Raw genomic sequence first — 54,219 nt, forward strand, 5'->3', positions numbered from 1 at the left:
TAGTAGAGCCTTCTGACGCGCAATGCAAACCTATATTGATATTCTTTGATATAGCTATTTGCGATAGATAAGTACAATATTATAATCAGCTACAAACTATTTGAACTATGGAATTGGTGCTGGAGCAGCGGCCCATTGCTTGAAATTCGGGTGTTTGAAACATGGATGTTTCAATCAAGCGCCCATGGACGGGTTTATGGCGACCGAAATTTCAAGCAATGGGCCGCTAAACCCCGCGTAAGGTCTGAGATATTTATGGGAAAGCAGTGATTTGTTATAATTTTTTCTCCAATAGAACTATAGTAAGCTTCATTGATAACCCTTGCTGCTATTGGCCTTACAGGATAATACCCATGTCAGATATGTTAATTTCACTGCAACACTTACCCACAACCCCCACCTTGCCAAATGGCTATACAATGGATACAGCCAAGCCATGGGATAGCCAAGCGATCGTAGAATGGGTAGGCAAACATTTTGTACCCGAATGGTCTAGCGAAGTCTTGTGCGGAGTCTCTGGGCACCCTGCAAAAGTTTTAGTCATTCGTAAAGAAAACAACATTGTCGGATTTGCAGGATATGACATAACCTTCCCAGGCTTTTTTGGGCCTACTGGTGTTTTAGAATCTGAGCGCGGTTTGGGTTTAGGTAAAGTACTGCTTATTGAGTCAATGCATCGTCTAAAACATTTAGGTTATGTTTATGCATTTATTGGCTCACCAGGCCCAGTCGACTTTTATCAAAAAGTATTAGGTGGTTTGCTTTTGCCTGAATCAATTCAAGATGGATATAGCGCGCCATTAAATTCAAACTAACTTTTAAGGTGTACCAAGTTCGTGTCTAGAATAGATAATTTAGGCTTTCAAAGTGAGTTTGTTATCAGCCAACTTGAAGCCAAGCTGATAACTCGTCCAGAGTACACGGTATTACAGACACCTAGTAACCCTAGTTATTATTTTGGGAATTTACTCGCACTGAATATACCGCTTAACAAATACAACAAAGAAACCTGGTTAGAGATATTTAGCAGTGAATTTAAAAATATGCCTGACGTAGAACACTTTACTTTTACTTGGGTTAGAGGTGATGCTGACAATTCAGACACTATTTTAGAATTTACCAAGGCAGGTTACGAGTTTGAAGAGATGCATATTTTAGCACTATATAAGGCTGAGTTTAAGCAAACGACTCAGCTAAACGAGCAGCCATTGTATAGACCATTAACATCTAAAACCGACTGGGAACAATGGATCAGGCTTTCGCTATCTGAGAATACCGGAGACCATTCCGAGACGGGTTTAAAGCACTACCTGTCTATTAAAGCAGAGAACTACCAAGATCTTGAATATGCAGGCTTAGGTGAATACTTGGGTGCTTTTGTTGAAGATCGTTTAATTGGTTATGCTGGTTTGTATCACAAAGACTCACTAGGTCGCTTTCAAAACGTCCATGTTGTGCCAGACTATCAAAACCAAAAAATTGCATCTACTTTGCTGACTAAACTCATTCAGCGCGTGCCCAATAGTATTGAAACACTAGTCATTATTGCAGATGAGCACTATCACGCTACTCAGCTTTATCAAAGTTTAGGGTTTTCGATTGCTGAACGAGAGAGCTCATTATGTTGGTGGCCAAAGTCACATAGAAAAGTAAACCAGTGACTATGGCTTAAATCCGCCAGCTAACGTTACAGTATTGCTAGTGCTTCATAATAATGTCGACGGCACATAGAAACATACTTTTCATTACCGCCTATTTGAACCTGTGCGCCTTGCGCAAGTGCTTTGCCATGCTCGTCCATGCGAACAACCATTATGGCTTTACGGCCACAATGGCAAACGGTTTTTAACTCAGTTAATTTGTCAGAAATGGCAAGTAAACGTGAGCTACCGGTAAATAACTCACCTTGGAAGTCGGTTCTAATGCCATAGCATAGCACTGGGGTATTATGTTTATCTACAATAATGGCCAGTTGGTTAACCTGCTCCTTGGTTAAAAATTGAGCTTCATCAATAAAAATACAATTTACTTTTGGTCCATCTAAGTACCATGCAATTAGGTCAGTGCTTTCGTTAAAAGTATCTGCTGGCTTCGAAAGTCCAATACGCGAAGAAATAGTCGCTTCACCAAATCGGTTGTCCAATTGCGCTGTCAGTAACCGAGTGGTCATGCCGCGCTCTATATAGTTGTAATCAGATTGAAGTAACGCGGTGGACTTTCCGGCATTCATCGCCGAGTAATAAAAATAGAGTTGAGCCATAAAATGCCTAAAATTGGTAATTTGATGAAGGTCTGGTAATAATAGCGGTCCTTCCCTATAAGTCACAATGCCTAAGGACCCTAATGAAGATAATTTCTTTTAATATCAATGGAATACGCGCCCGTTACCATCAATTAGCTGCGCTTAAAGCCCAACAAGACCCTGATATATTGTGCTTACAGGAAATAAAGGTACATAACGATCTATACCCACATGAAGATATTCAGGCGGCTAGTGGTTTGGTTTCTCAGACATGGGGTCAAAAAGCACATCACGGGGTCGCTACTTTAACTCGCCAAGCGGTAGAATTTACCTGTGGCTACCCGACCGATGAAGAAGATGACCAGCGTCGTCTTATAATTACTCAACATCCAGTGACTGATGGCCGCACGTTAACGGTTATAAACGGCTACTTTCCTCAAGGTGAGAGCAATAAGCATGAAACGAAATGGCCTGCTAAGCGCAAGTTTTATGCAGATCTATTAACTTGGCTTAATACGAATGTCACTCCAGATGATCTGGTGATTATCTTAGGTGACTTCAATGTAGCTCCTGTAGATAACGACATTGGCATTGGTGAAAAAAATGCCAAACGTTGGTTGAGAGAAGGTAAGTCCGCGTTTTTACCTGAGGAGCGTGAGTGGTTTGAGCGTATCCGAGAATGGGGTTTTACTGATTCTTATCGTCATCTTTACCCGGAGGTAGATGATCGTTTTAGCTGGTTCGATTACCGCTCTAAGGGCTTTGACGATACTCCTAAGCGAGGCCTAAGAATTGATCAAATTATGATAACAGCACCATTGGTGCCGCTCATAACCAGTGCAGGAATAGATTACGATATTCGTGGATTAGAAAAACCAAGTGATCATGCACCCATTTGGCTCGACTTAAATATTGATTTAGCTTAATTAAAAAAGGGCAAGTAACCATGTGCTGCCCTATAAATTTTTCACAGTTTACGCAAGGCTCAGCGGCTCATTGCTTGAAATTTCGGTCGCCATAAACCCGTCCATGGGGCTTGATTGAAACATCCATGTTTCAAACACCCAAATTTCAAGCAATGGGCCGCTTCTAAACTATGGGACAGCAGTGGCAATTAATCACTTGCCTCTTTTAGTTTTAACAGCTTATATTTTTTGCCAATCAAACCCTTTATCGACTAACTGCTCTGCTTGCTCAGCGTTGGTTATGACGGCTTGCGAGGCAAGGTCTTTGTTAAGGTAGTTACCGGCCAAATCAATGAGTTGTTGTTTATTGACCGACAATATTTGTTGGCGATATTCACGACGGAACTCATCGCTGCGGCCAAACAACTTATTTTGATAAGCGAGTTTAGATTCACCTGCAGGTGAGCCAGGTTTATCAAGTGAACTCACAACACCTAAAATAGACTCTTCAACTTTTTCAGCGCTGAAGTCGCCTTGCGCTAACCAATCCACACTGCCATTAAAGTCTTCTAGCGTTTCTTCTAAGCGCGGATCACGATATGAATAAAAACGGAACACGCCGTTACTATTATCATGAGAAGCACCACCACCGTAAGCGCCGCCCTGTTCACGAATGGTTCTGTGTAAATAGTTGTTGCGTAACACACCCGCTAAAACCGTAAGCGGCGCTGAATCTTCATGAGTTGGTGGAACCGTTTTAAAAGCAGCAGAACAGAAGTTAACTTGAGTAGAGGTGCTCCAAACCATTTTAGTCGCGGGCGATATATCTATGGGTTGTGCGACTGCTTGTTCGGCGTCACTCAAGGTTAATCCACTGGCTAATAAGTTAGCTTCCAAAGCCGCTAGCTCATCATTTTCGCCGACTAGCAACGCATGTGGTGTTACTTTTGATAATTTCAAATGCAATGCTTGTAGCTGTTCTAACCATTGCGTTAACAAGGCTGGGTCTTTAGTCCATTGTTCAACCCAAACTTTTAAACGTGCTATCGCTGGCAAACCCGAGGTATTGTAAATCAAAGCGCTACCCGCACTGTGGCTACTTGAAGCCGCTTGCATGGCCAAACTATGGCCGCTGCCCGTAATACCTTGGATACGACGCGAGCTCATCAGTGTTAAATAATCAAGCACTCGCTCTACTTCATCAAAACGAGGTTTGCTCCAATGGTTGGCCATAATTTCTGAAAGTTCATCGGCATGTCGAACCAAACTCTTACCCGAAAACACCATATAACCGTTGATATTATTAAGGGTCGATAAGCTAGGTTTGTACATGGTATATAGGTGCACACTGCCGGTTCGAGCGGCTTGCCACTGCTGCATGTCTAAATAAGATTTAGTACCAGTGCCTAACTCGGTTAGCAACGAAGTGTATATGGGTAAAAGCACGCGTTCCTGTTCTGTTAACTCAGGCAACGCCCAATACAGTTGTTGGTAGGCAATGCCATTGGTACCAGCTCCGTAGTGAATGATAGGCCCATCTTTTATGGGTTCTTTAGTTTTTACATCTGGCTTTACATCGGCCAAGGTAACTTTTGGTAAAATATCACCATCGTCTTTTTGTTCTTGCCGCTCTTTTAATGCCTGTGCTTGAGAAACAATTGTTGCTTTATCTTCATCTGTTAACGTTGCAGCAACATTGTCTAAACGTTTCCGTTCATTATCTTTTTGATTTTGAATCAACAATGGGTCAGGTCTCATCGTGAGTGTTACGCGATGCACATTGTTTAACAACAGCCGATTGACCAAGTCAGAAATGTAGTTAGGCTCACGACTTTTTACTCTGAGCTTTTCAAGAGCAGCATCAATGTCTAAGGCGTCCATCACACTTCCACCGTGTGTGGCTGCTCCGGTTAAAGACATAATAAGTTGCAGTCCGTATGGGTACCCGTCACCGGTAATTTCGCGCTGTGATAACTCTAACTGATGCAACATGGCGTCTATGCTTTCTTGTGGTACGCCTTTTTCTGCAACTTGTTTAAGCGTGTTAATTACAAGGTTTTCGAAATCGTTTTGGTGTTTAACTTCGCTACCTTCTAAGCCACACATAAACAACATTTCACGATTTGAATCATCTAGGCCACAAAGTGGACTTGGGTTGGTACCAATGTCGCAAGTCTCTAATGCTTGGCGCAATGGCGATGAACTATTATCAAATAATAAATCACTTAATAAGTGCGCTTCTAGCTGAGCAAATAAATCGGTACTTTCACCTAACATCCAACCCATTGATAAGTAGGTTTTGTCAGCTGTATTATCACCTTCAAATGGGTAGGCATCTTCAACACGTAGCGTGCTATTGAATCGCTTCTCAAGAGGCACACTGAGTTTTTCCGATAATGGTTCAAACCGATGCAATGCTTGCTCATGGATACGTTCTTGAATATCGCTCGCAGGGCGATTGCCAAAGGTAAAAAAAGTAGCATTCGATGGGTGATAGTGCGTTTTATAAAATGACAATAACTGATCATAAGTTAAATCAGGAATGCATTCAGGGTCACCACCACTGTTAAAATGGTAGGTATTATTTGGGAATAAATAATGTTTAAAAGACTGATACACTTGGCTCACGGGCGAACTCATGGCGCCTTTCATTTCGTTGAAAACAACACCTTTATACACCAAAGGTGATTCTACGTTATCAACTTCTTCAAATTCTAACCGATGCCCTTCTTGCAAAAAGTCTAGCTCGTCTAATCGTGAGAAAAATACGGCATCGAGATATACCTCAAGTAAGTTCTCGTAATCCTTACCATTTTCGCTAGCAAACGGATAGGCCGTCCAATCGCTACTGGTCATAGCGTTCATAAATGTATTCAGAGAGCGACGGGTCATCATAAAAAATGGGTCGCGAACTGGGAACTTCTCTGAACCGCATAAGGCGGTATGCTCCAGTATGTGTGCTACACCGGTGGAATCGGTTGGCATGGTTCTTAATGCCACCATAAACACATTTTCGTCTTTATCGCTAGAAAGATGGAAATGGTCTGCGCCGGTAATTTTGTGACGATAATGCTCTAAGCGAACATTGAGTGATTCTACATATCTAGCCTCTACTGACTCGAATGCTGAGTAAGGGCTAAGCTGGGTGTTATTTAAATCTAACTTGGTCATTTATTAAGCCTGTGCGTAATTTTTAGTCTATTTTTATAGAGATAGTTATAGCTTAGGGCGCGAATAGGGTTGAAAGCAAATTAACTTTAACTATAACCCTTTAATATTGCGGGTAAATCCGTAGAATACCGCCCTTTTCCCAGACTTAGAGGTGTATATGACGGAGTTTGTTCAAGGACAGCGTTGGCTTGTCGACAGTGAACCCGAACTTGGCTTGGGTATGGTCCAAAGTATTGAGACCAGAGCCGTCACACTGTATTTCCCAGAAAACGACAGTGAACGTCAGTACGCCTTGCGCGATGCGCCCCTTACACGATTAATTTTAGAGTCAGGCGACACGCTAGAGCATCGTGATGATGGTCAAATGTTGATCACTAAAGTTCACGAGCTCAATGGCATCGTTATTTATGAAGTTGAGGGTGACCGAATGGTACCTGAAACCGACTTAGCCGATACGGTTAAACGTAACAACCCAATTATGCGCCTAATTACTGGACAAACTGACCACCCTAATTGGTTTTCGTTCCGGTCAAGTTTAGATAAAGGTATCTCAAGCATTTGGAACCAAAATCTAAATGGCTTGTTGGGGACTCGATCTACCCTCTTACCGCATCAGCTGTATGTTGCTAAAAAAGCCACAGAGCACACACATGTCCGTGCACTACTGGCTGATGAAGTAGGTTTAGGGAAAACTATCGAAGCTGGACTTATTGTTAATCGTTTGTACCATCAAGGTCGAGCCAAGCGCATTTTGATCTCTGTGCCAGAAGCCTTGCAAGCCCAGTGGTTAGTTGAACTAATTCGCCGTTTTTCGATTCATTGCGAACTGTACCAAGATATTTCACATGATTTCAGCATGGGTCAAGTGCACTTAATTACCCATAAAGAGCTTAAAAACGATTTCACTATGGCTCTTATCACTGAACTTGATTGGGATATGCTGGTGGTCGATGAGGCTCATCATCTGGATAGCGTAAATACTGAAGACTCAAGCCTACACTGGACTGAGCTAGCCCATATCACACCGCATTTATTGTTAATGACTGCAACACCCGAACAACTGGGGCAAAACGCACACTTTGGCCGCTTACAGTTGTTAGACGCGGGTCGATTCACGAGCTTTGAGAAGTACCAGCAAGAAGAAGCTAACTTCTCTACTTTAACCGACATTGCTCGCGACCTTAACGTTAATCAAGTTACTGATAACACTATCCAAGGCTTGTCTGAATTAGGCATTTCTTGGAATGACGATGCGCAAGAAGCACTTTCTGCCTTGTTAGATCGTCACGGTACCGGCCGAGTGGTTTATCGAAATACCCGTAAAGGGGTTAAAGGCTTCCATGACCGCGAGGCAAACTTCGAAGAGTTTGACTCCGAAACTGAACGTGAAAAAGCCTTATTTAAGTTCCTCAAAGAGCACCGTGGTGAAAAAGTACTGTTAATTACACAAACCATGGAAGCCGCGAAAGAACTCGCGCAAACTTTGTGGCATGTGTACGGTGCGGAAGCGACCGCTTTCCACGAAGGCTTAGATCTAATAGAGCGAGATCGTGCCGCGGCTCACTTTGCCGACGAAGAAGATGGAGCTCAAATTCTAGTCTGTTCTGAAATTGGCGGCGAAGGTCGTAACTTTCAGTTCTGTCATCACCTAATACTGTGGGACTTACCAAACCACCCTGACGTATTAGAGCAACGTATCGGTCGATTAGACCGTATTGGGCAGGATCAAACGATACAAATTCATGTAATGGCAAACGCAAACAGTGATGACTCGCTAAAATTCCGCTGGTACCAAGATGCGTTAAACTGTTTAGAAGGTATGCAGCCAGCAGCTGGTGCAGTGCATGAAAAGTACGCAAAACAATGGTTCGAAAACCCAAGTGACGATTTACTAAAACAAGTGATTAACGATATTGAAGAACTTTCAGAGCAGTTAGAGAATGGCCGGGACATTTTGCTTGAGCTTAACTCATGTCGGCAGCCTGAAGCGACTGAAATTCGTGATGCAATAGAAGACATAGAATTTGAGCATCCTCTCGATGTTGTAGAAATGGCAGCAAACCTGCTAAACCTGCACTTTGAAGCGCTCAGTACAGGTATATACGAGTTAATTCCATCAAGTAACATGCTTATCCCGACGCTACCTGGCATTCCAGAAGGCGGAGCGACTATCACTTTTAGACGCGATAAAGCCCTTGAGCGTGAAGACATTTTGTTCATCTCTTGGGAGCATCCGTTCATTCAAGGCTTACAAGACATTTTGTCAGGGACCGATATTGGCCAAGCCAGTATTGCGCTATTAGAGACCGAGCAAGTTCCGGCTGGGCAGTTGTTGCTAGAAACACAATGGTCAGTTGTTTTACCAGAAATGCACATTCATGCAATGAAGCCACACTTAGATGAAGCTCTCTACCGTACGCTTGTTTTGGAAGGTGGCGATAAAGATTTAGCCAACGTTCTAACAGAAGAAAACTTGCAAGAGCAAATTAAGACTTTGCCGGTTAAGTTGGCTCGTAAAATGGTACGTCAAGCAAAAGACCGCATTAACCCACTTTATGACAGCAGCCAAAAACACGCTAAGATGCGCTTTGAATCTATCCTTGAAAAAGCGCGTAAATCATCGTCAGACTTTAACCGTGCCCGTATAGAGCGCATTAAATACTTGGCAAGTGTAAACCCACTAGTGACCGAGGAAGATGTAGAAAAACTTGAGCATTTGATCAAAGTTGAAGCAAAAGCCTGGGATAATTGTGAATTTGCAACCAGTGGTGTAAGAATGATTTTATGCGCCCCGCCAGGTTCGTTATAAGCAAATAGCTTAATCTTTTGCTGAAAAACTGGCGTAAGTTGATTTAGTAGTTTAACTTGAATGTACCCTTCACCAAATAAGAAGAACATTCATGAAGGAAACTATAATTATCGAGCGCCCTTTCACTGGCGTTGCAAAAGTTATCTTTAATCGCCCAGAATCTGGTAATGCGTACGATCATGAATTTGTGTGTACGCTAATTACGGCTTTAGATGAAGTTGCATTAGATAAAACCATTAAAGTGCTTTGGCTAACCGCAAATGGCCAGCACTTTAGCAGTGGACCGGATATACGCTGGCTTACCCAGCGCCAACAATCTGGTCGCGCTGAGCATCAACTTGATGCCGAGAACATGTCACGTTTATTTCAAACCCTTTATCAGTTCACCATTCCTATTGTCGCTAGCGTTCGAGGCAAAGCGAATGCTGATGCGATTGGTATTTTATGTTGCTGTGACATTGTACTCGCCAGTGAAAAAAGTAGTTTCACCTTATCTGAAGTACATGTTGGCCTAGCGCCTGTTTTACAAAGCCCATATTTAATTAAAGTATTAGGGGAACGTGCCGCGCGCTATTACGCAATGACGGGTGAAACAATGGATGCCTATACCGCGACTAGATTGGGATTAGTTAATAAAATCACACCCGAACACGAGTTAGATTCGTATGCAGATATGATAATTCGGAAAATTGAAAAGATTGACACCACTGTCTTGATCCAAACCAAAGCAATGCTAACCTTAAGCTCTAATGAGCTTCTCGATGAGAGTTTGGTTGAAACAATCATCGCAAGTTCAATAGACATTCGAACAGAGGTATTAAAAGGCTCTAAGCTTGCTCAACAAAGCTAGGCTTGGTTTCTTGCTCTAATGCTGCGGCTAAAAACGGGATTAATTCATTCATGATATCGGCAATAGAAGATTTATTGCCCGTATCGTTCTCTTCCATACTCCGCAGAACCTCAATACTCGACATGGTAAATACAGACGCACCAATGGCAAAATGAATACGCCAAAATATTTCACGGCTTGATAAGCTTGGGTGTGCGAGCTTTAAGTAACCAACAAAACGTGAATAGGATGGTGCATAGTTGTCTAGCAGAAACTTTCGTAAATGACCCTGTGCTTGTGTATAGGCTAAGCCTAACAATCTCATGAAAACGGACAGTTTGTTGTAGTTTTCATTTCTATCTATACCTGTGAGCATCGTTTTTGCTAAAACGCTAAGCACGTCGTTAAACGATGGAGATGGATTATGCTCAACAACCAAATTTAATTCTTTATCTAGCTTTTCGGTAAAAGGCGTTAAAAACCGAGCAAATACGGCCTGAATTAGGTCTTTTTTAGACCCAAAATGGTAGTTAACTGCAGCAAGATTCACCTTTGCTCGTGTGGTAATCATCCGCAGTGACGTTTCAGCAAACCCCTTTTCCGCAAACAGCTGCTCAGCCGAATCAAGAATACGAGTTATGGTATCTGCCTGAGTCATAATTTAAAGCTCTTCCAATTCAAACGATCGTTTTAAACGACAAGAATAGGCCTTTTGAAAAACTTTTGCAGCACTTTTATTTGATTCAGTACATTATATGAACAAACTAAGGCATTTAAGTAAAACAATACGTAAAAATCATTGCACCTATGGCAGCTTTCCTTTAAAAATAGCCTTAAGCTATTGAAATAGAGGGGCTAACCCTCATAATTGAATAAATACCATAACTGGAGGCATTAGATGGCTCATTTAGAACAGAACGCTACGGTTCGCCAAGAATCGATACTTGCGACTAACAAAGTACTACGTAATACCTATTTGCTACTGTCTATGACCCTTGTATTCAGTGCAGTTGCTGCCATGGTTGCCATGGCAATCAATTTACCACAAGGTGCGGCTCTTATAATGAGTTTAGCGGCCATTGGTATTGTTTGGTTCGTTTTACCACGCACCTATAACAAAGCATCTGGCATTGTATGGGCATTTGCATTCACCGGCTTACTTGGCGCATCTTTAGGGCCAATGCTAAGCATGTACTTGGCGCTTCCAAATGGTGCATCTTATGTGGCGCAAGCACTAGGTGGAACGGCTATCATAACTTTCGGCCTATCGTTTTATGCCTTAACAACTAAGAAAGACTTTAGCTTTTTAGGCGGGTTTATCATGGTTGGTATGTTGGTGTTAATCGTTGGCATGATCGCTAACCTATTTTTTGGTAGTGCATTGGGTAGCGTGATGATCTCTGGTGGTGTGGTATTAGTTATGTCACTGGCCATTTTGTTTGATACTAGCCGTATCATCAATGGAGGCGAAACAAACTATATTCGAGCAACCGTTTCATTATACTTAGATATCTACAACATCTTCGTTCACTTATTACACCTAATAGCGGTGTTCTCAGGTAACGACTAGTCTTAAGGTTAGTAGTTAAAGGGCCGCAATGCGGCCTTTTTGTTGCCTGAACACTTTTCAAACGTACCCTAGCCCGCTACTAATTTGGTACTATTCTTATTTCGTTTACAGAGCCAAGCTTTCTTATGCGCATTCAAGTTAATGTTTATTCTGCCCCTTGGAGTAGTCAATCCTCTGTTGATGCCCTAACCTTTCTTGAGGAAGCTTTAAGACAAGGGTATGAAATTTCGCGCGTATTTTTCTTTTTTGACGGGGTTTACCACGGTTTAAGCAGTCAAAGCCCCGCCAGCGATGAAACAAACTTTTTAACTCAGTGGCAGAAAATACGTGATAACGATGTTGAACTACTACTGTGTATTGCCGCTTCAGCAAACCGTGGTTTGTTAGACGATGCAGAAGCTAAACGTTATGACAAAGAACACCCAACCATAGCCAACTGTTTTTCGTTAACAGGATTAGGCCAATGGGCGACTGGCTTTCACGACTCTGATCACATTATTACCTTCAAATAGCGGAGCAAACATGAGCTTTAATTTAATACTTGTCACTCAACCCGCTTATCGAAGCCGAGCTAGCCATGAAACTTTGGAGGCGATCATGAGTTTGGCACTATTTGATATTGAACATAAAGTGGTGTTTTTTGAGCAAGGTTTAACTTGGCTAACGGCTGATCAACGCTCGACTAAATCTAAATCAATAGAAAAGCAATTAAATGCATTGCCGATGTACGACAGCGAAGAGCTTTATTATGTTGCTGAACACCAAGAAGCGATAATAGGCAAAAATAAGGTTAATAGTTTGGTAGAACCTATCAACTTAGAAACGCTTTCTACTTGGTTTAAACAAGCTAAACATGTGGAGGTTTTTTGATGATCACTCTAACCTTATCTAAGCTACCAGGTGGTCTTCAGAGTGAATTTATTACGTCTTTGTTAAACGATGTCGATGCCATAATTTTAACAACCTCATCTATATCACTGGCATTCAACGAAAGTCCATTTAGCGCACAACCATTTGTGCGTGAATCTGATTTAACCATGTGTGGCGGCACAGCCCATGATAGTTGGCAGGTTATTTCCGATCAGCAATGGTGCAGCTTGTTATTAAACGCCACTAAAAATGTAAACTGGTAGTCATGACTCAATCAACCAATGAACAAGGTTTTCTGCTCGATTTCACACAATGGACAGAAACCTGGGCACAACAAGTAGCCAAAGAAAATAATTTAACTCTCGATAGTATAGATTTATCTATCATTGCAGCCTTGCGTGGTTTTTATATTGAATTCGATTTGTCGCCACCGATGCGCCCTCTAGTAAAGCTTATAAAAACTAAAGTCAACCTAGACTACGGCAATAGCATCTGGCTAATGCAACGCTACGGTGAAAGCCCTGCCCGCGTTTTAGCACTATTAGCAGGCTTACCTAAACCCAAAAACTGTTTATGAGTGAATTTTAAATGGATATGTCCGCAATAATCAAAGCCTTAGGCCGTGGTAAAAGTGGCTCAAGAGATTTAACTTTTGATGAAGCTCATTTTGCGATGACATCGATATTGGATGGTAGTATTCACGACGTACAGCTTGGCGCATTTTTAATGTTGCTGCGCGTTAAAGAAGAAACCGCCATTGAAATAGCAGGGATGGTCAGCGCCTGCCATGATTATCTTGATAAAAACGAATCAATGATTGTCGATGTAAATTGGCCAGCTTACGCAGGAAAAAAGAGACAACCATCGTGGTATATTTTGGCCGCAAAGCTGCTATCTCAAAATAATATATCTATCTTTATGCACGGAGGCGGACAACACACTCCCAATCGACAATACGCTGAAAGTGTTTGCGAGTTTTTAGAATTACCTATTGCTAGCAGCCTGGAGCAAGCAGCAACTCAACTTAAAGAACACAATTTTAGTTATGTTGCACTTCAAACCATCAACCTTACCCTTTCAAATCTTATCGATTTAAAGTTTGTGCTAGGTTTAAGATCTCCTGTTAACACTTTAGTACGGCACATTACACCTTTTAACACTAGGCTCACTCTTCAATCAATGTTTCATCCTGCCTATCAAGCGTTACATAGCCATACAGCCAAACTTTTAAATCAGCCAAACAACATAGTACTTAAAGGAGATAGCGGAGAATTTGAAGTTAGACCCGACTCAGAAACGCGTATAGCTATACAGGGCTTCAGCCCTGTTGATACTAATTTTCTGCCTAAATCTCTCAAACAACGAGCAGTGAGACCAGAACAACCATCTTTAGATGCTTTGAAAAATCTTTGGGATGGAAATAGTCACAATCAATACGGCGAACACGCTACTATTGATACCGCTGCCATTGTTTATGCAAAAGTTGAATCGATAGCTTACGAACAAGCCAAGTGTATTGTTACTGGTTGGTGGCATGAAAGGGCGTAAAGAGTTATACGCCCTTTCAAATTTGACTTAGTCATATTTAAATCGAGAAATTAGACTTCTTACCTGCTGTGTCAGCTCATCAATAGTTAAGATATCTTTATTAATTTGCTCTGTTTGAACAGCATTTTGCTCAGACAAATCACTAATCCTAACCACGTTAACATTCATATCTTCGGCGACATGGCTTTGCTCTTGTGAGTTAGTTGCTACTTGATGGTTCATACTCGATATTGAACCAATATTCTCTAAAATACCAAGCAAGCTAGCCTCAATGTCTTTTATCGCATCTGCGTTATTATCAACGTCAGCTTGGCCGGCTTCAATTTGCTGCGCTGTTTGCTGGGACATATTTTGCAGAGATTTAATCACTTCGACAATTTCTTGTGTAGACTGCGCTGTTCTATTGGCAAGTGTTCGAACTTCATCTGCAACGACTGCGAACCCTCTTCCTTGCTCGCCTGCCCTGGCTGCTTCGATAGCCGCATTTAGCGCGAGTAAGTTAGTTTGTTCAGCTATACCTTGAATAACGTCAATAACTGATGAAATTGAAGCAGTTTTGTCTTTTAGTAATATGACTTGTTCAGAAATTCCTGCCATTTGTGTTTTTAATGTTATTGAGCGGTTAACGGAGGTTTCGATTAACGAGCGCGCTGTACCAGCCTGCTCAGTAGCTTCGTTAGCTTGATTAGAGGTTTGCTCCGCATTTTGCGCAACTTCACGAATAGTTGCTGCCATCTCTGTCATTGCGGTAGCAACTTGCTGAGTTTCATCTGAAGTTTGTTGTGCGCGCTGCTGAAATTGCACGCCTCCTTCGCGAAAACTGGTGCTTAAACTCGCTAATGTATTCATCATAGTGGCTAACTGGCTTATCGTTGCTTTTAAGTTTTGCGCTAGTTCATTAAAGTACCCTGCAATCTCACCTAGCTCGTCTTTACGTTGATCATCTGCTTTTGTTAGCAAATCACCACCACTGATTTTGCTAAATGATTCTCGTAACCCACTTATTCCGCGATCTAATGAGCGTGATAGGTAACCCGCCAACGCGATAGCGATCAAGACTGAAGCCACCGATACAATTGCAAGAGCCTTAATAATGGTCGCTATGACGCTATTAATTTGGTTTGTGGTTTGGTCAATCAAATACTGAATAACGTCATCTGAATACGGCCCAACAGACTCTTGCTCACTAACAACAGCTAGAAAGGCGTCTGAAACTGGAAAGTTTAAATCTTCTGCTTGCGCCGCGTAGATGACATCGAGAAAACTTTCGCCTATTGTCGCTAACCCCTCTTCTAGCTTAGGGTCACCAAAATACGGGCTGTCTTCTTTGACTTGGCTAAACTCCAAGACTCTCGGCTCAAGGTCTTTTGCTAATTGATCGATACGAGTTGCATCTTTCTGATAAACCGCAACCACGATATCAAGTGTTTTATAGCGTAATTCTTGAAAATTTTGAATACCGGGAATCAAGGCGGTAGGAATAATACTGCCAGCCTTATTTACAACAGAAGACGCACCATAGCCACCGATTGAAACCACAATCAATAAGGTAACGATAAGCCCTAACGCGCCAATAACTTGAGTTCTGATTTTCATATTTGAGGTCCCAACCGAGCTATTTATAGTTCGTCTAGCGATAATTCTAGACCTTATAAAATAGTTAACGGCAGGAGCTTACAAATAATTACCATTTAGATTATCTTTTACTTAATTAAAGTTTACTTCAGCACCATTTGAGTTTTTCATGCAGTGAAACAACTTCACCAATAATCGTTAAGGTAGGAGCTTGGGGTTTTTCACGTTCAACAATTTTAGGCATACTAGCCAATGTACCTATAAACACCTTTTGTTCTGGAGTTGTGCCTTTTTGCACTAATGCAATAGGTGTTTCTGGATGACGTCCGTGTTTGATAAGTTGTTGGCAAATGGTATTCATTCCATTTAAACCCATGTAGAAAACCAAGGTTTGTTTTTCCACTGAGAGCTCTGCCCAAGGTAAATCCGAACTACCATCTTTTAAGTGACCTGTCACGAAACGAACAGATTGAGCATAATCTCTATGCGTCAAAGGAATGCCAGCATAGGCTGAGCAGCCGGAAGCGGCGGTAATACCTGGAACAACTTGAAAGGGTATGTGTTGTTCCGCTAAAAGATCTATCTCCTCACCACCCCGTCCAAAGATAAATGGATCACCGCCCTTGAGGCGCAATACACGCTTACCTTCGAGTGCTAAAGTAACTAATCGTTGATTAATATCCTTTTGAGGGACCGCATGGTTGGAGCTTCGCTTGCCCACATAGATTCTCTCGGCGTCTCTGCGCACTAGTTCCATAATTGCATCGGACACTAGCGCATCGTATAGCACCACATCGGCTTGTTGCATTAATCTTAATGCTTTGAATGTCAGTAAGTCTGGGTCACCGGGGCCGGCCCCAACAAGGTACACCTCGCCTGCTGAACGTACTTTAGGGTCATCTAACTGATCGGTTAATGATCGCTCTGCTTCTTCTAAACGACCAGAATATACATGCTCAGCGGTAACGCCATTGATGATTTTTTCCCAAAAATACCTACGATCGTCTAACTTTGAAAATCGCTGCTTAACTTTTTCTCTGTATTTGGCCGCTAATGAGGCTAGGTGGCCATAACTTGCTGGAATTGTACTTTCTAACTTCGCTCTGACTGATCTCGCTAGTACGGGCGCTTGTCCGCTGGACGTAATCGCAATAACCAATGGACTGCGATCTACAATCGAAGGAAAGATAACATTGCAGAGCGCAGGTGAATCTACAACATTCACTAATAACCCTCGCTCTTTAGCCAGCTCACTCACTTCACGGTTTAATGCTTCTATTTCAGTAGCTGCAATGACAAGCTTTATGCCGGCTAAATCATTGGGTTCAAATGGCTTGAAAATGCATTCACACTGAGGATTACTTTGAATTTCTGGCCTAATTTCAGGGGCAACGACACGAACCTTTGCATCACTTTTGGTGATTAGAGTGATTTTTCGAAGCGCAATTGCACCACCGCCAATGATCAATACCGTTTCATCAGTTAAACGATGATAGAGCGGAAAGTAGTCCATACCTGTAAAACCTATGAATGAATAAATCGGGAAATAAAAAAGCCGAGAAATTCTCGGCCTTTAGCAGTATTTACTTATTGGCGATAAACTCAAGACCGCCCATGTAGTTTCGCAGTACTTCAGGGACTACCAGCCCGTCGACAGTTTGATAGTTTTCCAAAACAGCAACTAGCGTACGACCCACTGCTAAGCCCGAACCATTTAAGGTATGTACGAGCTCAGTCTTCTTCGTTTCAGGGTTACGGAAACGTGCTTGCATACGACGCGCTTGGTAATCGGTCATATTTGAGCAAGAAGAAATCTCACGATAAGTATTTTGTGCCGGTAACCAGACTTCTAAATCATAGGTTTTAGCCGCTCCAATACTGGTATCTCCACCACATAGCACAACTTTACGATAAGGTAAGCCAAGCTTTTGCAAAATCACTTCGGCATGACCTGTTAACTCTTCTAATGCTTCAAAAGAATTCGAAGGCTCTACAATTTGCACTAATTCGACTTTTTCAAACTGATGCTGTCGAATCATGCCACGAACATCACGGCCATAAGAACCCGCTTCTGAGCGGAAACAAGGTGTATGAGCGACCATTTTTAATGGTAAGTCCGTTGCATCAAGTATTTCACCACGCACGGTATTGGTTAACGGCACTTCTGCCGTTGGAATCAAGTAATACTCTTGCTCGAAATCGAGTTTAAAAAGATCTTCACCAAACTTTGGTAGCTGCCCAGTGCCAAACAACGAGTCTTTGTTAACCATAAACGGTACGGCTGTTTCGGTATAACCATGTTCTTCGGTTTGAATATCAAGCATAAACTGCGTTAAAGCGCGGTGCAGCTTGGCCACGGGGCCGCGCATAACAGCAAAACGGCTGCCGGTTAGCTTTGCTGCAGTTTCGAAGTCTAAACCGCCTAGCGCGGCACCAACATCAACATGATCTTTAACAACAAAGTCATATTTACCAGGCTCGCCCCACTTGCTCACTTCGACGTTATCGTCTTCATCTTTACCTTCTGGCACAGATTCATGTGGAATATTTGGGATTGAGTACAAAATATCGTCGATTTTAGCCTGCAGCTCTTTCAGCTGGGCTTCTTTATCACCTAAGGTGGCGGCAATACTATCGAGTGTTTCTTGAACCTTTGTTTTTGCTTCTTCTGCAGACATGCCTTGGCGAACATATTCGCCAATCGCTTTAGAGGCTTTTTTGCGGTCTGCTTGTAGCTGTTCCGTGTCAATTTGTAAGGATTTACGGCTTGACTCTAACGACTGAAAAGACTCTACCGGCAAGGTATAACCTTTAACTTTTAATTTGGTCGCAATGGTATCTATATCGAGTCGGAGCTGTTTTATGTCCAGCATTCTGTACTTATCCTTACAGTTAAAAAATTAATTTTCCGGCGCCAAAACCTACGGTCACCGCAATCAAACAAATAATGACCGAAGCGAGCATATAGAGCAACGCTAAGGTGTAATGATGTTGCTGAAGCAACGTTAACCCTTCAAGTGCAAAACTCGAAAAAGTCGTAAATGCACCCAACAAGCCAATCATAACAAAGCCACGCCAGCCCATGGGCAAGTTAGGGTATTTTAAAGTGAAGAATACAAAAGCCAAGCCCATAATGAAGCTGCCAACGACATTGACGGTAAAGGTACCCCAAGGATAAAAACTACCGTGTAGTCGATTAATGCTAGTTACTACGGCAAACCGCCCCATAGCACCTAATCCGCCTCCGAAACCAATAATAAGCCAATGCCAAATATTCATACTGGTCATCTTTTACCCTTCTCTAAAGAAGCGGCTATATCTAGCTGCTTTAGATGGTCTAGTTTTTGAGAAATCTTCAACTCTAAACCTCGATCGACCGGTTTATAAATATCGAGAGTGCCAATCTCTCCGGGCAAGTAATGCTCACCGGCGGCGTAAGCACCAGGTTCATCATGAGCATAGCGATAGGCAGTTCCGTAGTCGAGATCCTTCATTAATGCCGTAGGAGCATTACGAAGGTGCAGTGGCACTTCATAGCTGGGTTGAGACTTGATCAAGGCGTTCATTTCATTAAAGGCTTTATAGACGGCATTCGATTTTGGCGCACTGGCTAAATAGACCGCGCATTGAGCTAAGGTTAACTCCCCTTCTGGAGAGCCTAAACGGGTTTGTGTATCCCAAGCATTCAATGCCAATGTGAGTGCGCGAGGGTCGGCGTTGCCGATATCTTCAGAAGCTATGCGCACTAAACGACGAGCAAGATAGATTGGATCAATTCCGCCGTCGAGCATGCGGCATAACCAATACAATGCGCCGTCGGTCGATGAGCCTCGAATGCTTTTATGTAGCGCAGAGATTTGATCGTAAAACTGCTCTCCACCTTTATCGAAGCGTCTTGGCTGTGACTGCAACAGCTCACCAATGTCCTCTTGACCAACCAACTGGCCATCGGCAAAGAAGTCGAGAGCAATTTCAACCATGTTTAAAAAACGACGCGCATCGCCATCTGCATACTGCACAAGTTGGTTTAAAGCTTTCTCATCTAAGTTCAGATTAGCTACGCGAGCATCTTGTAACTGAGCTTTTGCCCAAAGTTGCAGTAAGTTCTCATCGCTAAATGACTTCAATACATACACTCGAGCACGCGATAGCAGCGCCGAATTTAATTCAAAGCTTGGGTTTTCGGTTGTAGCGCCAACGAAGATGAAGGTGCCATCTTCAACGTAAGGTAATAAAGCATCTTGTTGGGCTTTGTTAAAACGATGGATTTCATCGACAAACAAAATACTGTTTTCACCATGATGCTGAGCTTGTTTGGCCTTTTCAGCAGCCAATTTGATATCTTTAACACCGGCTTGAACAGCGGATAAGGTTTCAAAACGAGCATCGACGGTAGTTGAGAGAATTCGCGCTAACGTGGTTTTTCCTACGCCAGGTGGCCCCCAAAAAATCATCGAATGGATATTTTTTTGATCTAGTGCTCTACGCAAAGGTTTCCCGGGCGCCAAAATGTGCTCTTGACCAACATAGCCTGATATGTCTGTCGGTCTGAGCACTTCGGCTAAGGGTCTATAAGCCTCTTTACCTTCGCTAAACAAATCTTGCATTACATTTGCTCAAACATATCCGTGCCTTCGGGAGCTTGGAACTCAAAAAAGGCATCGTCTACCTCAAAGCTATAATCGACATCGGTAAAGCTAATAAGGGTTTGCTGGTCTAGCTCATCTAAAATACGAATTTCGTAGATGATGTTGTTGCGATACAAAATTGACAGCTCGGCAAACAATGCATTTTCATCTTTGGGGAATAAGCGAAATGCGACCAGATTTTCGTCGCCTGCTTCTTGAACATCGTATTGGTCTGTAAGGGTAGCTTGTGGCTGCGCTAAGATCATCGCTGGCGATTGCAATAGCTGCTCACTGATCGCCTGATATGTGGCCTGCTCAAGATCAAGGTCGTAAACCCAGAGGGTTTCGCCATTAGAAATTAACTGCTGTGGAGCTGGTGACAACACTTCCCATACAAACTTCATGGGTCTTGATATAGTCAAAATACCCGATGATTCTTCGATAACTTGTTTATTCGACTTTAAGGTACGCTGAATAAAGCTAGCCTGAAGCGTTGAAGTTTCTTCTAAGCGGTTAATTAAATTGTTTCTTGCCTGATCATCAGCCAAAACGGGCTGCATAAGCACCCATGCGACGAAAATAACTAAAATTGGTTTCATGATCATCCTTTACATAGGGGGTGGTGGTGGCGCTAATACTTCACGAGCACCATTGTGTCCTGGAGCACTAACCACTCCAGCGTTTTCCATGGCTTCAACCAAGCGCGCTGCGCGGTTGTAGCCGATTCTGAGTTTGCGCTGTACAGAGGAGATAGATGCTTTTCGAGTTTGAGTAACGAAGGCAATAGCGTCATCAAATAACACATCAGATTCTGGGTCGTCGCCATCTTCAAAGCTTGGAATGCCAGGTATTTCGGTATCGCCTGCTTGAGTGATTTCTTCGAGGTAGTTGGGTTGACCACGGCGTTTCCACTCGGCAACAATGGCATGAACTTCATCATCATCGACAAAGGCACCATGGATACGCTCGGGTAAGCTAGTGCCCGGGGGCATAAACAACATATCACCGTGCCCTAACAACTGCTCTGCTCCGCCTTGGTCCAAAATAGTTCTTGAATCTATTCTAGATGACACCTGAAACGCGATACGCGTAGGTATGTTGGCTTTAATCAAACCCGTAATAACATCTACCGATGGCCGTTGAGTCGCTAAAATAAGATGTACACCTGCCGCACGAGCTTTTTGAGCAAGACGAGCAATGAGCTCTTCAACTTTTTTACCCACAATCATCATCATGTCGGCAAACTCGTCAATTACCACGACGATGTAAGGCAGTGCTTCAAGCTCGGGTGCTGGCGCACCGGGCTCTAATGACTGTAACGGGTCATAAAGCGGATCAATAATAGGTTCGCCACTACGTGCAGCTTCGGTAACTTTCTTGTTGAAACCACCAATATTACGTACGCCTGTTGCAGCCATTAACTGATAGCGACGCTCCATTTCAGCAACACACCAACGTAAGCTTCCCGCTGCTTCTTTCATATCGGTAATAACGGGCGTTAGCAGGTGTGGAATGCCTTCATATACAGACAATTCCAACATTTTTGGATCAATCAAGATTAAACGGACTTCTTCTGGCGTTGCTTTGAACAGCAAACTGCACAGCATAGAGTTTACGCCTACCGACTTACCTGAGCCTGTTGTACCCGCTACCAGTAAGTGGGGCATTTTGCCTAAATCAGCAACGACGGGGGAACCAGAAATATCATGCCCTAAGCCTAAGGTTAATGGGCTTTTCGCGCGGTCATATAAATCGGAAGACAAAACATCGTTTAAGCGCACTATGGCGCGCTGTTCATTAGGTATTTCAATACCTACGGTTGTTTTTCCTGGAATAATCTCTACGACTCGAACGCTCACAATGGCCATTGACCGCGCTAAATCTTTCGCCAAATTAGAAATTTTTGAAACTTTAATACCCGCAGCTGGCTGTATTTCAAAGCGTGTAATAACCGGGCCCGGCGCGACTTCGGTGACTTCGGCCGATACGCCAAAGTCTTTCAACTTAATTTCGAGTAAACGCGACATCGCCTCTAGCGCTTCCGCACTATAGCCGTGTGTTGGGTCGCCATCTGAACTGGTGAGTAAATTTAGCTCTGGTAAACTACCCGCTGGCAACGAATCATCAAATAAAGACTTTTGCTGCTCTTTCGCAATACGTGCACTTGGAGTCGTTTCTTTTTTCTTAAGTGGCTTTATTTGAGGTGGCTTGCGCTTAGACTGCTTTTCAAGCTGAATTTCTAAGTTTTGCTTTCTTTGCTCTACCACTCGCTTAACTTCTGCCTGCTCATTTGCTACGCGCTTTTGCTTCTGCCACTTTTCTTTTAACCAGCCCATACCATTAAAAACAGACCTTCCTATGCCATCGACTACCTGTAACCAAGAAATATGGGCGGCGAGAGTCAATGATAAAAACCCGACTAACAGCAAAATAAGCGTACTGCCGGTCAAGCCAAATAGTGGGAAGAACCATTCCGACAATGTTATGCCTAAGTAACCACCCGCACTGCCTTCGCCTGAACTACCGACGTGTACAGTTAATAAAGCACAACTAACCACCACAAAGACTATCCAGCCTACGGTTCTTAATATAAAAATTAGTGGATTCCAAGGTTCAGGGTTCTTTCGATCACGAAACACGCACCATGCTCGGTAAAAAGCAATTGCGGGTATGCCATAGCTGAATACGCCTATCAATGTAATTAAAAAAGAGGCAATCCACGCGCCAGCAGTGCCTGCTAAATTAGACACTTGAGGGTCAGATGACGCGTAAGCCCAGCCAGTATCCGAGGGACTATAGCTAAGCAGCGCCAAAAGTAAAAATAAGCCAATGGCTAGAGATAAAATCCAAATCGCGTCATGAACAAAACGGACTTTGATTTCACCAAGCCGACCATCAGTTTTATAGGAATTAAATCGTTCGGACAAAATGTCCCCTTTTTCTACAGTTGTATCTATGAAATTAGGCTATAAGATACCACTAACTCTTTGAATTAGTGACCTTTTTATGCCACAACTAAGCTGGCTGCAAGCTGAACAAACGCCAAACTTTCCTGACACTTCAATGGCGTTGAGCGAACCTGAAGGTTTATTAGCAGCCGGTGGCCAATTATCTATCAATTGGCTTCTTAGTGCATATTCTAAAGGTATTTTCCCTTGGTATAGTGATGGAGAGCCCATTTTATGGTGGTCGCCGGCACCTAGAATGGTATTAATACCAGGTAAAGCCCATATTTCTCGTTCATTGAAGAAGCATTTTCGGTCAATTGACATCGAAATTCGAGTAAATACTTGCTTCTCTGAGGTTATCAAACGTTGCTCTAAGCCACGCGCTAAAACAGATGGTACTTGGATCATTGAAGAAATGAGAGACGCTTACATAGATTTACATGAAGCAGGCTGGGCGCATTCAATTGAAGTATTTCAAAACCAAACCTTAGTTGGTGGTTTATATGGTGTCGGTATAGATTCTGTATTTTATGGTGAGAGTATGTTTTCTGACCTGACCAACGCGTCTAAATATGCTTTTATTGCTTTGGATGAATGGGCAAAAAACAACCAACTCTCACTTATTGACTGTCAACTTTACAACCCTTACCTTGAAAGCATGGGTGCTAAATTAATATCGAGAAACGAATTTGAGCAGTATTTGCCTATACGAGAGACACAACTCAGCTTTGAAAAAAACCAATCATTAACCACCTTATTGGAACGTGCATTTTTTTAACATGAGTAATTCAAGTGAAATATCCGGTGACACGATTGCCCTATATCGTACCGGGGAACACAAATGCAGCTATTTACCGGATCGAAAGTCTCGGACAATTTTTGTTGACCCAGACTACCGTTTTCCTGAGCAACTCTATGAAGAGCTTACTCACTCTGGGTTTCGTCGCAGTGGTCAGCACCTTTATCGACCCGATTGTGGTGCATGCTCAGCGTGCACACCGACACGAATTCTTGTCAACAAGTTCACTATGAGTAAACAACAAAAGCGGATTTACCGGAAAAATAAAGATTTAACGGTAAAAATTGCACGTTCAGAGTTTCGCCAAGAAGATTACGAGTTGTTTGAGCGTTACATCAACATCCGGCATCGTGATGGTGATATGTATCCGACAAGCCCAGAAAGCTATACAGATTTTTTGACTTGCCGGCCGGATATTTCATTCCAAATTCGGTTATTTGATGGCGACAAGCTAGTTTCCGTTGCTGTCACAGATAAAATTGCCAGCGGATTATCGGCACTCTATACATTCTTTGACCCCGACTATGAAAAGCGATCGCTGGGTACCTTTAGCATTTTATCGCAAATAGAGATAACCCGAATGAACGAGCTACCCTATTTATATTTAGGCTACTGGGTACCAGGCTGCCAAAAGATGACTTACAAAACTCAGTTTCAACCGATTGAACTACTTCAAGATAAAAAATGGCAAACTTTTGAAGCCGACTTAATATAACTTACCTATTTACAATTAATTTTTGCTAATTTGCGGTTTTTCAGGCAGAATGCGCGCCGATCCTAATTATCAAAGGTTTGCAAAGGGCAATATGGCAAAAGAAGATGTGATTGAAATGGAAGGTGAAATCTTAGACACCCTTCCGAATACTATGTTTCGCGTTAAGTTAGAGAATGGGCACGTTGTTACGGCTCATATTTCCGGTAAAATGCGTAAAAACTACATTCGTATTTTAACGGGTGACAAGGTTAAAGTTGAATTGACCCCTTACGACCTAACCAAAGGTCGCATTGTTTACCGCGCTCGCTAGTCTCTTCTGCAAACCAATTAAAAAAGCACCTAAATAGGTGCTTTTTTTATGTCTTATTGAATCACCAAGTTTACACTTCGGCTTCGGTCAACGCTTCTTCACTAACTAAAGTCAACTGCCCATCTACTACGGTAATCTTCGCAGATCCACCTTGTGACAACGAACCAAAGAGAATGAGATCGGCCAGTGGTCGCTTGATCTTTTCTTGGATCAATCGAGCCATTGGTCGAGCGCCCATTGCAGGGTCATAACCCTCTACGGCTAACCAATCACGAGCCGACTGATCAATCTCTAGATGTACACGTTTGTCATCAAGCTGAGCTTGCAGCTCAACTAAGAACTTATCAACTACGTTTAAGACAACTTCTTGCGTTAATGGATTAAACTGCACGATACCATCTAACCGGTTACGGAATTCTGGAGTAAAGGTTCGATTAATCACCTCCATGCCGTCCGTACTATTGTCTTGCGTAGTAAAGCCCACTGAACGCCGCCCCATTTCTTGAGCACCCGCGTTACTTGTTAAAATAAGTATCACGTTGCGGAAGTCTGTTTTACGGCCATTACTGTCCGTTAACGTGCCGTGATCCATTATCTGCAATAACAAGTTGAAGACATCTGGGTGCGCTTTTTCTATCTCATCAAGCAATAGCACGCTGTGAGGGTGCCTATTAACGCCATCAGTCAACAAACCACCTTGATCGAAGCCAACATACCCTGGAGGCGCCCCAATAAGCCGTGAGGCGGTATGACGCTCCATGTACTCAGACATATCGAACCGTATAAGCTCAATACCCAGTGATTCGGCAAGCTGCTTAGTAACTTCTGTTTTACCAACACCTGTCGGGCCTGAGAATAAAAAGGACCCAATAGGTTTATCAGCAGACTTAAGCCCTGCTCGCGATAACTTAATAGCCGAAGAGATATTCTCTATCGCTTCGTCTTGACCGAAAACGGTCATTTTTAAATTACGCTCTAAGTTCGATAAGACAGTTTTATCATCTTTGTTAACCGACTTAGCAGGAATACGTGCAATTGAGGCAACGACTTTTTCTACGTCGATAACACCAATTGATTTTTTACGTTTGCTAACAGATTTTAATCGCTCTGCTGCCCCAGCTTCATCAATAACATCAATGGCTTTATCAGGCAAATGCCTATCGGTAATATAGCGATCCGATAATTCAGCAGCTGCTCTCAATGCACCATCGGTGTAGCGTAAATGGTGATGATCTTCGAAACGAGACTTCAACCCTTTTAAGATTTTGTACGTCTCAATGACCGAAGGCTCATTTACGTCAATTTTCTGGAAGCGACGAGCCAAGGCTGAATCTTTTTCAAATACACCCCGATACTCTTGGTAGGTTGTCGACCCCATACAACGCAACTCACCCGAACTTAACATTGGCTTGAGTAAATTAGACGCGTCCATCACACCGCCAGAGGCAGCACCTGCACCTATGATGGTATGTATTTCATCAATAAATAAAATCGATTTGTCACGTTTTTTAAGTTCCGCTAAAAGTGCCTTGAGTCGTTTTTCAAAATCACCACGGTACTTAGTCCCCGCCAATAACGCGCCTAAATCTAATGAATATACTTGAGCACCAAGCATAATTTCTGGCACTTCTTCATCGACTATTCGTTTGGCCAACCCTTCAGCAATGGCGGTTTTACCAACGCCCGTTTCTCCGACTAGAAGCGGGTTATTTTTACGGCGACGCGAGAGTATTTGAACGACACGATCAACTTCATAGTCACGTCCAACCAGCGGATCGATTCGACCATTAGCAGCAGCTTCATTTAAGTTAGTTGCATAGCTATCTAAAGGATTAGCTGAGCTTTCAGCGCCTCCCTCTTCGCCTTGTTGTTCAGAGTTAAATTCTTGGCCACCAAGCTCATCTGATTGCACTTTACTGATGCCGTGTGCAATGTAATTAACCACATCGATACGAGATACACTTTGCTGTTTCAAAAAGTATACTGCTTGGCTTTCTTGTTCAGAAAAAATAGCGACCAGCACGTTTGCACCCGTCACTTCTTTTTTGCCAGAAGATTGCACATGAAATACAGCGCGCTGCAATACACGCTGGAAACCCAACGTTGGCTGTGTTTCTCGATCCTCATCATCTTTTGGAATCAGAGGTGTTGTTGAATCAATAAATTCAACTAAATCACGACGCAACTGAGGTATATCAGCGGCACAGGCACTGAGTACATCTGCAGCGGCGTGGTTATCTAACAGCGCTAACAACAGGTGCTCTACCGTCATAAATTCATGACGTTTAGCACGTGCCTCTTTAAAGGCACTGTTGAGGGTTAACTCTAAATCTTTACTTAACATAGTAATCACCTTTCCCCAACGATTGCTTAGTCGTCTAAGCGTTCAACCTCACACAGCAGCGGATGCTGGCTTTCACGCGCAAAATCATTAACAAGTGCTGCTTTTGTTTCGGCAATATCTCTCGTATATACCCCACATACACCCTTGCCTTGTGTATGCACGGCTAACATAACCTGAGTAGCTTTCTCCCGGCTCAATTGAAAGAACTGTTCAAGGATAAGTACCACAAACTCCATAGGAGTATAGTCATCATTTAGTAAAACAACCCGATAAAGTGAAGGTTGCTTTGTTTCAGGCTCTGCATTTTGTGTTGCGACAGAGCCCTCATCATCAAAAGATGGATTATCGTCACCTGATAATTTAGTTACAAATTCTAAGCCAAGTTTCTGAACCATGGCTGAATTTAGTGTCATTCTATTTCTGAGCATTGTTTAGTAAACCTGAATATAGAAGCTGAGCTATTTGAATATAACAGCATTATTTAGAACCAATCTACAATTGTAACGTGTACTCCGTCATAAGTCCTTAAGTTGGGGTTGACTTCAATCTTTCAACGGTATTGTATAAGGATTCTTAATTAAATCGCTTAATAACTGTACTCACAGTCAGTTAAAAAACGATTTTATAACGAAGTTTGTTGACGATTCGGTTGTAGTAGTACGATGTCGGCAGTGACTTTTACATTTTGTATCGTAAGGGGTCCGCTATGCCAGTAGGGAAAGTAAAATGGTTTAATAATGCCAAAGGGTTTGGTTTCATCGTAAGTGATGAGCACAAAGAAGATTTGTTCGCTCATTTTTCGACCATCCAAATGGAAGGTTACAAAACGTTAAAAGCTGGGCAGGAAGTCGAGTTTGAAACGGTAAAGTCAGACCGAGGGATTCACGCGGTTAATATACAGCTTGTGGGTATTGAGCCAGCCTCAGAAACGCTCCCAGAGCCAGCTGAAGCCATTAAAGAGCATTCATAACTTCAAAAATAAAACCTAAATTCAAAAAAAAGCCCGGTTTAACCGGGCTTTTTTGTCTATCTTTCCAGCTTATTTAATCAAAGCCAGTGCCGTATTAAGAATATCACTTGGACGCATTGCCTTAGATATCAATGCAGCATCTGGCTGGTAGTAGCCGGCTAAATCAACCGCCTTGCCCTGCACACTGTTTAACTCATCCATGATCTCATCTTCTTTAGCGACCAATGTTTCTGCTACTACAGAGAACTGTCTAGCCAGCTCTGTATCTTCAGTTTGTGCCGCTAGTTGCTGAGCCCAATAGGTTGCTAAATAGAAATGACTGCCTCTGTTATCAATTTCACCTACTTTACGAGATGGGCTCTTATTCTCTTCTAAGAACTTAGCTGTCGCCTCATCAAGTGTTGATGCAAGTATAAGCGCCTTGGAGTTGTTAAAGGTTTTACCTAAATGCTCCAAAGAAACCGCTAGCGCTAAGAACTCACCTAATGAGTCCCAACGAAGATGGTTTTCTTTTTCAAACTGCTGAACGTGCTTAGGTGCTGAACCGCCCGCACCCGTCTCGAATAAGCCACCACCATTCATAAGCGGAACAATCGACAACATTTTAGCCGACGTACCTAACTCCAAAATTGGGAATAAATCGGTTAGGTAGTCACGTAAAACGTTACCCGTGACCGAAATGGTGTCTTCACCGGCTTTCATGCGCTTTAAGGTAAATTCAGTCGCTTCAATAGGTGCCATTATCTGAATATCTAGACCATTGGTATCATGATCTTTCAGATAAGTTTCTACTTTTGCAATTAACTGAGCATCGTGCGCGCGGTTAGAATCTAACCAGAAAATGGTTGGCCAGCCTGTATCACGTGCGCGAGCTACTGCTAACTTCACCCAGTCTTGGATAGGCGCGTCTTTCACCTGACACATGCGGAAGATATCGCCTGCTTCAACGCTTTGCTCTAGCAATACAGCACCTGAGGCATCAATAACCTTGACTGTTCCAGCTTCCGTCATTTCGAAAGTTTTATCATGCGAGCCATATTCTTCTGCTTTTTGAGCCATTAAACCGACGTTAGGTACAGTACCCATAGTACGAGGGTCGAAAGCGCCATATTCTTTACAGAACTCTATCGTTGCCTGGTAAACACCCGCATAACTCCGGTCTGGAATTACGGCTTTAGTATCTTTAGGTTGACCATCTGGGCCCCACATGCGGCCTGAGGTACGAATCATCGCCGGCATAGATGCATCAATGATGACATCACTAGGCACATGCAGGTTGGTTATTCCATTGTCTGAATCGACCATCGCCATTTCTGGTGCATCTGCATAAATTGCATCTAAATCTGCTTTAATTTCTGCTTGTTTGGCTTCAGGAAGCGAAGCTAGTTTCTTATAAAGATCGCCTATACCGTTGTTTACATCTACGCCGATCTCTTCAAGTACTGCTGCGTGCTTGTCAAATACTGCTTTATAAAAAACAGAAACTGCGTGACCAAATATAATAGGATCACTGACTTTCATCATGGTTGCTTTCAAGTGCAAAGAAAACAACACATCTTTAGCTTTTGCATCAGCTATTTGCTCAGCAATAAAGCTACGCAATGCGCCTACTTTCATAACTGAGCAATCAATGACTTCTTTAGCAATTAGATCGAGATCTTTCTTCAAGACCTTGACTGTGCCGTTGGCATCATGGAATTCAATGTTCACACTGGTATCATCAGCAACTGTTGTAGCTTTTTCGTTACTATAAAAGTCACCATCGGTCATGCTAGAAACGTGAGTTTTTGAACTTTTATCCCAAGCGCCCATGCTATGCGGGTTATTTCGCGCATATTGTTTTACAGAACCTGGTGCGCGACGATCAGAGTTACCTTCACGTAGTACTGGGTTTACTGCACTCCCCTTAATTTTGTCATACCTCGACTGAAGCTCTTTTTCTTCATCAGTTTTAGGATCGTCAGGGTAATCTGGTAACGCGTAACCTTTGGCTTGGAGTTCTTTAATGCAAGCAATAAGCTGTGGCATTGAAGCACTTACGTTAGGCAACTTAATAATGTTGGCATCGGGTTGGTTTGCTAATGCACCTAGTTCGGCTAGGGCGTCCTCTATACGCTGAGACTCTGATAGAAATTCAGGGAAGCTTGCAATTACTCGACCGGCAAGAGAAATATCACGCGTTTCTACTTCAACACCAGCCGCTTTAGTAAAGGCTTCAACGATCGGCAATAGCGAATAAGTTGCTAATGCGGGCGCTTCATCAGTTAATGTATAAATGATTTTGGCTTTATTATCAGTCATAAAACTTCCTGTGGTTGTATTTTTAGCTCCAGATTTTCAAGCAACCTGGATGCGTACGCTTTAAACGCTTATAATTTTCGCGAGGAATTATACCAGTTGTTCAATTGAAAGTAATTCACCTCAGGGAGGTATATTGCAATACAATTAGTCGTACTCCCCTACTTTTTGACGATAAAGAGGTATAAGTGCCTTCTTATATTTTGTTTAACAAGCCATTCCAAGTTTTAACCCAGTTTACGGACCCTGATGGTCGTGCGACGTTAGCCGACTTCATTGATACGCCCGATGTTTATAGTGCGGGCCGGCTAGATTACGACTCTGAAGGTCTCTTACTGCTGACAGACGATGGTGCATTAATCCACGCAATGATGAACCCTAAGCATAAAGTGGCTAAAACCTATTACGCTCAAGTAGAAGGCATTCCAGATCCACAACAGTTAGATAAGCTAATGTCTGGCTTGGAGCTAAAAGATGGTCTAACACTACCCTGCACTGCAAGCTTGGTAGATAGTCCAGAGTGGTTGTGGGATAGAACCCCACCAATAAGGGAAAGAAAACAAAAGCCTACCAGTTGGATCAAACTTAGCATCACTGAAGGTAAAAACCGGCAAGTTAGGCGTATGACCGCCGCTATTGGATATCCAACACTTCGTTTAATTCGCTGGTCTATTGGAGAAATTACCTTGAGTGACCTAAATAGCGGCAATAGCAAAATACTAAGTAGGGACTTTATTGCAGATAACGGTATAAACTGGAAGCCTAAAAAAAGCAGCCCGAAAGCTGCTCATACTAAACTAAATCGCGCTAAACGATCGGATCAACCTCAGCGTCGTAGTCGACAGAATCAAAACCGAAGCCAAACAAACGGAAAAACTCAGCTTGGTAACCAGCGAAGTCGGTAACTTCATCTAGGTTTTCTGTATTTACTTGATCCCATATTGCTGCAACCTTCTGCTGCACCTCATCTTTAAGCTCGTTGTCTTCCATACGAATACGACCTACTGCGTCTAAATTAAGCTCGCCTGCACCGTACAATTGAGTTTCGAGCAATCCAAATATCTGCTCAATACAGCCTTCGTGAGTACCCTCTTCTTTCATGACTTTGTATAAGGCAGAGATATACAGAGGCATGACAGGAATCGCGGAACTTGATTGGGTGACAAGCGCTTTAAGTACAGAAACATAAGCCTTACCGCCTTTTTCAGCTTCAAGCTTCTTAGAAATCGCTTTAGCCGCACGATCTAAGTCTTCTTTGGCTTTACCAATGGTCGCTCCGCCATAGATCGGCCATGTGAGCTCTTTTCCAATATAAGTATAAGATGTTGTGATCACACCCGGCGCTAGAACATCGGCCGCAGCTAAGGCGTCAATCCACATCTCCCAGTCTTCACCACCCATCACTTTAACGGTATTGGCAATATCTTCTTCTGTTGCGGATTCAAGGGTTAAGTCGGCAACAACTCGTGTATCTGTATTTAAGTTCTTACGCGTGACCGGGTCGCCAATAGGCTTTAAGGTTGACGAATAAACTTCACCGGTATTTGGGTCTTTACGGCGAGGAGCACCTAACGAGTACACTACTAGATCTATTTGACCCATATTCTCTTTAATTTCAGCAATAACACTCTCTTTTGCCTCACTTGAAAAGGCATCGGTATTCAGTGATTTTGCAAACAAACCCTTCTCAACAGCAGCCTTCTCAAATGCACGTGTATTATACCAACCCGCAGAAGCTGACCGACGCTCACTTGGCTCTTTTTCGAACATAACACCTAGGGTGTTGGCTCCATAACCAAACGCACTGGTGATGCGCGACGCAAGGCCATAACCGTTCGAGCAACCAATAACCAATACATTTTTTGGACCTGCCTTGCCCGACTTGTTTGTTTCAACGTAAGCTATTTGTTCTTTGACGTTTTCAGCACAGCCTGTTGGGTGAGCGGTAGTACAGATAAATCCGCGAACTTTTGGTTTGATGATCATGTGTTAGTCCTGTTGCTATGGGTGTCAGATATTCTCTACTAGTTTAGAATACACTTACTAATTCTGAACACTAGTTTAAAGGAGTTAAGATCTACTATTCTCTCATCATTTGCAAAAGACTTGTGAATGGTGTGATAAAATCACTTGAAGTCTAGCGTTCCAGACCCATCTAACCCAGTTCAATAGCTATTTCAAATTTATTTGGAGCCATATTTATGAGCAGTAATGCATCCACAAAAGTTATAGTCGGCATGTCAGGCGGAGTGGATTCGTCGGTGACAGCGGCACTCTTACTGGAGGCAGGCTACCAAGTTGAAGGCTTATTCATGAAAAATTGGGATGAGGATGACGGTACCGAATACTGTACCGCCAAAGAAGACCTCGCAGATGCTCAAGCAGTATCTGATCGGCTAGGTATTCACCTTCATACCGCCAATTTTGCTGCTGAATATTGGGATAATGTCTTTGAGCATTTCATTGAAGAATACAAAGCCGGTCGCACGCCAAACCCAGATATTTTGTGTAATCGTGAAATTAAGTTTAAAGCTTTCTTAGACTACGCCATGGCACTGGGTGCAGATAAGATTGCTACGGGGCACTACACTAGAACCCACACGGTAGACGGTAGATCTCAGTTATTACGAGGCTTAGATACCAACAAAGATCAATCTTACTTTTTACACGCTGTAGGCCATACGCAACTCGCTAAAACCTTATTCCCGGTCGGAGAATTAGAAAAACCTGAAGTCCGAGCTATTGCAGAGAAATATCAATTAGCCACCGCTAAAAAGAAAGATAGCACCGGCATTTGCTTCATTGGCGAACGCCGCTTTACCGATTTTTTAAAGCAATACATCCCTGCGCAACCCGGTGAAATTCAAACTGAGTCAGGCGATGTTATTGGTCAGCATCAAGGGTTAATGTATTACACCATTGGCCAGCGTCAGGGCTTAGGTATTGGTGGTACTAAATACGGTGAAGCGCCCTGGTTTGTGAGCGCCAAAGACCTTACAAACAACATCTTGATTGCCGTGCAAGGTACCGACCACCCTAGCCTATTCACCAATCATCTAAAGCTATCTAATATCTACTGGGTAGACGAAAAAGAGCCAAAACTGCCAATAACGCTGACATGTAAGCACCGTTATCGCCAGCCCGATCAGCTATGTACGATTACTCGTGATGCCGACAACCTGTACCGTGTTGATTTTGACCAACCTCAGCGCGCTATAACACCTGGCCAATCTGCCGTATTCTATGCAGATGACGTATGCTTAGGCGGCGGTGTAATCGAAGCTACTTGGTAGGCTAAATTAGAAAATCTAACATCAGAATGTTCTGAAACGTTTCAATATAGGAAAAGACTCTACTCATGTCATTGAATGATAAAAACCAAGTCCTTGCTCTTTCCGGTGTATTCCAGTCGGCCTATCTTGTCGACAAGCTGGCCAAAGAAGGTCGGGTAGACAAAAACCTTTTAGAGCATTCAGTAAAAACAATTTTGAATTTAAACCCTGCCACCTACGATGAGTTGTTTCCCGACTATCAAATTTTTGAAGCAGGAACAGAAAGGCTAGTTAATGCCTTGTCTAAAAATGGTCAAGGAATTAATAAAGAAGTATTACAGTACGCAATGTCAATTATCACCGTTCAAGGCAAGCTAGCTAAGCGAAAAGACTTAATGACCGAGCTAGCAACCGGCCTCGACCGCGCTGTAGATCAACAAGCTTACTTTAATGATTATTTGCATGAGTCTATCCTTGGTTCAACAGCCAATTGCTACCAAACCAGTGTCAGTAAATTAAACTTTCGTATTCGCGTCACGGGTAACCCCATGCACTTGCAAGACCCTAAAGTAGCGGACCAAGTTCGAACTTTACTATTGTACGGTGTTCGCTGTGCCATTTTATGGCGCCACGCAGGTGGTCGTCGCTGGCATTTCTTGACCAGTAGATCAAGGCTACACCGTGCCGCGCAAGGCCTCTCGCAACTGGCCTAATTCTGAGTTTTCGGTATAATCGCCGCGCTTTCACAGTCGACTCTTATTTTTGCAAGGTTATTATTTTATGGAACTTTCTGCACTAACCGCAATATCGCCAATTGATGGACGTTACGGCAGCAAATCCGCTGCATTGCGTCACTACTTTAGTGAATTTGGGCTCATCCGCTACCGTGTCGAAGTTGAAGTTCGCTGGTTGCAGCAACTGTCGAACCTTGATGGGGTTAATGAATTGCCTGCCTTTAGTGCAGAGGCTAACCAGTATTTAGATGCCATCATCACTAATTTTTCACAAGACGATGCTCAAGCCATAAAAGACATCGAAGCAACGACTAACCACGATGTGAAAGCGGTTGAATACTTTTTAAAGAATAAGCTCGCTGCACATAAAGAGCTGATTCAATACCAAGAGTTTGTGCACTTCGCCTGTACGTCTGAAGATATTAACAACCTATCTCATGCACTAATGCTATTAAACGGTATTAAATCTGTAATTTTGCCAGAGCTTTTGAATGTATCGAAAGCCATCAAAGAAGTCGCAATTGAACTTGCTGCTGTGCCAATGCTAGCTCGCACTCATGGCCAAACAGCATCACCGACAACCGTTGGTAAAGAGTTTGCGAACGTTGCATACCGATTAGACCGTCAAATTAAACAAGTTCAAGCTATCGAGTATTTAGGCAAAATTAACGGTGCCGTTGGTAACTACAATGCCCACCTAGCGACCTACCCAGAGATAAATTGGGAAGCGAACGCCAGTGACTTTATAACCTCGTTAGGCCTTTCATGGAACCCTTATACAACGCAAATAGAGCCGCACGACTATATTGCCGAGCTCTATGATGCAATCGCCCGCTTTAACACCATTTTAATAGACTTTGATCGTGATATTTGGGGTTACATCTCACAAGGTTACTTTAAGCAGCGTACCATTGCGGGCGAAGTTGGTAGTTCAACCATGCCACATAAAGTAAACCCAATTGACTTTGAAAACTCAGAAGGCAACTTAGGCATCGCCAATGCAATAATGCAGCATTTAGGCGCCAAACTGCCGATCTCCCGTTGGCAGCGAGACCTAACAGACTCAACCGTATTACGCTCTATGGGTGTTGGCTTAGCCCACAGCCTCATCGCTTATCAAGCATCGTTAAAAGGCATCAGCAAACTCCAAGTAAACGAAGAACGCTTAGCCGCGGACTTAGACAACGCCTGGGAAGTAATGGCAGAAGCTATCCAAACGGTAATGCGTCGTTACGGCATCGAAGAGCCGTATGAAAAGCTAAAAGCCTTTACGCGTGGCAAAGCCATTACTAAAGACATGATGGTCGATTTTGTGGGTCAACTAGACCTACCTGAACAAGCCAAGCAAGACCTTCTTGTTATGACGCCTGCTAGCTACATTGGCAATGCTGTCGCTCAAGCTAAAAAGATCTAGCTTCTTTACTACCCCTGCTTTTTATTGCAGGGGTATTTCCCCCGACCTTTCTCGTTGTTTTCTACATTAGCCACTAAAGACTGCTAAAATAACTAAAAACCTACTGGTAATTTGCTATGTCTCAGATTCAAAATTTTGATATCGATGATTTCTTAAGAAACTATTGGCAGCAATGCCCTATGCTCATTCGTGGTGCATTTCCGAAAGTTGAATCTTTGATAGCGGGAGATGACCTTGCTGGCCTTGCAACGGAGCCTAATGCTGAGTCTCGCATTATCAGTTTAGATCGCGCGAAAGATGCATGGTCACTTAAGAATGGACCATTTGATGAAGAGATATGGGCAACTTTAGGTGAAGAAGATTGGACGCTATTGGTTCAAGCTGTAGATCATTGGGATGAAGATATTGCAAAACTGCGTAATTGCTTCTCGTTTTTACCCTCTTGGCGCATTGATGACATTATGGTGAGTTTTGCGACCAAAGGTGGCGGTGTTGGCCCCCATTTTGATCAATACGATGTTTTCCTGATACAGGGGGAGGGTCGCCGGGAATGGAAAATTGGTCAAATGTGTGCCGATGACAGCGAGTTAATTGAAAACCTACCGGTTAAGATATTGGCACAATTTCACGAAGAAGAAGTTTGGGTTCTTGAGCCAGGTGACATGCTCTACTTACCCCCTGCACTTGCACATTGGGGTACCGCATTAGAAAACTCTATTACTTACTCTGTGGGTTTTAGAGCACCTGCTGAGTCAGAAGTAATGATAGATTTTGGCCACTTTTTGTCTAATCATTTATCAGACTTTCAACGCTATACTGATCAGAACATTGAAAATAGATCTGCCTCAAACAGCGAAATTAAAGAATCAGATATCGATCGCATTCAACAAATTATTCGTGGCATTAGTGACGACCGATCATTACTGGCTAATTGGTTGGGCCAGTATATGACGGAACCCAAATACGATGATACCGCAGTAGATTCTGGAGATTGGTCTCTAGAAAAATTTGCCGCCCAATGGCCAAAAACACCGTTAGTTAAGAACACTGCTAGCCGGTTTGCTTATTATGAAGATCGATTACTGGTTGATGGTAGCGAACTCGAAGGCTGCCCTGAGCAAGTCAGTAAAGTGCTCGACCGCTATGATTATTTCCCTTTTGACGCTCAAATCGTCAATGCACACGATTTACTGCCTGCCATTTTTTGTGCGCTAGTGAATTTAGGGGCGTTGTATTTCGATGAGGATAACTAAGTTCATAGCAACGCTTAGTTGCGCATTTACACTCAATACAGCGCTTGCGAGTAATTTGTTTATTTATCTTTCTCCAACGGGTGAACGGGTGGTCACTGACCGCCCAATAAGCCTGGCGGGTTATGAGCTGGAAAACAATAAACTTAATGCAAATTCGGCTGGAACGGCGCTTCGCTATCAAGACAACCAAAAGAATCAAGACTTGATCGAAACGCATATAAATAATGCTGCTTATCTTTACGGTATCGAATCCTCTTTGATCAAAGCCGTGATACGTCAGGAATCTGCCTTTAACATTCAAGCGAAATCTCGAAAAGGGGCGATGGGCTTAATGCAACTCATGCCTGGCACCGCTGCTATTTATAAGGTGTCAGATATATACGACCCTAAGCAAAATATTTATGCTGGCACAAAACATCTTCGTTATTTGTTGCGCAAGTACAACGACACCTCGTTGGCTTTAGCGGCTTACAACGCCGGTGAAGGCGCTGTAAAACGTTTTGAGGGCATTCCGCCCTACCCTGAAACTCAAAACTATGTCGTTAAGGTAATGGCCTACTATGACCACTACCAAAATGGTAATTAGGTGGTTTTAAATTCATTCGCCAAGTTTTGTAACTGCACGGCTAGGTTTGCTTGCTCTTGTGCTGCAGTGGCTATTTGTTGGCCACCTTCAGCAGTAATTTGAGCACTTTCACCAATACCTTGAGCTTTAACCGCAATTTCACTACTAACTAAAACCTGCTCTTCAGCGGCGGTCGCAATTTGAACAGACATTTCAGATATCTGAGCAATCGCTTTTACAACTTCGTTGAGGGAGGCTTTAACGTCATTCGCTTTATCAACACTCAACTCTACTTGACTTCGGCTTTGTGTCATTTGTTCAAAAGCACTATTGCTGTCTTGCTGAAACCTTTCAACCATAATCTCAATTTCTTTGGTTGAGTCTTGGGTTCGCTGAGCTAGTGAACGAACCTCATCGGCAACCACTGCAAAGCCTCGACCCTGCTCACCCGCCCTTGCCGCCTCAATAGCTGCGTTCAATGCTAATAAGTTGGTTTGTTCTGCAATACTTTTAATGACTTCGACAACACTGGAAATATTACCACTACTTTGGTGCAGATCATTTATGCTTTCCGATACAGCGGTGACCGTAACAGACACAGACTCGATCAATTGAGTTGATTCATTTACCATATCGCTGCTTTTTAGAACCATTTCATCTGCTTCTGAAGCGGCATCTGATGTACTTTGAATGTTTTTAGCGACCTCACGAACTGAGGCGCTCATTTCTTCAATTGCACTAACTACTTGGAGAACATCTGCTTGCTGGTGCTCTAACGTCGCTGCGTTTTCTTTTACGGCAATGGTTGATTGTTCAGACGCGGCGGCAAGCTGCTCACTTGAAGACAATATAGTATTCATTGCATTGATGAGTTCTTGCAGCATTAAGTTTAAATTAGTCGCTATACCACCGAGTTCATCATTAGCGACGACGGTTGCTACTTGAGTTAAGTCTTTTTCGACAGCGGACTGCATTGTATCAGTAATAGATCGCACCTGTTTATTTAGGCTTACCACTAATTTATAACTAAAACTACTGGCTGCTAAAACAAGCACTATAGATAAAATCAAATAGAACCAAAGCTTGAAGCTACTGTAACTAACAATTCCATGCCCTAGCGCTAAAATGTCATCTGTTAATGAATTTTCAACAGTTTTCAATAAGTTTATTCTACCTGTTGCCTGTTTAAACCATTCGACAGAATCATAATCCAGGTCTTGGTTTAGGGCGTATTGTCGATAGACATCTACAGCCTCAGAGCTTGGTTTATTCAGTGAATCTAAGTAGCCCGCGACCTGTGCTTTTGTTGCATATATTTGAAAGGTATCAAAATACGTACGTTGCTCTGTGACTAACTCAATAAAACGTTGATACATTGCGGGGGCGAAAGATTTAGCCGCAAATGAATTTGACAGCACGGCACGCTCTATCCCTGCACGCTCTTTACCTTGAAGAAACTCATAATAGGCTGCAAGCGCAATGCTGGTATCGGCATCTTCTGATACGCCAATGGCTTTGCCGGGAACAGATAATAGAATTGAGTTTATGCGCGTGTAATAGTTAATAGCATCAGGAGCCGCAATACTTAGTTCGCTAACACTTGCGCGCAACTTCGGAAGATTAGTCAATAATTCGTTAGCATCGGAAACTAGTGTCCAAATACTCTGGAAGCGAGAAAGTTCGGTCTCGTGATGCGCTATATACTCTTTGAGTTCAGCTAAACTCGCGTCAGTGGCCCCCCTTTGTTTAGCTAAATCTGCACCAAATTCTTTACCTTGAGAACCTAGATAACCTGCCGACGTGCCGCGTTCCTTTTGGAGTTCATGCACTGAACGACTGCTATAGGCAGATAAGTCAATAAAGGCAGAAACACTTTTGGCAGCACTAAGTTCTCTATTAGCGATATCAATTTGACGCCAAGAGAAAAACACTAAGGCAAATAAGGTTGGCACGATCACAAAAAGCAATTTTTGCTTGACGGTCAAAGTCATAAGGCGGCCTCAGAATAATAAAGTTAACTATCTAACCTATCAAATCGGCTAGTTAGTCTTAAACTTTAGTTAAAGATGCAACCTTATACAAATATAAACCCCTCATATAAAGACGTGGGAGACTTTTTAAACTGGGAAGCCGGTTTAGTGTAGAACCTGTTGTCAGTGCTGTTAATGGACGGTATTCGGCTCGTCTTCTTCTGGTTCGAAAGACCCTGTCGCTACCTGAACGCCCGCGCCGATCATTGCTTTGGCGACATCGTGTATTAAGTCGCCTAAATTTTCTTTCGCATCAGCCGAAAACTGGATTTTTACTATTGGTGCACTGTCTTCTTCTGAACTTCTCAAAACGTAAGAGCCATCAGATAGTTGTGCTATTTCCCAAAATTTATTCATAATGTCGTCTTAACAGTACTCGTTTTGAGCCCGTAGATTGTCTACTAGCTCATTAAAGTGATGATACCATTGCTCAATTTCTGGTCTGTCTTGCTCAACCGTTGCAGTAGCAATCAAATTATCTTTAGATATCGGTTTGTCTATTGCGACCGCGTTCATTTGCTGCCAACTCTCGTGCCACGAAGCCAGCCAGCTCGTTGATTGAGCTAGGCTAGCCGTCAGTTGAATGATCATTTGATCTTCAAGCGCTATGGCAAATGGCTGCGTGATCAGGCTAAGAAAATCGCCATCAAGCTTTTTATTGTGGTTGGCTAGCTCGGGTACAACCTCAAGCAAAAGTGAACCTAATGCTCTATTCATCATCAAAACAAAAGACATTTCTAAGGTGTGGTTAACAGAGGCATCTTTTGAGAGTTGCCATTGCGTAAGCAATACCTTGAGGTGCTTCTGGGCCACGTTGGTCGTACCGGTAGGACTCAACATTAGTAGGTCATTCTAAAGCCAATGTGAAACGTTGAATCGATAACGCCTGTTTCTGCTTCTCCGGCTATATTATATTCGCCACGAAGATCATGATAACCAATAAATACTCGCGCTTGCGGCAAGACTTTATAGGTAAGCCGTGCGACCAATTCATTAGACGAGGTTAAATCTCCGAAGCTTAAAATGCTCGGAGAGAAATATGCTTGGCCTTCAAAACCTAAACCATTCATAAAATCTGGCTGCCAGCGCAAAAAACCACCCACGCCCAACCCAACTGCAAAATCAGCAATCTGATTGTTTAGGCCCATGGCTTTAAAGCCCAACCCACCAATCATTTCTTTGTTTGCCATGGTGGCATCGACTGCGTTAAAGCCCACTAAAACGGCTGCACTTTGATTTGTTTCGTTATAAACACCGCCCACAGTGAAGTGTGCGCCTGTTCCAACCATCGCCGCATCGTGCTCGATTCGAACTGAGGTGTTAGATAATCCAAAATCTATTGCGCCACCGGCGGTAGCAGTGCCTGCCATAAATATAACGGCGAATACCGTCGCAATCTTCTTAAACATGGTTGATTCTCCAAAAAACATGCCGCCATTGTAACGAAACAAAGGCGGCATGAGTAGGCATTAGCGTTTAGGCTAGGCCATCATTTCCAGCAATAGCTTATTTAGACGAGTCACAAAGCCGGCGGCATCGTTTAATTGCGTACCTTCAGCTAAGCGAGCTTGCTCAAGCAAAATGCTCGCTAAATCTGCAAATCGCTCTTCGCTTTGCTCTGTTTCTAGCCGTATGACTAATGGATGCTCTGGGTTCAATTCTAAGATTGGCTTAGAATCAGGCACTTGTTGGCCTGCAGATTCCATAATGCGACGCATTTGCGCACCCATGTCATTCTCGCCCACAACAATACACGCTGGGCTTTCTACGAGACGATGCGTCATACGAACATCTTCAACTTCATCGCTAAATTGCGCTTTTATGCGCTCTAACAAGTCTTTATGTTCATCATTGGCTTTTTCTTGGGCTTGCTTCTCTTCTTCGGTTTCGATATCGCCAAGGTCTAATCCGCCACGTGCAACGTCGACTATTTGCTTGCTGTCGAAGTCTTGCAAGTAACCCATTAACCACTCATCAATACGATCGGATAACAATAGAACTTCAATGCCTTTTTTACGGAAAACTTCCAAATGCGGGCTATTTTTAGCCGTTTGATGGTTGTCTGCGCAAACGTAGTAGATTTTTTCTTGGCCTTCTTTCATGCGCTCAATATAAGCGGTTAACGACTGATCTTGCTTGCTTTCACCGGTATGAGTAGAAGCAAAACGCAGTAGTTTGGCAATTTTTTCTTTATTGCCCATGTCTTCGGAAGGGCCTTCTTTTAATACTTGGCCAAACTCATCCCAAAAAGTTTGATACTTTTCAGGCTCTTTTTTAGCCAGTTTACTTAGCATATCTAAAACACGTTTTACTAATGCCGTTTTAATACTCTCGATGGTACTATCGCTTTGCAAGATTTCACGAGATACGTTCAATGGTAAATCGTTTGAATCAATCACACCCTTAATAAAGCGCAGGTAAAGAGGTAAGAACTGCTCAACGTCATCCATAATGAAAACACGGTTAACATAGAGCTTTAAGCCACGAACACGCTCACGGTTCCACATATCGTAAGGAGCTTTTTGAGGAACATATAAAAGACTGGTGTAATCTAATTTACCTTCAACCTTGTTATGACTCCATGAGACGGCATCACCAAAGTCGTGTGAGAGGTGGTGATATAGCTCTTGGTACTCTTCGTCTTTAACTTCGCTACGTGGACGGGTCCACAATGCTTTAGCGCTGTTGACGTTTTCCCATTGAGGTGCATCTACTTCTGCATCTTCTTCGTTTTCTGCAGCGGCCGGCTTTTCCTCAAGCATTTGTACAGGTACAGCAATGTGATCAGAATATTTTTTAACCAGATTACGCAACCGCCAAGTGTCTGCAAATTCAGATTGATCTGCTTTTAAATGCAGCACGAGCTTAGTGCCGCGGCTTGGCAGCTCAATATCGGCTAGGGTAAACTCACCTTCTCCCTCACTACTCCAATGCACACCTTCATTGGCTTCAGTACCGGCCTTACGCGAGTAAACATCAACCTTATCGGCAACAATAAAAGAAGAATAAAAGCCGACACCAAACTGGCCAATGAGTTGAGAATCTTTTTTCTCATCACCCGTTAGGTTTTGAAGGAAATCAGCCGTGCCTGACTTAGCGATGGTACCCAGATTGTTAATGACATCTTCACGGTTCATGCCTATACCGTTGTCTTCGATCGTTAAGGTATTGGCTTCCTTATCTGCACTAATACGTACACGGAAATCAGCACCATCGGCTAATAGCGAGTCATCTTTTAGTGCTTGGAAACGCAATTTGTCACACGCATCCGATGCGTTTGATACCAATTCACGTAAAAATATCTCTTTATTTGAATAAAGTGAGTGAATCATCAAATGAAGCAATTGCTTTACTTCGGTTTGAAAACTTAGCGATTCTTGGTTTGTTTCAGACATAAATCCTTCCTAAATAAGTACTGTATGTATTGCTAGCACTCTTTGTGGGGTTTTTGTGATGAATTTCAAGGTGTTAATTCAATTTCTCGGCCCTTTTGATAGCGTATTTCTTTTGTTTTTTCAGCCTATGGGGCACACTCTACCGTCAAAATAACAAACAAATGCTAGGAAGCACTCGATGAACAACCCCATAACTGTCCCGCCGGTTAAAAAACGCGAAATTTTTGGTTGGGCTATGTACGATTTTGCCAACAGCAGCTACACCACCGTTGTCGTTACCTTTATTTACAGTGCATTTTTTGTCTCTTATATCGTGCCACCTGAATTAGCGCATATGAAGAACACCTTTTGGTCACTGGCAGTGGCCATATCAACCGCATTGGCGATTGTTCTGGCGCCATTAGTTGGCGTACTGTGTGACTACAGCGGTAAAAAGAAGAAGTACCTTGCTGTATGTACCTTTACCTCCATTTTTGCCACAGCAGCTTTGTTTTTTGTAGAGCCTGGGCAAATATGGATTGGGTTAACCTTATTAGTGTTTAGTAATACCGCTTGGATGCTATCGGAATCATTCATTGCCAGCTTCTTACCAGAATTAGCGACCAAGAAAAATATGGGTAAAATCAGCGGCTTCGGCTGGGGCATTGGGTACATAGGCGGCCTTCTCAGCTTGCTAATCATGGCCGGATTTATAACCGCTGATAAAGTAACCGACTTCGACCTCTTCGTTAACCAAAACCAACTTGCCATGGTTTTTATCGCTCTGTTCTACTTTTTGGGCGCCCTGCCAACCTTCTTATTTGTTAAAGAACGCGCCATTGCTAAGCCGGGTTATGAGCAGGCTAGTTTTAAACAGCTGTCAACAGCCGCCGTTAAACGCGTGCTAGACATGAAAAACATCATCGGTGACTACCCTGTGCTATTTAAGTTCTTTCTAGCTTTTATGATGTACAGCGCAGGCATTGCAGTCGTGGTTAAGTTTTTTGGTATCTACGCACAAGAGGAAATCGGCATTAATGGCACCGCTCTATTATTAATTGGCGCAACTCTGCAGGTTAGCTCTATGTTAGGTGCCATTTGCTTCGGTTTTATAGAAGATAAAATAGGCTCTAAACAAACTATTTTCTTATCTCTGGGTTGGTGGATAACCGGAATCTTAGGTATTTATTTTCTAGATCCACTCGTTAGCATGACCGGTATGGAAATAAATAAGTTGTTTGTCGTGGTCGCTTTCATCGCGGGTAGTGCAATGGGTGCTACACAATCTGCAAGCCGTGCGGTGGTTGGCTTATTGGCTAAACCTGAGGACTCAGCCTTGCTATTTGGCTTATGGGGCACCTTTGGCCGGTTTGCAATCATTATTGGTATGACTTTCGGTCCAATTAGCGATTCTATCGGACGTCACAGCGGCCTGCTATTCATTTTGGTGTACTTCATTATTGGCGGTGTGATGTTGGCATTCGTGCCGCTCAACAAGGCCTTAGCTCAACGACATTAGCCAAATAGTGACTTTTGGCGTGGTATTTCGACTTGAATTAGCCACGCGTAGCGCCCATGATCTGTATATCTACATTTATTAATAGGGTTCTATTTTGTTCCAATTCCAGTTTAATCAACGTCCACCGTGGCAGCGTGCCATAGCCTTAGTGCTGTCAATTGTCATCGTCGCTACGCTTTTTTGGGTCGGTCTCGTTGTTGTGCTTGGTCTTGCTGTATTTGCTATTGTAATGGCTGTTATTAACAAAATTAAAATTGCGATTACTGGGCGCCCTCTATTTACGCCGCCTCAGCATTTTCATCGCTATCAATCACAATTCAAACAGTCCAACGTTATCGAAGGTGAAGTCGTTTCTAAAGACACTGAGCCTAAAGACTAAACAACATAACGCATGCGTAAACGCTGCATGCGCCTTATTACTTAAAGTCGCATCGTAATTTTGGTTTTTTTAGATTATATTAAAAAGAAAAAAATGACCGACGCGACCGATTTACTCAGTTCAGCTAAAGCCCAATACTGGCAAAGACATTCATCAACATGGATCTTGGCATTTACACTGTGCATGTTGTCACTCGCTATGCTCTATCAATTCGGCTATTTGCGTGCATTACAGCGCCTTACCGTAACTACAGAGCAAGATGTAAACCATCAGTTAGAACTTCAGGTTCAAATTCTCGAAAGCCACCTAGAAAAATACCGACTACTTCCCGTACTTATGGGCCAACATGGTGACAAGTCAAGCTGGAAAGATTCTGACCCTGCCTCAAATGCAACTCAGCTATGGTTACGGCAGCTAAATTACCTTTCCGGCTCATTTGATACCCTCATCCTCAGTACTCAGGGCGAAATAATTGCTTCGGCACAAGATTTAAATAAACGATTCTACAACTCAAGTTTACTAAGGGCACTCACTGTAGCGCCCAAAGAAGGACGACTAGGTAGGCAATATTTTAATATAGACGAGAATCACTCCCTATATGCATTTTCTTCTTTTATTCAAGCCAACGCGGAACCCATTGGCATTTTAGTTTTTATGGTAAATTTAGAGCCCGTTGCACAGTCTTGGGCTATTGCTACCGCAAAACTTATAGCCACGGATGACAAACAACGTGTGGTGCTGGCCAGTAATGCCGCTTTAATTGGTACTACGCTCATTGAATCCAAGCAACTAAAGCGAAAAACCAACCAAGTCGTGTCGAGTGTTCAACTAAACACCGTAGGCTGGACAGTAACGGCCCATGCCAGTATCGACAATAAATCAATTGCCAGGTTAACTATATTAACGGCGTTATTGGTTTGCCTGATTATAATTTCTATTTTTACTTTGTTTGTTCGTCGTAGAGAAAAGCTAATTTTGATTCAGCAAAAAGACCTTCTGCATGCCCAGGAATTAGAGCAAAAAATTTTAGTGCGAACCTCCGAATTACAGCAAACAAATAAACTATTAAGTCAGGAGGTTAACGACCGACGAATGGCAGAAGAGCAATTAAAAACAACGCAACAGGAACTCATTCAGTCAGCAAAAATGGCAGCTATTGGCCAAATGAGCACAACCTTAAGTCATGAATATAATCAACCATTGGCCACTATGCGCACTTACGCTGAAAATGGCATTAAGTTTTTAGCACTGAATAAAATAGACAGTGTTGCTGATAATTTAGACAGAATTATTCAACAAACAGATCGGTTGGGTAACCTCTCTCGAATACTCATGTCATTCGCCCGTAAGCCGTCTGACCAGTCTGATAATATCAATATTCATTCCTGTGTCGAAGAATCGTTTATGTTAGTCCGGCCGAGAGTGAAAGCAGCGTCCCTTTCGCTTTCTCACAACATTGCAGAAACAGATACAGCGTACGGCAACTCTGTTCAGATAAGTCAGGTTATTTTAAACTTATTAACCAATGCGATTGATGCGATTAACGACTCTGACTTGGTGAACCAATCACACCGAGTCATGGTTAGCTATCAACGCAATACCCACTATGTCTCAATATCAATAGAAGACAGCGGCCCTGGTGTGAGCCTAGAAAACCAAATCCATATTTTTGAACCCTTCTATACTTCTAAGCAAGCTGGCGCAGGCTTAGGCTTAGGCTTGCCTATCGTGAAGGACATCATGAAAGAGCACCGTGGTAATATATACCTAACCCAATCGAGCTTAGGTGGCGCCTGCTTTACTATTGAACTGCCCAATAAGCCTAATAAGAGTAAAACGCCTACATGACCAATACCTTAGACCACACAAGCCAAGCCACTGTCTGGCTCACCGATGATGATGGCGACCTAGTACACGCACTGCAACAGGGTCTTGAGTTAGAGGGCTTTAATGTACGCTCTGACCTAAGGGCTCGTGATGTACTTAGCCACTTATCTCGCGACAGTTATAGCGTAGTCATCAGCGATATAATGATGCCCGATTTAAACGGCATGGATTTTATGTCCAAAGTGGTCGAATTAGATGCTTCTATTCCTGCAATTTTAATGACCGGTCACGGCGATGTTCCCCTTGCCGTCGAAGCGATTCAGAAAGGCGCTTATGACTTCTTAGAAAAGCCTTTCCCCATTTTACGGCTAATCGAAGTTGTTAAACGCGCAATCGAAAAACGCCGACTGGTATTAGAAAACCGAAGTCTACGTGAAACCATTGATGACCATGATCCAATCAGCCAACGTCTTGTCGGGCGTTCACCGGGAATTGAGTTACTCAGAGAGCAAATCATTGCTCTGTCAAACGCGAATGTTGATAGTTTAATTATTGGTGAAACGGGGTCCGGTAAGGAAGTCGTTGCACGCGCAATCCACGATTTTTCACTTCGCAAAGACAAGCCCTTCGTCGCGATAAACTGCGCGGCGATTCCAGCAAACATAATTGAAAGTGAGCTCTTTGGCCATGACGTCGGCGCTTTTACCGGTGCAACCAAAAAACGAATCGGTAAGCTTGAGTACGCCGCCGGCGGTACGGTATTTTTGGACGAAATAGATTCAATGCCCCTCGATTTACAGGCCAAAATTTTACGAGCTATAGAGCAACGTACCATTGATCCGCTCGGCTCAAATAAAACTGTCGAGTTAGATGTCACTTTTATTGCAGCTACAAAAGAAGACTTAGAAGATTTATCAAATCTTAGCCAGTTTAGAATCGACCTCTATTATCGTCTTAATGTTATTCGGTTTAACATTCCGCCTTTAAGAGAACGAAACGAAGATATACCGTTGCTGTTTTTTCACTTAGCCAGAATTGCACGCAGTAAATATAGGCGAGATATACCAGACATTTCACCATCTCTAGTCGAGCAGCTATGCAGCTACCCTTGGCCAGGAAATGTTCGAGAGTTAAGGAATTACGCGGACCGCTTTGTATTAGGCATGTGGAACGGTTTTGTTGACACTTCTGAAGAAAAACTAAGTGGCGATCTTAATTCACGGTTACAACAGTATGAAAAAACAGTAATTGAACATGAATTGATTAAAAATGGCGGATCCTTAAAGCAAACCTACCAATCTCTAGGGCTGTCTAGGAAAGGTTTATACGACAAGATAAAACGACTCTCTATCGACGTATCAGACTTAAATGATAATGAAGATCTAAATGGGTAGTCAACTACCCATTACAAGTTTCATACACAACCAAAGTGTGCACCGCGCTACTCACGCCAGAGCCTAAAATATAGGCTCAGTCAGCGCCTCCCTTTTGGTATTGGGCTTCGAGCATGATTTTTATTTCTGGCATTAACATTGCTAAAGTAAACCCAGATTCGACTGTTTTAACCACTGATCGAGTCATACCAACAAAAATAAAAGGGTTTAACAATGACTATAAAAAAATTAGTACACTTCATTGCTGCTGTAACTTTAGGTGCCACTGCATCATACTCAGCTGCAAATTGCGATTCTGGCGAAACAGTTGTAAAACTTAGCCACGTGACTGGTGGTACAACTCATCCAAAAGTTGTTGCTGCAAATAACTTTGCTGAACGAGTCAACACAGAGCTTAATGGTAAAATGTGTGTTGAAGTTTACCCTAACAGTACTCTGTTTGGAGACAGTAAAGAGCTGGAAGCACTTCTACTAGGCGATGTTCAACTCCTTGCACCTTCACTATCAAAATTCGGTTCTTATACTGAAAAATTTGGTGTGTTCGACCTTCCCTTTATCTTTAGGGATATAGATGCTGCCATTCGATTCACACAATCAAATGAAGGTAAGGGTCTATTGAATGAAATGGAAAATGTGGGTTTCGTTGGTTTAGGTTATTGGATGTCTGGCATGAAGTATTTCTCTGCTAATAAACCACTCATTGAACCGACCGACTCTGCTGGTTTGAAATTCCGTGTTCAAACTTCAGACGTTGCGAAAGCCATGATTAAAGCAATGGGAGCTTCACCACAACCAATGGCGTTTGCTGAAGTTTACGGTGCGCTACAAACGGGTGTTGTAGATGGTCAAGAAAACACCTGGTCTAATATTTACACTCAAAAATTCTTTGAAGTTCAAGACTCAGTCACCGAAACCAACCATCAGTTGTTAGCTTATTTATTCATGACATCTAAAGAATTTTTAGACAGTCTGGATGCCGATGTACGAAATCAGTTCATTGAAATCGCGAATGACGTAACACTTCAAGCAAACCTTGAAGTAAAAGAAAAAGAAGCTTATAACCGCCAGAACATCCTCAATGCGGGTGGTGTTATCAACGTACTAACGCCAGAACAGCGTACTAAGTGGGTAGATTCAATGAAACCTGCTTGGGGCCAGTTTGAAAAAGCCATTGGTAAAGATTTAATCAATGCTGCTGCAGGTTCTTAATCTAAACTGAGAAGACCTTAACCGACACATGGATGTGTCGGCCGTACTTTTGGCACAACAAAACTCAAAAACAAAAAACGACGAATGGTGCTCAAACGTCCCATTCTACTTCTGCGTGATCTAATCAGAATAATTAGGAGCTGCCATGTCGACCTATTGGCCTCATCTCATTTTACTACTATTTGTAGCCATTCTATGGCTGCTTGAAATGCGTTTTTACAAGGTAATGCACCGCTTAGAAGAAAACTTTTTAATACTTATTATCACATCAATTATGGCGGTATCTTTTGTTCAAGTTGTAGCTCGTTATGGCTTCAATACTGGTTGGTCCGCTGCGTTAGAATTCAATACAAACATGTTTTCCTGGCTAATCCTGTTCGGAATGAGCTATGGAATAAAAACGAATCTACACCTCGGTGTTGATATATGCTTGAAGGCGCTTCCAAAACCTTTAGAGAAAATAGTGAGTTTATTCGGTGCTGTATGCGTCATTGCATATGGACTTATTCTTCTCGACAGCGTTTGGGTTGCAATGCTCGGAATTGATGTTCGTGGCGGTGCCATTGAATACTGGGCAAAAATGTATCAAATTGGTATTGGTGCAGAAGAACTGCGTTATCCAGCCTGGGCTCAAGAGATTTTTGGCGTTCAAAACCGCGTCCACCGTTGGATAGTTCTATTAGCACTACCGATTGGTCTAGCACTTCTGGTACTTCGCGGCACTCAAGCTTTTGTCGATATTCTAACCGGCAAACGCAAAGCACTTATCAGTGCGCATGAAGCTGAAGATTTAGTCGAAGATAATAAAAATATTTTGGCGGGAGATTAACATGGACGCACTCATTCTATTTTCAATGGTCCTGGGATTACTCTTTGCTGGTGTACCGGTTGGAATTTCACTTGGTTTATCATCAATACTATTTGTTACTTTTATTTCACACGCATCACTTTCATCTGTCGCTATTTCTCTTTTTGGCGTTGGCAACCACTATACGTTACTTGCTATTCCATTTTTTGTTTTGGCATCGGCCTATATGTCAACTGGCGGTGTTGCAAAACGGCTAATTGATTTTGCAATTGCATCAGTTGGCCATTTTCGTGGCGGCTTAGCCATGGCATCTGTTTTGGCGTGTATGATGTTTGCAGCTTTATCTGGCTCCTCTCCTGCAACGGTTGTTGCTATTGGCTCTATTGCTATCGTGGGTATGCGCCAAGTAGGCTATAGCAAAGAGTTTGCATCGGGGATTATTGCCAACGCTGGAACACTGGGTATTTTAATTCCGCCTTCAATTGTTATGGTTGTCTACGCGGCGGCAACTGACGTATCTGTCGGTCGGATGTTTTTAGCGGGTGTTATCCCAGGCATTATAGCTGGCCTAATGCTGATGATTGCAATTTATATTGTCGCGCGTCGAAAAAACTTACCTTCTGAAGAGTGGAAAGGTATTTTACATTGGCTACACGCCGCTAAAAAAGCAGTCTGGGGACTATTTCTAGTTGTCATCATCATGGGTGGAATCTATGGTGGCGTATTTACACCAACAGAAGCAGCCATAGTTGCAGCCATATATTCAATGCTTGTCGCCCTATTTATTTATCGGGATATGGGTCCTCTAGAAGGTATACCTTGGATAGAAGAATCAGACGACACCATTGCTAAATTTGGTTTCCAGTCCTCTGCATACGCCGTTTCTTTTTTTGTTATTGCAACGATGATTACGTTCTTCTCTGTTGGTAATGACGACTTAGGGTTTCAAGCCAAGCATTGGATTAATATTGCAATCGGAAGCACCGCTGTCCTAATTGCCTACTATCATTGGCGAAAGTTTAAAGGTGTTACATTTACGACGGCAATGACTGGGGCAACGCGAATTTGGGGGCGAAACTTATCGCTACTCATTCGCAACTTTTTACCTAGTATATTTGGTGGGCAGTCACGTGACGTTATTTTAGATGGCACTAAAACAACCGTCATGCTCATGTTTATTATTGCAAATGCACTATTATTTGCGCATACCCTATCTGCAGAACGTATACCTCAATTAATCACCGAATGGATGTTAGGTATTGGCTTCAACTGGTTTACTTTCCTAATTGTGGTTAATATTTTACTTCTAATTGGTGGTCAGTTTATGGAGCCTTCTGGTCTATTAATGATTGTTGCGCCGGTTGTGTTTCCAATTGCAATGGAACTGGGTGTTGATCCAATTCACTTAGGAATAATGATGGTGGTCAACATGGAAATAGGCATGGTTACCCCACCCATAGGGCTAAACCTATTTGTGACCTCCGGCATTACCGGAATGAGTTTATCTCAGGTTGTTCGGGCGGCACTGCCATTCGTAAGTGTATTAATGGTATTCCTCATACTGATTACCTATATTCCAATTATCTCAACTTGGCTTCCATACCTCATCATGGGACCAGAAATTATAATTAAATAGTTACTTAAAATGAGTAATGTGAGCACTCCTTTGGAGCTGCTCACCATTTTGTAATTTTATGATTCCATTCGTTTAGTAAAAGTGTATCTTAAAGTGACCTATTGAAACTTATTGGTCAGATACACTATGAATCAATTTACTGCCAACCTGTTAACCATTGTGCCCGTTTCATTAACGTTCATTCTAGCCACCTTGACTATCTTTGCTGTACGTTCAATTTTGAGCCGTAAATGGGAAAGTCAGCCTAATTTATCGTTCCAATTGCCGCTTATAATCCTCGGGCTCATTATTTTGAGCTTACTAGCAATCATCCTTGCCTTACCTGTAAGCGATACTCTCAGAAGCCAGTTACTGAGTTTGTTTGGTATTGTCATAAGTGCCGCTATTGCGCTCTCTTCTACTACTTTCATAGGTAATATTCTTGCCGGTATCATGTTAAGAATAATTAAGAGCGCACGACCAGGTGACTTTATAACGATAGATGAAATCACCGGCAGAATTACCGAAATGGGCTTGTTACATACCGAGATCCAAACGGAAGACCGCGACCTAGTTACTTTGCCGAATACCTCGATGGTTACTCAAGCCATTAAGGTAGTTCGATCATCAGGGACCATTATCTCGGCAGAGGTTTCTTTAGGATATGACATTTCACGCATCACGATTCAATCTTGCCTGCTAAGAGCCGCTGAAAAAGCAGGCTTACAAAATGGCTTTGTCCAAGTTAGAGAGCTGGGTGACTATTCTGTGCTTTATCGGGTGGCTGGGTTAAAAGAAGAGGTAAAAGGCCTAATATCGGCCCGCTCAAGCCTCAGAGAACAAATTTTAGATGAACTGCATGCAGAAGGCATTGAAATAGTATCCCCCACCTTTATGAACACAAGAGTGCTCGATGCAAATGCGCCCATTATTCCTAAAAAGATATTCGATAACCAATTAAAAGAAGCCTCCCAGCAAGAAGATTTAGCGTTTGATAAAGCGGAAGAGGCGGCTACGTTAGAGGAATTAAAAGGGGTGCTTAGTGAAACAGAGGTCGCAATACAAGAACTAGACGATTCAAATGATGACAATAAAGATGAACAGCAAATTCACTTACGCAGTAAAAGAGAAGACCTAATAAAACGAATTGAAACTGACGCGCTGAAGCTTAAAGAAGATTAATATTGCATCTAAACAACTTAGCGCTTTTTATTCAGTTTCATCCTTTATTGTAATAAGTTTTCTAACTCAGGACTTTTTACTCTCATAGCATGCGCCATTACTTGCTCATAACGACCTTTGTAATCAACTTCAACGCAACTCTCTGAGTAGCAATTATCATTGCGAAGCAGAGATAGTAAAATCCAGGGTAAGTCATAATGACTAACCTGTTTATCAATATGAACAGGCATGCCTCTATCCCATAGATAATAAACATTGGTATAAATGTTTGGATACCCGCGCTCAAGGTAATAATTTGTTGAACCTGACGTTAAAGGCAAATGATCACTAACCACTAAAATCACTGCGCTAGGATCTCGCTCAATTATTTCCTTAACATTTTGTTCAATAACGCGTACACGGTAGTAATACTGATTTACAATATTTTGAATATTCTCAAATTCAGTACCATCGAGACTAACGATCTTTGGAAAACGTTCGGAATCTATATAGAAATTATAATGCCCGTAAACACCCAACATATAATTTAATCCAACAGAGGCATCTGCCACCGTATTTAAGAAATACTGATTAGCTTGTTCAAAAAAATCTCCATCGTACATATACTCTCCACTTGTTTTTGTGAAGTTTACTTGCAAGTGTGTATCAGAGCCACTGGCGTACTCTTTTGGAAAATAAATATCAGTAAAGCCAACGCCTTCATACCCTTTAACCTGGTTAAAATAGGAAGGTTTATAGGCATTTTGAGCGACCGTCCTATAGCCAACAGTACCCAGCCATGTGCCGAGACATGAAGTACTTGCGCCACCAAAACTATTAAATTCAATAGTACCAACGAGTGCCTTAGCGGGTACGCCACATAAAATTTCAAATTCTGCTTGAGCTGTCGAACCTCCATAGACCGGCGATCGAGATAGGTTTTTAAACGCCTGTAAATCTCTCATCCATGGTGTTAAATAGTCTTCAGGAAGCTCTAGTTTAGGAAATAATGTAGGGTCTATAAATGATTCCATAACCATTATATAAATATTACGCGGCTCAATATTTTGGAGTGATGATTTGATACTAACAATATCATTTTTTAACCAATCTTTATCTGGAACTATTTGGTTC

The 54,219-nt window shown here is 42.6% G+C and carries 49 protein-coding genes; 29 read left to right on the forward strand and 20 right to left on the reverse strand.

Translation table 11 applies throughout. From position 1 onward, the window contains the following. The first annotated feature begins 353 nt into the window (after positions 1–353). Together ACI882_RS14790 and ACI882_RS14795 are read left to right on the forward strand one after the other, a co-directional pair. Complete coding sequence (locus ACI882_RS14790; RefSeq protein WP_411746858.1) at positions 354–815, forward strand: GNAT family N-acetyltransferase; 462 nt, start codon at positions 354–356, stop codon at positions 813–815. 21 nt (positions 816–836) lie between these two features. Beyond that, positions 837–1,661, forward strand: coding sequence for a GNAT family N-acetyltransferase (locus tag ACI882_RS14795; protein WP_411746857.1), 825 nt, complete (start codon positions 837–839; stop codon positions 1,659–1,661). A 26-nt stretch (positions 1,662–1,687) separates the two neighbouring features. Here ACI882_RS14795 and ACI882_RS14800 read toward each other — a convergent pair whose 3' ends face one another. Beyond that, entirely contained in the window at positions 1,688–2,260 is a 573-nt protein-coding gene (locus tag ACI882_RS14800; RefSeq protein ID WP_411748522.1) for a thymidine kinase, read from the reverse strand. 83 nt (positions 2,261–2,343) lie between these two features. Between ACI882_RS14800 and xthA the strand changes: the two genes are divergently transcribed. After that, entirely contained in the window at positions 2,344–3,168 is an 825-nt protein-coding gene (gene xthA, locus ACI882_RS14805) for an exodeoxyribonuclease III (protein WP_411746855.1), read from the forward strand. 219 nt (positions 3,169–3,387) lie between these two features. Here the strand turns inward: xthA and ACI882_RS14810 are convergent, their stop codons facing one another. Next, a complete protein-coding gene (locus ACI882_RS14810; RefSeq protein ID WP_411745710.1) occupies positions 3,388–6,318 on the reverse strand; it encodes an insulinase family protein in 2,931 nt (976 codons plus the stop codon). A 157-nt stretch (positions 6,319–6,475) separates the two neighbouring features. Between ACI882_RS14810 and ACI882_RS14815 the strand changes: the two genes are divergently transcribed. Both ACI882_RS14815 and ACI882_RS14820 read left to right on the forward strand, forming a co-directional pair. Further along, positions 6,476–9,127 carry a helicase-related protein gene (locus ACI882_RS14815; protein ID WP_411745711.1) on the forward strand — a complete coding sequence of 884 codons (2,652 nt, stop codon included), beginning with the start codon at positions 6,476–6,478 and terminating at the stop codon, positions 9,125–9,127. A 91-nt stretch (positions 9,128–9,218) separates the two neighbouring features. Next, positions 9,219–9,977 carry an enoyl-CoA hydratase/isomerase family protein gene (locus tag ACI882_RS14820; protein WP_411747016.1) on the forward strand — a complete coding sequence of 253 codons (759 nt, stop codon included), beginning with the start codon at positions 9,219–9,221 and terminating at the stop codon, positions 9,975–9,977. Here the strand turns inward: ACI882_RS14820 and ACI882_RS14825 are convergent. After that, positions 9,955–10,614, reverse strand: coding sequence for a TetR/AcrR family transcriptional regulator (locus ACI882_RS14825; RefSeq protein WP_411747017.1), 660 nt, complete (start codon positions 10,612–10,614; stop codon positions 9,955–9,957). The two genes, ACI882_RS14820 and ACI882_RS14825, sit on opposite strands and share 23 nt — an antisense overlap. Before the next feature lie 240 nt (positions 10,615–10,854). On the opposite strand from ACI882_RS14825, the gene ACI882_RS14830 reads away from it, so the two are divergent. The 6 genes from ACI882_RS14830 to ACI882_RS14855 all read left to right on the forward strand — a co-directional run bounded on the left by ACI882_RS14830 (position 10,855) and on the right by ACI882_RS14855 (position 13,944). Further along, a complete protein-coding gene (locus ACI882_RS14830; protein ID WP_411747018.1) occupies positions 10,855–11,526 on the forward strand; it encodes a Bax inhibitor-1/YccA family protein in 672 nt (223 codons plus the stop codon). A gap of 125 nt (positions 11,527–11,651) precedes the next feature. Further along, positions 11,652–12,038, forward strand: a complete 387-nt coding sequence (gene tusD, locus ACI882_RS14835; RefSeq protein WP_411748523.1) for a sulfurtransferase complex subunit TusD — start codon at positions 11,652–11,654, stop codon at positions 12,036–12,038. A 10-nt stretch (positions 12,039–12,048) separates the two neighbouring features. Next, positions 12,049–12,396 carry a DsrE family protein gene (locus ACI882_RS14840; protein WP_411747020.1) on the forward strand — a complete coding sequence of 116 codons (348 nt, stop codon included), beginning with the start codon at positions 12,049–12,051 and terminating at the stop codon, positions 12,394–12,396. Further along, the gene (locus tag ACI882_RS14845) at positions 12,396–12,659 is read left to right on the forward strand and encodes a hypothetical protein (RefSeq protein WP_411748524.1); all 264 of its coding nucleotides are present in this window, start codon (positions 12,396–12,398) and stop codon (positions 12,657–12,659) included. Before ACI882_RS14840 ends, ACI882_RS14845 begins: the two co-directional genes overlap by 1 nt. A gap of 2 nt (positions 12,660–12,661) precedes the next feature. Continuing rightward, positions 12,662–12,973: a TusE/DsrC/DsvC family sulfur relay protein gene (locus ACI882_RS14850; protein WP_411748525.1), complete on the forward strand. Its 312-nt coding sequence runs from the start codon at positions 12,662–12,664 to the stop codon at positions 12,971–12,973. Between the two features lie 11 nt (positions 12,974–12,984). Continuing rightward, positions 12,985–13,944 (forward strand): glycosyl transferase family protein, encoded by a 960-nt coding sequence (locus ACI882_RS14855; RefSeq protein ID WP_411748526.1) that lies wholly within the window; start codon positions 12,985–12,987, stop codon positions 13,942–13,944. Between the two features lie 27 nt (positions 13,945–13,971). Here the strand turns inward: ACI882_RS14855 and ACI882_RS14860 are convergent, their stop codons facing one another. The 7 genes from ACI882_RS14860 to ACI882_RS14890 all read right to left on the reverse strand — a co-directional run bounded on the left by ACI882_RS14860 (position 13,972) and on the right by ACI882_RS14890 (position 23,074). Then, complete coding sequence (locus tag ACI882_RS14860; RefSeq protein ID WP_411748527.1) at positions 13,972–15,540, reverse strand: methyl-accepting chemotaxis protein; 1,569 nt, start codon at positions 15,538–15,540, stop codon at positions 13,972–13,974. Positions 15,541–15,667: 127 nt separating this feature from the next. After that, positions 15,668–17,032: a siroheme synthase CysG gene (gene cysG, locus ACI882_RS14865; RefSeq protein ID WP_411746092.1), complete on the reverse strand. Its 1,365-nt coding sequence runs from the start codon at positions 17,030–17,032 to the stop codon at positions 15,668–15,670. A gap of 70 nt (positions 17,033–17,102) precedes the next feature. Next, entirely contained in the window at positions 17,103–18,392 is a 1,290-nt protein-coding gene (gene serS / locus ACI882_RS14870) for a serine--tRNA ligase (RefSeq protein ID WP_411746710.1), read from the reverse strand. Positions 18,393–18,411: 19 nt separating this feature from the next. Beyond that, complete coding sequence (crcB, locus tag ACI882_RS14875) at positions 18,412–18,807, reverse strand: fluoride efflux transporter CrcB (RefSeq protein WP_411746711.1); 396 nt, start codon at positions 18,805–18,807, stop codon at positions 18,412–18,414. Continuing rightward, positions 18,804–20,126, reverse strand: coding sequence for a replication-associated recombination protein A (locus ACI882_RS14880; RefSeq protein WP_411746712.1), 1,323 nt, complete (start codon positions 20,124–20,126; stop codon positions 18,804–18,806). Before ACI882_RS14880 ends, crcB begins: the two co-directional genes overlap by 4 nt. Next, positions 20,126–20,746 carry an outer membrane lipoprotein chaperone LolA gene (gene lolA / locus ACI882_RS14885; RefSeq protein WP_411746713.1) on the reverse strand — a complete coding sequence of 207 codons (621 nt, stop codon included), beginning with the start codon at positions 20,744–20,746 and terminating at the stop codon, positions 20,126–20,128. The genes ACI882_RS14880 and lolA overlap by 1 nt, the downstream gene beginning before the upstream one ends. Positions 20,747–20,755: 9 nt before the next feature. After that, positions 20,756–23,074: a DNA translocase FtsK gene (locus ACI882_RS14890; protein ID WP_411746714.1), complete on the reverse strand. Its 2,319-nt coding sequence runs from the start codon at positions 23,072–23,074 to the stop codon at positions 20,756–20,758. A gap of 79 nt (positions 23,075–23,153) precedes the next feature. Here ACI882_RS14890 and aat point away from each other — a divergent pair, with 79 nt between their 5' ends. From aat to infA, 3 genes are all read left to right on the forward strand, one after another. Further along, positions 23,154–23,873, forward strand: coding sequence for a leucyl/phenylalanyl-tRNA--protein transferase (gene aat / locus ACI882_RS14895; RefSeq protein WP_411744278.1), 720 nt, complete (start codon positions 23,154–23,156; stop codon positions 23,871–23,873). A 1-nt stretch (position 23,874) separates the two neighbouring features. After that, complete coding sequence (locus ACI882_RS14900; RefSeq protein ID WP_411744279.1) at positions 23,875–24,609, forward strand: arginyltransferase; 735 nt, start codon at positions 23,875–23,877, stop codon at positions 24,607–24,609. Between the two features lie 91 nt (positions 24,610–24,700). Then, a complete protein-coding gene (gene infA / locus ACI882_RS14905) occupies positions 24,701–24,919 on the forward strand; it encodes a translation initiation factor IF-1 (RefSeq protein ID WP_215999621.1) in 219 nt (72 codons plus the stop codon). Positions 24,920–24,989: 70 nt separating this feature from the next. Here infA and clpA read toward each other — a convergent pair whose 3' ends face one another. Together clpA and clpS are read right to left on the reverse strand one after the other, a co-directional pair. Further along, positions 24,990–27,263, reverse strand: a complete 2,274-nt coding sequence (gene clpA, locus ACI882_RS14910; protein ID WP_411744280.1) for an ATP-dependent Clp protease ATP-binding subunit ClpA — start codon at positions 27,261–27,263, stop codon at positions 24,990–24,992. Positions 27,264–27,289: 26 nt separating this feature from the next. Beyond that, positions 27,290–27,658 carry an ATP-dependent Clp protease adapter ClpS gene (clpS, locus tag ACI882_RS14915; RefSeq protein WP_411744291.1) on the reverse strand — a complete coding sequence of 123 codons (369 nt, stop codon included), beginning with the start codon at positions 27,656–27,658 and terminating at the stop codon, positions 27,290–27,292. 311 nt (positions 27,659–27,969) lie between these two features. On the opposite strand from clpS, the gene ACI882_RS14920 reads away from it, so the two are divergent. Beyond that, the gene (locus ACI882_RS14920) at positions 27,970–28,233 is read left to right on the forward strand and encodes a cold shock domain-containing protein (protein WP_411744281.1); all 264 of its coding nucleotides are present in this window, start codon (positions 27,970–27,972) and stop codon (positions 28,231–28,233) included. Positions 28,234–28,302: 69 nt separating this feature from the next. Here ACI882_RS14920 and ACI882_RS14925 read toward each other — a convergent pair whose 3' ends face one another. Further along, complete coding sequence (locus ACI882_RS14925) at positions 28,303–30,534, reverse strand: NADP-dependent isocitrate dehydrogenase (protein WP_411744282.1); 2,232 nt, start codon at positions 30,532–30,534, stop codon at positions 28,303–28,305. Between the two features lie 185 nt (positions 30,535–30,719). Between ACI882_RS14925 and ACI882_RS14930 the strand changes: the two genes are divergently transcribed. Further along, complete coding sequence (locus tag ACI882_RS14930; protein ID WP_411744283.1) at positions 30,720–31,436, forward strand: pseudouridine synthase; 717 nt, start codon at positions 30,720–30,722, stop codon at positions 31,434–31,436. Here the strand turns inward: ACI882_RS14930 and fabV are convergent. Beyond that, entirely contained in the window at positions 31,339–32,517 is a 1,179-nt protein-coding gene (fabV, locus tag ACI882_RS14935; protein ID WP_411744284.1) for an enoyl-ACP reductase FabV, read from the reverse strand. The genes ACI882_RS14930 and fabV overlap by 98 nt on opposite strands. A gap of 215 nt (positions 32,518–32,732) precedes the next feature. Here fabV and mnmA point away from each other — a divergent pair, with 215 nt between their 5' ends. From mnmA to ACI882_RS14960, 5 genes are all read left to right on the forward strand, one after another. After that, positions 32,733–33,824, forward strand: a complete 1,092-nt coding sequence (mnmA, locus tag ACI882_RS14940) for a tRNA 2-thiouridine(34) synthase MnmA (RefSeq protein WP_411744285.1) — start codon at positions 32,733–32,735, stop codon at positions 33,822–33,824. Positions 33,825–33,889: 65 nt separating this feature from the next. Next, complete coding sequence (gene hflD / locus ACI882_RS14945; protein ID WP_411744286.1) at positions 33,890–34,516, forward strand: high frequency lysogenization protein HflD; 627 nt, start codon at positions 33,890–33,892, stop codon at positions 34,514–34,516. A 67-nt stretch (positions 34,517–34,583) separates the two neighbouring features. After that, positions 34,584–35,951: an adenylosuccinate lyase gene (gene purB / locus ACI882_RS14950; protein WP_411744287.1), complete on the forward strand. Its 1,368-nt coding sequence runs from the start codon at positions 34,584–34,586 to the stop codon at positions 35,949–35,951. 116 nt (positions 35,952–36,067) lie between these two features. Then, complete coding sequence (locus ACI882_RS14955; protein ID WP_411744288.1) at positions 36,068–37,204, forward strand: JmjC domain-containing protein; 1,137 nt, start codon at positions 36,068–36,070, stop codon at positions 37,202–37,204. Next, entirely contained in the window at positions 37,191–37,790 is a 600-nt protein-coding gene (locus ACI882_RS14960) for a lytic transglycosylase domain-containing protein (RefSeq protein ID WP_411744289.1), read from the forward strand. Before ACI882_RS14955 ends, ACI882_RS14960 begins: the two co-directional genes overlap by 14 nt. Here the strand turns inward: ACI882_RS14960 and ACI882_RS14965 are convergent. The 5 genes from ACI882_RS14965 to htpG form a co-directional block, all read right to left on the reverse strand. Beyond that, complete coding sequence (locus tag ACI882_RS14965) at positions 37,787–39,760, reverse strand: methyl-accepting chemotaxis protein (RefSeq protein WP_411748528.1); 1,974 nt, start codon at positions 39,758–39,760, stop codon at positions 37,787–37,789. The two genes, ACI882_RS14960 and ACI882_RS14965, sit on opposite strands and share 4 nt — an antisense overlap. Before the next feature lie 171 nt (positions 39,761–39,931). Beyond that, entirely contained in the window at positions 39,932–40,156 is a 225-nt protein-coding gene (locus ACI882_RS14970) for a hypothetical protein (protein WP_411746202.1), read from the reverse strand. A 9-nt stretch (positions 40,157–40,165) separates the two neighbouring features. Then, entirely contained in the window at positions 40,166–40,639 is a 474-nt protein-coding gene (locus tag ACI882_RS14975) for a DUF6586 family protein (RefSeq protein WP_411746203.1), read from the reverse strand. Next, positions 40,639–41,208, reverse strand: a complete 570-nt coding sequence (locus ACI882_RS14980; protein ID WP_411746204.1) for a YfaZ family outer membrane protein — start codon at positions 41,206–41,208, stop codon at positions 40,639–40,641. The genes ACI882_RS14975 and ACI882_RS14980 overlap by 1 nt, the downstream gene beginning before the upstream one ends. 72 nt (positions 41,209–41,280) lie before the next feature. Then, a complete protein-coding gene (htpG, locus tag ACI882_RS14985) occupies positions 41,281–43,194 on the reverse strand; it encodes a molecular chaperone HtpG (protein WP_411748529.1) in 1,914 nt (637 codons plus the stop codon). Positions 43,195–43,372: 178 nt separating this feature from the next. Here htpG and ACI882_RS14990 point away from each other — a divergent pair, with 178 nt between their 5' ends. The 8 genes from ACI882_RS14990 to ACI882_RS15025 all read left to right on the forward strand — a co-directional run bounded on the left by ACI882_RS14990 (position 43,373) and on the right by ACI882_RS15025 (position 53,106). Continuing rightward, the gene (locus ACI882_RS14990; protein ID WP_411745427.1) at positions 43,373–44,692 is read left to right on the forward strand and encodes an MFS transporter; all 1,320 of its coding nucleotides are present in this window, start codon (positions 43,373–43,375) and stop codon (positions 44,690–44,692) included. Positions 44,693–44,786: 94 nt separating this feature from the next. Beyond that, positions 44,787–45,071 carry a hypothetical protein gene (locus tag ACI882_RS14995; RefSeq protein ID WP_411745426.1) on the forward strand — a complete coding sequence of 95 codons (285 nt, stop codon included), beginning with the start codon at positions 44,787–44,789 and terminating at the stop codon, positions 45,069–45,071. Between the two features lie 93 nt (positions 45,072–45,164). After that, positions 45,165–46,919, forward strand: a complete 1,755-nt coding sequence (locus tag ACI882_RS15000) for a sensor histidine kinase (RefSeq protein WP_411745425.1) — start codon at positions 45,165–45,167, stop codon at positions 46,917–46,919. Beyond that, positions 46,916–48,292 (forward strand): sigma-54-dependent transcriptional regulator, encoded by a 1,377-nt coding sequence (locus ACI882_RS15005; RefSeq protein ID WP_411745424.1) that lies wholly within the window; start codon positions 46,916–46,918, stop codon positions 48,290–48,292. The genes ACI882_RS15000 and ACI882_RS15005 overlap by 4 nt, the downstream gene beginning before the upstream one ends. 219 nt (positions 48,293–48,511) lie before the next feature. Then, positions 48,512–49,501, forward strand: a complete 990-nt coding sequence (locus ACI882_RS15010; protein WP_411745429.1) for a TRAP transporter substrate-binding protein — start codon at positions 48,512–48,514, stop codon at positions 49,499–49,501. 145 nt (positions 49,502–49,646) lie between these two features. After that, a complete protein-coding gene (locus ACI882_RS15015) occupies positions 49,647–50,330 on the forward strand; it encodes a TRAP transporter small permease (RefSeq protein ID WP_411745423.1) in 684 nt (227 codons plus the stop codon). A 1-nt stretch (position 50,331) separates the two neighbouring features. Further along, positions 50,332–51,945, forward strand: a complete 1,614-nt coding sequence (locus ACI882_RS15020; RefSeq protein WP_411746954.1) for a TRAP transporter large permease — start codon at positions 50,332–50,334, stop codon at positions 51,943–51,945. 126 nt (positions 51,946–52,071) lie between these two features. Further along, entirely contained in the window at positions 52,072–53,106 is a 1,035-nt protein-coding gene (locus ACI882_RS15025) for a mechanosensitive ion channel family protein (protein ID WP_411746955.1), read from the forward strand. A 44-nt stretch (positions 53,107–53,150) separates the two neighbouring features. Here ACI882_RS15025 and ACI882_RS15030 read toward each other — a convergent pair. Continuing rightward, the coding region (locus tag ACI882_RS15030) for a sulfatase-like hydrolase/transferase (RefSeq protein ID WP_411748530.1) at positions 53,151–54,219 on the reverse strand (1,069 nt) is incomplete at its 5' end.

Source organism: Reinekea sp. (genome assembly GCF_046710285.1).
Taxonomy (GTDB): domain Bacteria; phylum Pseudomonadota; class Gammaproteobacteria; order Pseudomonadales; family Natronospirillaceae; genus Reinekea.

Bases quoted from the DNA above. Each gene is read 5' to 3' on its own strand.
- ACI882_RS14820 (WP_411747016.1), top strand. From the start codon at position 9,219: ATGAAGGAAACTATAATTATCGAGCGCCCTTTCACTGGCGTTGCAAAA.
- ACI882_RS14880 (WP_411746712.1), bottom strand. From the start codon at position 20,126: ATGCAAGATTTGTTTAGCGAAGGTAAAGAGGCTTATAGACCCTTAGCC.
- ACI882_RS14830 (WP_411747018.1), top strand. From the start codon at position 10,855: ATGGCTCATTTAGAACAGAACGCTACGGTTCGCCAAGAATCGATACTT.
- ACI882_RS14810 (WP_411745710.1), bottom strand. From the start codon at position 6,318: ATGACCAAGTTAGATTTAAATAACACCCAGCTTAGCCCTTACTCAGCA.
- clpS (WP_411744291.1), bottom strand. From the start codon at position 27,658: ATGGTTCAGAAACTTGGCTTAGAATTTGTAACTAAATTATCAGGTGAC.
- ACI882_RS14840 (WP_411747020.1), top strand. From the start codon at position 12,049: ATGAGCTTTAATTTAATACTTGTCACTCAACCCGCTTATCGAAGCCGA.
- ACI882_RS14970 (WP_411746202.1), bottom strand. From the start codon at position 40,156: ATGAATAAATTTTGGGAAATAGCACAACTATCTGATGGCTCTTACGTT.
- ACI882_RS14845 (WP_411748524.1), top strand. From the start codon at position 12,396: ATGATCACTCTAACCTTATCTAAGCTACCAGGTGGTCTTCAGAGTGAA.
- ACI882_RS14980 (WP_411746204.1), bottom strand. From the start codon at position 41,208: ATGTTTAAGAAGATTGCGACGGTATTCGCCGTTATATTTATGGCAGGC.
- purB (WP_411744287.1), top strand. From the start codon at position 34,584: ATGGAACTTTCTGCACTAACCGCAATATCGCCAATTGATGGACGTTAC.
- aat (WP_411744278.1), top strand. From the start codon at position 23,154: ATGCCACAACTAAGCTGGCTGCAAGCTGAACAAACGCCAAACTTTCCT.
- tusD (WP_411748523.1), top strand. From the start codon at position 11,652: ATGCGCATTCAAGTTAATGTTTATTCTGCCCCTTGGAGTAGTCAATCC.
- ACI882_RS14975 (WP_411746203.1), bottom strand. From the start codon at position 40,639: ATGTTGAGTCCTACCGGTACGACCAACGTGGCCCAGAAGCACCTCAAG.
- cysG (WP_411746092.1), bottom strand. From the start codon at position 17,032: ATGGACTACTTTCCGCTCTATCATCGTTTAACTGATGAAACGGTATTG.
- ACI882_RS15005 (WP_411745424.1), top strand. From the start codon at position 46,916: ATGACCAATACCTTAGACCACACAAGCCAAGCCACTGTCTGGCTCACC.
- crcB (WP_411746711.1), bottom strand. From the start codon at position 18,807: ATGACCAGTATGAATATTTGGCATTGGCTTATTATTGGTTTCGGAGGC.
- ACI882_RS14960 (WP_411744289.1), top strand. From the start codon at position 37,191: ATGAGGATAACTAAGTTCATAGCAACGCTTAGTTGCGCATTTACACTC.
- htpG (WP_411748529.1), bottom strand. From the start codon at position 43,194: ATGTCTGAAACAAACCAAGAATCGCTAAGTTTTCAAACCGAAGTAAAG.
- ACI882_RS14850 (WP_411748525.1), top strand. From the start codon at position 12,662: ATGACTCAATCAACCAATGAACAAGGTTTTCTGCTCGATTTCACACAA.
- ACI882_RS15025 (WP_411746955.1), top strand. From the start codon at position 52,072: ATGAATCAATTTACTGCCAACCTGTTAACCATTGTGCCCGTTTCATTA.
- ACI882_RS14790 (WP_411746858.1), top strand. From the start codon at position 354: ATGTCAGATATGTTAATTTCACTGCAACACTTACCCACAACCCCCACC.
- ACI882_RS14955 (WP_411744288.1), top strand. From the start codon at position 36,068: ATGTCTCAGATTCAAAATTTTGATATCGATGATTTCTTAAGAAACTAT.
- mnmA (WP_411744285.1), top strand. From the start codon at position 32,733: ATGAGCAGTAATGCATCCACAAAAGTTATAGTCGGCATGTCAGGCGGA.
- ACI882_RS14825 (WP_411747017.1), bottom strand. From the start codon at position 10,614: ATGACTCAGGCAGATACCATAACTCGTATTCTTGATTCGGCTGAGCAG.
- ACI882_RS14800 (WP_411748522.1), bottom strand. From the start codon at position 2,260: ATGGCTCAACTCTATTTTTATTACTCGGCGATGAATGCCGGAAAGTCC.
- ACI882_RS14990 (WP_411745427.1), top strand. From the start codon at position 43,373: ATGAACAACCCCATAACTGTCCCGCCGGTTAAAAAACGCGAAATTTTT.
- hflD (WP_411744286.1), top strand. From the start codon at position 33,890: ATGTCATTGAATGATAAAAACCAAGTCCTTGCTCTTTCCGGTGTATTC.
- ACI882_RS15000 (WP_411745425.1), top strand. From the start codon at position 45,165: ATGACCGACGCGACCGATTTACTCAGTTCAGCTAAAGCCCAATACTGG.
- ACI882_RS15020 (WP_411746954.1), top strand. From the start codon at position 50,332: ATGGACGCACTCATTCTATTTTCAATGGTCCTGGGATTACTCTTTGCT.
- ACI882_RS14920 (WP_411744281.1), top strand. From the start codon at position 27,970: ATGCCAGTAGGGAAAGTAAAATGGTTTAATAATGCCAAAGGGTTTGGT.
- ACI882_RS15015 (WP_411745423.1), top strand. From the start codon at position 49,647: ATGTCGACCTATTGGCCTCATCTCATTTTACTACTATTTGTAGCCATT.
- clpA (WP_411744280.1), bottom strand. From the start codon at position 27,263: ATGTTAAGTAAAGATTTAGAGTTAACCCTCAACAGTGCCTTTAAAGAG.
- ACI882_RS14860 (WP_411748527.1), bottom strand. From the start codon at position 15,540: ATGAAAATCAGAACTCAAGTTATTGGCGCGTTAGGGCTTATCGTTACC.
- ACI882_RS14815 (WP_411745711.1), top strand. From the start codon at position 6,476: ATGACGGAGTTTGTTCAAGGACAGCGTTGGCTTGTCGACAGTGAACCC.
- fabV (WP_411744284.1), bottom strand. From the start codon at position 32,517: ATGATCATCAAACCAAAAGTTCGCGGATTTATCTGTACTACCGCTCAC.
- xthA (WP_411746855.1), top strand. From the start codon at position 2,344: ATGAAGATAATTTCTTTTAATATCAATGGAATACGCGCCCGTTACCAT.
- ACI882_RS14855 (WP_411748526.1), top strand. From the start codon at position 12,985: ATGGATATGTCCGCAATAATCAAAGCCTTAGGCCGTGGTAAAAGTGGC.
- ACI882_RS14900 (WP_411744279.1), top strand. From the start codon at position 23,875: ATGAGTAATTCAAGTGAAATATCCGGTGACACGATTGCCCTATATCGT.
- ACI882_RS14925 (WP_411744282.1), bottom strand. From the start codon at position 30,534: ATGACTGATAATAAAGCCAAAATCATTTATACATTAACTGATGAAGCG.
- serS (WP_411746710.1), bottom strand. From the start codon at position 18,392: ATGCTGGACATAAAACAGCTCCGACTCGATATAGATACCATTGCGACC.
- lolA (WP_411746713.1), bottom strand. From the start codon at position 20,746: ATGAAACCAATTTTAGTTATTTTCGTCGCATGGGTGCTTATGCAGCCC.
- infA (WP_215999621.1), top strand. From the start codon at position 24,701: ATGGCAAAAGAAGATGTGATTGAAATGGAAGGTGAAATCTTAGACACC.
- ACI882_RS14965 (WP_411748528.1), bottom strand. From the start codon at position 39,760: ATGACTTTGACCGTCAAGCAAAAATTGCTTTTTGTGATCGTGCCAACC.